Source organism: Stenotrophomonas maltophilia, assembly GCF_047497515.2.
Classification (GTDB): domain Bacteria; phylum Pseudomonadota; class Gammaproteobacteria; order Xanthomonadales; family Xanthomonadaceae; genus Stenotrophomonas.
On the sequence record NZ_JAXAXL020000008.1, the window covers coordinates 90756 to 138198 of the forward strand.

39 protein-coding genes are annotated in these 47443 nt (G+C 64.8%); 10 read left to right on the forward strand and 29 right to left on the reverse strand.

Features of this window, described 5'->3' with window-relative positions:
- Positions 1–21: 21 nt before the first annotated feature.
- From ligD to ACMZPQ_RS12780, 3 genes are all read right to left on the reverse strand, one after another.
- On the reverse strand, positions 22–2508 hold the full coding sequence (gene ligD, locus ACMZPQ_RS12770) for a DNA ligase D (RefSeq protein WP_197584391.1): 2487 nt from the start codon (positions 2506–2508) through the stop codon (positions 22–24).
- A 3-nt stretch (positions 2509–2511) separates the two neighbouring features.
- Positions 2512–3432: a non-homologous end joining protein Ku gene (ku, locus tag ACMZPQ_RS12775; RefSeq protein WP_197584389.1), complete on the reverse strand. Its 921-nt coding sequence runs from the start codon at positions 3430–3432 to the stop codon at positions 2512–2514.
- Between the two features lie 166 nt (positions 3433–3598).
- Positions 3599–3997 carry a hypothetical protein gene (locus ACMZPQ_RS12780; protein WP_053448370.1) on the reverse strand — a complete coding sequence of 133 codons (399 nt, stop codon included), beginning with the start codon at positions 3995–3997 and terminating at the stop codon, positions 3599–3601.
- A 148-nt stretch (positions 3998–4145) separates the two neighbouring features.
- On the opposite strand from ACMZPQ_RS12780, the gene ACMZPQ_RS12785 reads away from it, so the two are divergent.
- Positions 4146–4469 carry a hypothetical protein gene (locus tag ACMZPQ_RS12785; protein ID WP_414486102.1) on the forward strand — a complete coding sequence of 108 codons (324 nt, stop codon included), beginning with the start codon at positions 4146–4148 and terminating at the stop codon, positions 4467–4469.
- Between the two features lie 21 nt (positions 4470–4490).
- Here the strand turns inward: ACMZPQ_RS12785 and ACMZPQ_RS12790 are convergent, their stop codons facing one another.
- From ACMZPQ_RS12790 to ACMZPQ_RS12805, 4 genes are all read right to left on the reverse strand, one after another.
- Positions 4491–5912, reverse strand: coding sequence for an ATP-binding protein (locus ACMZPQ_RS12790; protein WP_197581283.1), 1422 nt, complete (start codon positions 5910–5912; stop codon positions 4491–4493).
- Positions 5905–6642, reverse strand: a complete 738-nt coding sequence (locus ACMZPQ_RS12795; RefSeq protein ID WP_197581280.1) for a response regulator — start codon at positions 6640–6642, stop codon at positions 5905–5907. The genes ACMZPQ_RS12790 and ACMZPQ_RS12795 overlap by 8 nt, the downstream gene beginning before the upstream one ends.
- Positions 6643–6704: 62 nt before the next feature.
- Positions 6705–9020 carry a TonB-dependent siderophore receptor gene (locus ACMZPQ_RS12800; protein WP_197581279.1) on the reverse strand — a complete coding sequence of 772 codons (2316 nt, stop codon included), beginning with the start codon at positions 9018–9020 and terminating at the stop codon, positions 6705–6707.
- Between the two features lie 122 nt (positions 9021–9142).
- Positions 9143–11233: a TonB-dependent receptor family protein gene (locus tag ACMZPQ_RS12805; protein ID WP_197581276.1), complete on the reverse strand. Its 2091-nt coding sequence runs from the start codon at positions 11231–11233 to the stop codon at positions 9143–9145.
- 171 nt (positions 11234–11404) lie between these two features.
- Here ACMZPQ_RS12805 and ACMZPQ_RS12810 point away from each other — a divergent pair, with 171 nt between their 5' ends.
- The 3 genes from ACMZPQ_RS12810 to ACMZPQ_RS12820 all read left to right on the forward strand — a co-directional run bounded on the left by ACMZPQ_RS12810 (position 11405) and on the right by ACMZPQ_RS12820 (position 14672).
- Complete coding sequence (locus ACMZPQ_RS12810) at positions 11405–12607, forward strand: amino acid aminotransferase (protein WP_197581273.1); 1203 nt, start codon at positions 11405–11407, stop codon at positions 12605–12607.
- A gap of 233 nt (positions 12608–12840) precedes the next feature.
- A complete protein-coding gene (locus ACMZPQ_RS12815; protein ID WP_197581270.1) occupies positions 12841–13857 on the forward strand; it encodes a class 1 fructose-bisphosphatase in 1017 nt (338 codons plus the stop codon).
- Between the two features lie 107 nt (positions 13858–13964).
- Positions 13965–14672 carry a 2OG-Fe(II) oxygenase gene (locus ACMZPQ_RS12820; protein ID WP_197581268.1) on the forward strand — a complete coding sequence of 236 codons (708 nt, stop codon included), beginning with the start codon at positions 13965–13967 and terminating at the stop codon, positions 14670–14672.
- A gap of 60 nt (positions 14673–14732) precedes the next feature.
- On the opposite strand, the gene ACMZPQ_RS12825 is transcribed toward ACMZPQ_RS12820, so the two are convergent.
- The 22 genes from ACMZPQ_RS12825 to dnaA form a co-directional block, all read right to left on the reverse strand.
- Entirely contained in the window at positions 14733–14915 is a 183-nt protein-coding gene (locus ACMZPQ_RS12825; protein ID WP_312646741.1) for a hypothetical protein, read from the reverse strand.
- A 9-nt stretch (positions 14916–14924) separates the two neighbouring features.
- Positions 14925–15248, reverse strand: coding sequence for a hypothetical protein (locus ACMZPQ_RS12830; protein ID WP_197581265.1), 324 nt, complete (start codon positions 15246–15248; stop codon positions 14925–14927).
- Positions 15249–15266: 18 nt separating this feature from the next.
- Positions 15267–15680, reverse strand: a complete 414-nt coding sequence (locus ACMZPQ_RS12835; protein ID WP_312646743.1) for a hypothetical protein — start codon at positions 15678–15680, stop codon at positions 15267–15269.
- 30 nt (positions 15681–15710) lie between these two features.
- Entirely contained in the window at positions 15711–15860 is a 150-nt protein-coding gene (locus tag ACMZPQ_RS12840) for a hypothetical protein (RefSeq protein WP_312646745.1), read from the reverse strand.
- A 637-nt stretch (positions 15861–16497) separates the two neighbouring features.
- Positions 16498–16896: a hypothetical protein gene (locus ACMZPQ_RS12845; protein ID WP_197581262.1), complete on the reverse strand. Its 399-nt coding sequence runs from the start codon at positions 16894–16896 to the stop codon at positions 16498–16500.
- Positions 16897–16905: 9 nt separating this feature from the next.
- A complete protein-coding gene (locus ACMZPQ_RS12850) occupies positions 16906–19086 on the reverse strand; it encodes an RHS repeat-associated core domain-containing protein (protein WP_312646748.1) in 2181 nt (726 codons plus the stop codon).
- Positions 19087–19101: 15 nt separating this feature from the next.
- Positions 19102–22320 carry a DUF6531 domain-containing protein gene (locus ACMZPQ_RS12855; RefSeq protein WP_312646750.1) on the reverse strand — a complete coding sequence of 1073 codons (3219 nt, stop codon included), beginning with the start codon at positions 22318–22320 and terminating at the stop codon, positions 19102–19104.
- A gap of 186 nt (positions 22321–22506) precedes the next feature.
- Positions 22507–23598: a PA0069 family radical SAM protein gene (locus tag ACMZPQ_RS12860; protein ID WP_197581257.1), complete on the reverse strand. Its 1092-nt coding sequence runs from the start codon at positions 23596–23598 to the stop codon at positions 22507–22509.
- 99 nt (positions 23599–23697) lie between these two features.
- Complete coding sequence (locus ACMZPQ_RS12865) at positions 23698–24441, reverse strand: pyridoxine 5'-phosphate synthase (RefSeq protein ID WP_197581254.1); 744 nt, start codon at positions 24439–24441, stop codon at positions 23698–23700.
- Positions 24442–24450: 9 nt separating this feature from the next.
- Positions 24451–24720, reverse strand: coding sequence for a hypothetical protein (locus ACMZPQ_RS12870; RefSeq protein ID WP_197581251.1), 270 nt, complete (start codon positions 24718–24720; stop codon positions 24451–24453).
- Between the two features lie 40 nt (positions 24721–24760).
- Positions 24761–26221, reverse strand: a complete 1461-nt coding sequence (gene cls / locus ACMZPQ_RS12875) for a cardiolipin synthase (RefSeq protein ID WP_197581249.1) — start codon at positions 26219–26221, stop codon at positions 24761–24763.
- A gap of 160 nt (positions 26222–26381) precedes the next feature.
- Positions 26382–26795 (reverse strand): ExbD/TolR family protein, encoded by a 414-nt coding sequence (locus ACMZPQ_RS12880; RefSeq protein ID WP_004153330.1) that lies wholly within the window; start codon positions 26793–26795, stop codon positions 26382–26384.
- A gap of 3 nt (positions 26796–26798) precedes the next feature.
- Entirely contained in the window at positions 26799–27224 is a 426-nt protein-coding gene (locus ACMZPQ_RS12885; protein ID WP_040006786.1) for an ExbD/TolR family protein, read from the reverse strand.
- A gap of 57 nt (positions 27225–27281) precedes the next feature.
- Positions 27282–28043, reverse strand: coding sequence for a TonB-system energizer ExbB (gene exbB, locus ACMZPQ_RS12890; RefSeq protein ID WP_008265438.1), 762 nt, complete (start codon positions 28041–28043; stop codon positions 27282–27284).
- Positions 28044–28136: 93 nt separating this feature from the next.
- Positions 28137–28805 (reverse strand): energy transducer TonB, encoded by a 669-nt coding sequence (locus ACMZPQ_RS12895; RefSeq protein ID WP_414486125.1) that lies wholly within the window; start codon positions 28803–28805, stop codon positions 28137–28139.
- Positions 28806–28948: 143 nt separating this feature from the next.
- Positions 28949–30136, reverse strand: a complete 1188-nt coding sequence (locus ACMZPQ_RS12900; RefSeq protein ID WP_197581243.1) for a tetratricopeptide repeat protein — start codon at positions 30134–30136, stop codon at positions 28949–28951.
- Positions 30137–30267: 131 nt separating this feature from the next.
- Complete coding sequence (locus tag ACMZPQ_RS12905; RefSeq protein WP_197581240.1) at positions 30268–31074, reverse strand: M48 family metalloprotease; 807 nt, start codon at positions 31072–31074, stop codon at positions 30268–30270.
- A 72-nt stretch (positions 31075–31146) separates the two neighbouring features.
- Positions 31147–31992, reverse strand: a complete 846-nt coding sequence (locus tag ACMZPQ_RS12910; protein WP_197581238.1) for a CPBP family intramembrane glutamic endopeptidase — start codon at positions 31990–31992, stop codon at positions 31147–31149.
- A 66-nt stretch (positions 31993–32058) separates the two neighbouring features.
- On the reverse strand, positions 32059–34518 hold the full coding sequence (gene gyrB / locus ACMZPQ_RS12915) for a DNA topoisomerase (ATP-hydrolyzing) subunit B (RefSeq protein ID WP_197581236.1): 2460 nt from the start codon (positions 34516–34518) through the stop codon (positions 32059–32061).
- A gap of 112 nt (positions 34519–34630) precedes the next feature.
- Positions 34631–35725, reverse strand: a complete 1095-nt coding sequence (gene recF, locus ACMZPQ_RS12920; protein ID WP_197581233.1) for a DNA replication/repair protein RecF — start codon at positions 35723–35725, stop codon at positions 34631–34633.
- 954 nt (positions 35726–36679) lie between these two features.
- A complete protein-coding gene (gene dnaN / locus ACMZPQ_RS12925; protein WP_197581230.1) occupies positions 36680–37780 on the reverse strand; it encodes a DNA polymerase III subunit beta in 1101 nt (366 codons plus the stop codon).
- Positions 37781–38055: 275 nt separating this feature from the next.
- A complete protein-coding gene (dnaA, locus tag ACMZPQ_RS12930) occupies positions 38056–39387 on the reverse strand; it encodes a chromosomal replication initiator protein DnaA (RefSeq protein WP_197581229.1) in 1332 nt (443 codons plus the stop codon).
- A 255-nt stretch (positions 39388–39642) separates the two neighbouring features.
- On the opposite strand from dnaA, the gene rpmH reads away from it, so the two are divergent.
- From rpmH to ACMZPQ_RS12960, 6 genes are all read left to right on the forward strand, one after another.
- Positions 39643–39783 (forward strand): 50S ribosomal protein L34, encoded by a 141-nt coding sequence (gene rpmH / locus ACMZPQ_RS12935; protein ID WP_005411729.1) that lies wholly within the window; start codon positions 39643–39645, stop codon positions 39781–39783.
- Between the two features lie 5 nt (positions 39784–39788).
- Complete coding sequence (gene rnpA / locus ACMZPQ_RS12940) at positions 39789–40283, forward strand: ribonuclease P protein component (protein ID WP_006479316.1); 495 nt, start codon at positions 39789–39791, stop codon at positions 40281–40283.
- Positions 40283–41998, forward strand: a complete 1716-nt coding sequence (gene yidC / locus ACMZPQ_RS12945) for a membrane protein insertase YidC (protein ID WP_197581226.1) — start codon at positions 40283–40285, stop codon at positions 41996–41998. Before rnpA ends, yidC begins: the two co-directional genes overlap by 1 nt.
- A 115-nt stretch (positions 41999–42113) precedes the next feature.
- Entirely contained in the window at positions 42114–44786 is a 2673-nt protein-coding gene (locus ACMZPQ_RS12950) for a polysaccharide deacetylase family protein (RefSeq protein ID WP_197581223.1), read from the forward strand.
- Positions 44787–44789: 3 nt separating this feature from the next.
- Positions 44790–46139, forward strand: a complete 1350-nt coding sequence (gene mnmE, locus ACMZPQ_RS12955; RefSeq protein WP_197581220.1) for a tRNA uridine-5-carboxymethylaminomethyl(34) synthesis GTPase MnmE — start codon at positions 44790–44792, stop codon at positions 46137–46139.
- 135 nt (positions 46140–46274) lie between these two features.
- Positions 46275–47381 (forward strand): glycerophosphodiester phosphodiesterase, encoded by a 1107-nt coding sequence (locus ACMZPQ_RS12960; protein ID WP_197581218.1) that lies wholly within the window; start codon positions 46275–46277, stop codon positions 47379–47381.
- The last annotated feature ends 62 nt before the right edge of the window (positions 47382–47443 follow it).

Here is a 47443-nt window from a genome sequence, read left to right on the forward strand (position 1 = left end):
GTTGCCGGCCAGCGGCCGGCGCTACGGCTTCAGCGACGGCAACGTCTGCTTCAACCGTTCAATGCCCTGCCATGGGTCACCCTTCAACCGCTTCGCACGCGCCAGCGCCTTGACCATCGGAAATGCATCGGCCGCGCTGACGCGCGCCAGCTCCTCCCAGCGCAGCGGCACTGCCACACCGGCGGTATCGCGCGCCCGCAGCGACCACGAGCACACGCTGGTGGCACCGCGCGTGTTGCGCAGCCAGTCGATGAAGATCACGCCGGTCCGCTTTGCCTTGCTCATCGTCGCTACGTAGCGGTCAGGCTGCTCCAGTGCCATCGCCTGGGCGAAGGCCTCGCAGAACGCCTTGGCCTGCTCCCAGTCCGCCTTCGGCTGCAGCGGCACCACCACGTGCACGCCCTTGCCGCCAGACAGCCGCACGAAGCTCTGCAGGCCGATCTGCTGCAGGCGGTCACGCACATCGCGCGCGCCGGCTTTCACCTGTGCCCAGCGCACGCCCTCGCCAGGATCAAGATCAAACACCAGCCGATCCGGGTGCTCGGGGTCGTCTACCGTCGCCCCCCACGGATGCAGTTCCAAGGTATTCATCTGCACCAGCTGAAGCAGGCCACGCGCGTCGTCGATGTAGACGTAGTCCTCGCGACCACTTTTCTGCTGCAGTGGCACCGCATGCACGGCGTCACCCAGGCCGGGACCATGATGCTTCTGGAAGAAACAGGCCTTGCTGGCACCGTCGGGGCAACGCAGCAGCGACAACGGCCTGCGCGCGACCTCCGGCAGGATCCAGCGCGCCATGCGGCGGTAGTAGTCGGCCACGTCACCCTTGCTCAGCCTCTGCCTCGGATAGACGATGCGCTCGGGATGGGTGAGCTGGACCTCAGCATCGGCTTCAGCATCTGTCATGTTCACTTCCAGGTCCTCTTTGCGCTTGTCATTGCGCAGCCGCTTGAAACTGGCCTGGCGCAGCAGGCCTTCCTTGCCCCAGCCACGGAAGGCTACCTCGGCCACCGCGACCGGCTTCACCCAGCGCACGCTGGCGGCGCTGAACGGCACATGCGCCGGCAGCGGCAGCACGGGGGTCTTCACTGCCAGCGGCTGCAGCGCCTTGTGCAGCGCGCGCAGGCCTTCATCGTCGAAGCCGGTGCCTACGCGACCCACATAGAGCAGCCCGGCCTTGTCCCGCGCGGCCAGAAGCAGCGAGCCGAATCCCACCCGCGAACCCTTCGGCGCCGTGTAGCCGACGATCACGAACTCGTCGGTGTCCTCATGCTTGACCTTGACCCAGCTGCGCGCACGGGCATTCACGTACGGCGCATCCACCTGCTTGCTCACGATCCCCTCGAAACCCGCCTTGCCGCTGGCAGCGAACACCTGTGGCCCGTGATCGATCACATGCTCGCTGAAGGCGAGGATGCCGGGCACATTGCCCAGCAGCGCTTTCAGCAACGCCTTGCGTTCCAGCAGGGGCGCGCGGCTGATGTCGGTACCGGCAACACCGGGCAGGTCGAAGACGATGTAGCGCAGCGGTTGTTTCGAACTGCCGTCGATCACCCGTTGCAGTGCCGCGAAGTCACTGCGCCCCTGCGCATCCAGCACCACCAGTTCACCGTCCAGACGCGCATCGCGCACGGGCAGCGCCCGGATGGCCTGCACGACTTCGGGAAAATCCGCCGTCCAGTCCAGGCCGTTGCGCGAACGCAGTTTCACTTCGCCGTCGTGCAGGTCTGCCAGCAGGCGATAGCCATCCCATTTGATCTCATGCAGCCACTGCTGGCCATCCGGCGCGGTGTCGCGGTGGTCGGTCAACTGTGGCTTGAAAGCGCGGGGGTAGGGCGTGCCACGCGCGCCATCGAGCTGGAGCGCGCGTGCATGCCAGCGCGCGTCGGCCTTGCGGGTGGCTGTGCGCGCAACGGCTTCGGTGCGGGCAGGCTTTCGGGGAGTGCGCTTTTTCACCGCGGATGAGCGTTTCGGCACGGGCGCTTCCAGCAGGTCGTCTGCTTCCGCATCGCGCGCGTCTTCGTCATCACGCTTGATCAGCAGCCATTGCACCTGTCGACCTTTCATTGCCGTGCGCACCAGCTTCCAGCCACCGGCCAGGCGTTGCCCATGCAGCACGAAGTCGATCTTGCCCGCCGCCAGCGCCTGCAGCGGGTCGCCTTCGCTGGCCCAGGTGCCGTGATCGAAGACATCCACATGGCCGGCGCCGTAATGGCCTTCGGGGATGTCGCCCTCGAAGCCGGCGTAGGACAACGGATGGTCTTCCACTTCCAGCGCCAGCCGCTTCTCACCGACGCGCAGCGAAGGCCCCTTCGGTACTGCCCAGCTCTTCAGTACGCCATCCATCTCCAGGCGGAAATCGTAGTGGCGCGAGCTGGCATGGTGCAGCTGGACGACGAAGACCGGCCGCCGCTTCGGATCACCGCGGGAAGAGGCGTCGTCAGGTTCCGGTGTCTGTCCCGCGCCACCGCCAAGGCGGCGCTTGCGCCGGTACTGGTGCAGCGACACGGCTCAACCTGCCTTGCGCCGCGGTGCGGTCTTCTTTGTGGCCTTCTTGGTGGCCTTACGCGCGGCCTTCTTCGCTGGTTTCTTCGCAGGTGCCTTGCGCGTCGCCGTCTTCTTCGCCGGCGTGCGCGTGTTCGCATCCAGGCTCTTCTGCAGCAGTGCCATGAAGTCGACCACGTTGGTGGTGGCATCCTCGCGCGCTGCGGGCTCATCTTCCACCCGCGTGGTCCCGCCCTTGGACTTGATGCGCTTGTTCAACACCTGCTGCAGGCGCTCGCGGAACTCATCGTGGTACTGCGAGGGGTCCCAATCACCGGCCATGGACTCGATCAGCTGCTCGGCCATCGCCGTTTCCTTGCTGGTGATGCGGTAGTCGGACAATTTCCCGCTGGGCAGCGCATAGTCGTCCGGGTCCACCAGTTCCTGCGGATAGCGCAGGATCATCAGTACCAGCGCGTCCTCCTGCGGCATGACCGCGCACAGATACTCACGCGTGCGCACCACCACCCGCGCGATGCCCACCTTTCCAGTTTTGCGCAGCGTCTCGCGCAGCAGCACATAGCCCTTCTCGGCCTTCTTGCCTGGCACCAGCAGATACGGTTTCTCGTAGTAGCGCGGATCGATCTGCGCTGCATCCACGAACGATTCCACTTCCACCGCCTCGTGGCTTTCCGGCGCCGCCGAACGGATGTCGCCTTCCTCGAGCACGACATAGCTGCCCTTGTCGTATTCGTAGGCTTTGACGATGTCTTTCCAGGGCACTTCTTCGCCGGTATCGGCGTTGACGCGCTCGAAGCGGATCGGCTTGCGGTCGCGCGAATCGAGCATGCGGAACTGCAGATCGACCTTGCGCTCGCCGGACATGAGCGACACCGGCACATTGAGCAGTCCGAATGACAGCGTGCCGGTCCAGATGGGGCGGGCCATGGGGATACCTGTGACGGGGCAGGGGACAGCCAGCTTCAGCCCGGCGATGTAAACCACCCGTGTCGGTGCCGTGCACGTGGGTTCTACGGAAAACGGTAGTGCCGGCCGCTGGCCGGCAGAGGCTCGCGGCCTGAAGTTTCCTGGGGTTGCCGGCCAGCGGCCGGCACTACTGCAGCAGCGGTCGCACCGCCGCGGCCGGAATGTGGTCCAGCGCACGCCAGGCGTCTTCCACCACCGGCCGTGCCTGCGACCAGCTCAGCCGCGACTGCCCACGCATCTGTTCCCAGTGCTCGGCCAGTTCCTCGCAGGTATCGGCGGCGTCACCGCGCGGCCAGTCGGCGGCATGGGTGGTCAGCGCGAAGGCATAGACCGGGCACAGATCACGCCAGTTGCGATGGCCGGGCCCGCGGCGCTCCTCGTAATCGCTGAGCATGTACTGCAGGTAGTCCTGCGCCACTGCCTGCGGGTCTTCATGGCGACGCGTGCGGCGCTGCGCGGTGCGCTGGCCGAGCGGATCGAGCAGGGCGTTGAACACGGACGGTGCGGGTCGTTCAAGACGGGGCATGGCCGGCTCCTGCAGCGGGGGCGGGTGGGCAGGAATACGCGCGGTGCCGTTACCAGCGGGTGATCGAGATGTTCATGACGCCGGGTTCGCGGCGGCTTTACCTGCGTCGCGGTGTAGTGGAGTCCCCGCCCATCGCCAGGTAATCGCCATGTCCCACCGTGACCCGCTGCGCCAGACTCACGTTCCCCTGCCGGGGGAATCCCGTGCCAAGCACGACCTGGCCGATGCCGAAGACCGGGGCGCCGGTATGGAGACGCCACACGAAGATGCGCTTCCGGCGGTGCACCATCCTGAACAGGCCGCGCAGGACCGCAAGGACTGCGGCGACCGCCATCGCGGCGGCCAGGAAAGCCCGCTCAAGCGCCGCGAGCGCAAACAACACACCAGCGACAACCAGGACCAGGCGTTGGAAGAGACGTTCCCGGCCAGCGACCCGACCTCGCCGTTCGTGCCGGCCAAGGCGCCGAATTGACGCTGCGGCCGCCGCGCGGTGCTACCGGCTGCGCGTGCCCGGGCAGTGCGTGCCCGGGCAATGCTGCAGGGTGATCCGCACGCACAGCCCGCGGCCCCCATCGCCATCGTCCAGCGTCAGCTGGCCGCCGTGCGCCTGTACCACCGCCACGGCGATGCTCAGGCCGAGTCCCGTGCCCCCATGGCGCGCGCTGCGTGAAGCCTCCAGCCGCTGGAACGGCTGCAGCATCCGCGCCCGTTGTCCGGCCGGTATGCCGGGGCCCTGGTCGGCGATGCGGATATGGATGGCCTCGGCGTCACCCGACGCCTCGACCTGTGCGCCGCCGCCGTAGCGCCCGGCGTTGTCCAGCAGGTTGGCCAGCGCGCGCTTCAGGCTGCGCGGGAAGCCGGGATAGGCCACGCCCACCCGGCCCGTCAGCTGCACGGCATGGCCGGCCTCGCGCGCGTCCTCGACCACCGTTCGCAGCAGCGCATCGATATCGATCGGCTCGCGGTCGCCGCGCAGCTGGGTGGCGCTGCTGTAGTCGAGGATGGAATCGACCAGCTCCTGCATGTCGTCCAGGTCCGCACGCCAGCGGGTGCGCGCGGCCTCGTCGGCCAGCAGTTCGGTGCGCAGGCGAAGGCGGGTCAGCGGCGAGCGCAGGTCATGCGAGACCGCCGCCAGCAGTTCCTCGCGGCCCTGCGCGGCCTGCTGCAACTGCTGCTGCATCTGGTTGAAGGCCTGCGCGGCCTGGCGCACCTCGCGCGGCCCTTCCAGCGGCAACGGCGGTGCATTCAGATTGCGCCCCAGCGCCTGTGCGGCGTCGCCGAGGCGGGTCAGCGGCCGGGTCAGCCAGCGCACCACCAGCAGGGCCAGCAGCACGATCAGCAGGGTGCGCAGGCCGTAGATGCGCAGCAGGTAGTCGCCCAGCGCATGTGCCGGTTCCAGCTGCAGGCCGGCCTGGCCTTCGCGCACGTCGAACTGCAGCCATTGCCCCTGCGCCGTGCGCACGCGCAGCTGGAACTGGCCGGCGACGTGGCGCGCCGACAGCACCTTGTCGTCCTCGCGGCCCTGCGCGTCGTACAGGCGCAGGCGCTGCAGGTGCAGCTCGCGCGGCGTGCCCAGTTCGACCTGCAGCGAAGCACGCAGCAGCTGCTCCACCGCACGGTCACGCGCTCGCAGCGAGACGTGGCCGCCATCGTCGACCGCCCGCACCGTCAGGTCGGCCGTGGACAGCACCGCAGGGTCTGCGCCGGCCAGCGGCGAGTCGGGGGCTTCCAGCAGGCGCAGGGTCTGCGCCACGTGCGCGGCGGTCAGCCGCGCGGGTATCTCGGCCACGCGCTCATAGCGGGCGTCGTGCCAGACGGTGCCGGTCAGCAGCTGCGCCAGCAGCATGCCCGCCACCAGCACCAGCACCAGCCGCCCATACAGCGTGCGCGGCCAGCCCAGGCACGCCTCAGCCATCAGCCAGCACCGGGCCGGCCAGGCAGTAGCCGCGGTTGCGCACGGTGCGTATCAGCAGCGGCGCGCGGCTGTCATGTTCGAGCATCTGCCGCAGCCGGCTAATGCACATGTCGATGCTGCGGTCGCTGGGCATGCGGTCGCGGCCGTACACCTGTTCCACCAGGAAATCGCGCTCGAGCACTTCGTCGGGATGGCGCAGGAACAGCTGCAATGCGTTGAAATCGGTCTCACCCAGCAGGCGGCGGCGGCCATCGTCGGCCTGCAGCAGGTGGGTGCGCGGATCCAGGGTCCACCCGGAGAAACGCAGCCGTGCCACCTCCGCCGTGGCGGCCGGGGCGGCCTGCACGGGCGCCTGCCGCCGCAGTACCGCACGCAGCCGCAGCAGCAGCTCGCGCGGGTCGAACGGCTTGGCCATGTAGTCATCCGCGCCCACTTCAAGGCCGAGGATGCGGTCGGCCGGGTGGCCACGCGCGGTCAGCATGATCACCGGCAGGGCGGTCTGCTCGCGCAGCTGCTGGCACAGCGCCAGCCCATCCTCGCCGGGCAGCATCAGGTCCAGCACCACCGCGTCGAAGGTCTCGGCAGCCAATGCCGCGCGCATGCCATCACCATCGCCGGCGACGACGGTCTGCAGGCCCTGTTGGCCCAGGTACTCGGCGAGCAGGGCGCCGATCTCCGGATCGTCATCGACTACCAGGATGCGGGCGGGCGGGGTAGGGGACTCGGGCATGGACGCATCTTCCCAGATGCAGCACCGACCTGCAGGGCTGCAGGCCGGTGCCACGGCGACGCTTAGAAGCGTGCGCGGATGCTGAAGGTGGTGGTGCGCGGTTCGCCGAAGATCAGCCCGTCGTAGAAGCCGTACTGGGTGTAGTACAGCTTGTCGGTCAGGTTGTTCACGTTCACTGCCAGCTGCACGGTGTCGGTCAGGTCATAGCGCGCCATCAGGTTGACCAGGGTGTAGCCACCCATCGGCAGGTTGCTGGCGTCGTACTTGCCGCCGCCCAGCGGACGCCCTGGGTTGGTCGACATCACCGTGCCGCTCTGCATCGACAGGCCACCGCCCACGGTCAGCTTCGACAGCACACCGGGCAGGGTCCACGAGGTATTCAGGCGCAGCAGGTGACGCGGGTCCTGCTGGTAGGACAGGCCGTCGACCCGCAGCCAGGTGTAGCCGGCATACACGTTCCAGCCCTGCGCCAGGCGACCGGACACTTCCAGGTCGGCACCCTTTGACACCACGCCGTCCACCGCGCGGTAGATGTTGAAACCAGTCACCGGGTGCACTTCGCCGGTGCTCTCGGCCACGTTGTTCTGCTCGTTGCGGAACACGGCCAGCGCGGCATTCAACGCACCGTCGGCCCACTCGCCCTTGATGCCGGCTTCGTAGCTCTTGCCGGTCACCGGGTCGAGCAGGGTGTCGTTGGCATCACGCACGTTGCCCTGCGGGCTGAACACATCGGTGTAGCTCACATAGGCCGAGTAGTTGGCGGCGAAGTCCCACACCAGGCCCGCGTACGGGGTCACCACCTGCTGGTCGCCCGTGGCCGCACCGCGGGTGCGCACGTCGGCCTTGGTGTAGGTCTGGGTGTAGGTCTTGTAGTTGCTCACGCGGGTGCCCAGCACCAGCGACAGCGGCTCGGCCAGGCTGAAGCGGCCGGCCAGGTAGCCGCCCACGTTCTGGGTGATGGTCCTGGTGCGGGCCGGGGTGCGGAAGGTTTCGTACGGCGCGTAGCTGCCGTCCCAGATGCGCCAGTCGTCGATCGGCAGGCCCACCGCGCGGTACTGGCAGCCACTCCACGGGGCCACGCCGCCGATGGTGCAGTTGCCCAGTGCGGCGCTGAAGGCGTAGTCGGTGATCTCGCTGCGGTAGCCGTTGAAGCCGGCCATCAGCTGGTGCTCGCGGCCGAACAGCTGCAGCGGGCCGCTCACGCTGATGTCCAGGTTGTCGCGGCGGGTTTCCGACTCGTTGTGGATGGCGTTGAGGAACGCGCCGCTGCCATCGGGATTCCAGAAGCCGGCGAAGCCCTTGCCCGGGGCCGCGTTGTTGACCTTGGCCACGCCGTAGTTGGTGTAGCTCTCGCCGCTGTCATGGGAGAACGCCACGCGCAGCTTCCAGTCCGCGCCCAGGCCCTGTTCCACGCTGCCGAACACCGAGGTGTTGTCACGCTTGGCCACGCTCCAGTCGGCGGCCGGGTTGGTGCTGCGCGACAGCTTGGTGCGGGTGCCGTCGGCCCACCAGATCGGCACGTTGCTGCCCCACGAGCCGCCGCCGTTGCGAGTGCGCTCGTACTGCACGCCCAGGTTCACGACGGTGGCATCACCCAGGTCGGCCTCGAAACTTGCCAGGCCGCCCAGGCGCTGCACGTCCTCGCGCTGGCGGAAGGTGTCCGAATCCTCGGCACTGACCACGAAGCGGCTGCGCACGCGGCCATCGGCGGTCAGCGGCACGTTGACGTCGCCCATCAGGCGGCGCTTGTCGTGGCTGCCCAGGGTCAGCGAGGCGGCACCGCCAAACTCACGGGTCGGGCGCTTGCGTTCCAGGTACACCGTGGCCGACGGGTCACCGGTGCCACCAAGCAGGCCGTTGGCGCCGCGCACCACCTGCACGTGGTCGTACAGGTCCATGTTCAGGCCGGCACCGCCGCCACTGAAGCTGCTGGCGCCGTTGATCAGCATGCCATCGACCTTGAAGTTGCCGACGTCGAAGCCGCGCGCACGGAAGGTGGTGCGGCCGGCGTTGTCCAGCGAATAGGTGGTGATGCCGGTGGTGCTGGTCAGCACGTCGTTGATGGACTCGATCTGTAGGTCGTCCATCTGCTGCCGGGTAACCGTGGTCACCGACTGCGGGGTCTGCCGCAGGCTCAGGTCCAGGCCGATGGCGGCCTTGCTGATCGGCAGGGTGTAGCTGTCCGCCTGCGACTGGCGACGCGCGCTCACTTCCAGACCATCCAGGGTGGTCGGGTTGGCATCGGCCGGTGCTTCGGCGTGGGCCGCCAGCGGCAGCGCCAAGGCGACAGCCAGGGCAAGAGCGCGTCGGCCGAGGGCAGACGGGCACGGCAGGGCAGCGCGCGGCAGGCCCGCGCGGGTGAGGGCATCAGCAGTCACAGGGGGAGTCCTTATCGGAGATTCAAATGGGATCGATTCCCATTTGCGTCATGATAGCGACGCGCCCTGCGTTACCGGTTCGTGAAGATGTAAGCGTATGTAATGCAGCGCGTCCGAATGGATCAGCGCCACGACCACTGCAGGCCCACGCTGGCGCGCCGCCCCGGGCCCGGCTCGTAGTAGCGCCCATTGCCATCGTTGACGATCACCGAGCCAATGTAGGCCTGGTCCAGCACGTTCTCCAGTCGCGCGAAGGCGCGCAGCTCGCCACCCGGCAGGCTCCAGCGGCGCCCGCCTTCCAGGTGCAGCAGGGCGAAACCCGGCGCGCGCTCGGTGGCCAGATCGTTGACCACGGTATCGCTGCTGGCCGTCGCCTCCAGTGCCCACTGCCAATCGTCCGGGCTCCACTGCAGTCGGGCGAACGCCTGTTGGCGCGGCACGCCGGGCAGGCGGCTGCCCGCGGCGACCACGTTGTTCGAGGTCAGGTAGGGCGAGCGCACCTGCGCCTGCAGCCAGGTCCAGGCCAGTTGCAGTTCCAGCTGCTCGGCCAGCGGCTGGCGGTATTGCAGCTCCAGCCCTTGGCGACGGGTACGGCCAATGTTGCGATAGGTGCTGCGTCCGCCGATATTGCTGGCAACGGCCAGCTCATCGTCGGTATCTGCACGGAACAGGCTGACATCAAGCTGGGTTCCATCCTCTGCGTGCCACTTGCTGCCCACTTCCACGGAGCGGCTGCGCGCGGCCGCAAGATCCAGCGCCAGCCCGGCCTGGCCGTCGGCGCGATAGCCCAATTCGTTGAAGGTGGGCGTCTCAAAGCCCCGGCCCATGGCAGCGTGCAGGCGCCACTGCGGGCTGGCCTCGAAGCTGATGCCGGCCACCGGCGTGGTCGCCTGGTAGCGCCGACGGCCGCTGTCGTCCGGGTTGCGACCGGTGATGTAGCGATCATCCGATTCGAAGCGCACGGTGCTGTGGCGCACGCCCGCCAGCAGCGACCAGCGCGGGCTCCATTGCCACCAGGCCTGCGCGAACTGGTCCACGTTCTGCACGATGTCGATCTGGTCGCGGCGCAGCTGCCCGCGTACGCCCAGCGTGCTGCCGATGAAGTTCTCATGGCCGGTGCGGTGCTGGCGCTGGCGGTCGGCACTGAGCCCGGCCACCAGGTCCAGCGGCCGTCCGGCGAGATCGCCGTGCCAGCCCCAGCGCGCATCCAGGCCGCCATAGCCGCCGTCCAGGTCGATCACCCCGCCGGCATGCAGGGGGTTGGCCTGTGCCGTCGGCGGAATCGGCAGGTCCTGGCGCACCGCGCGCTGGCCGGCGTAACCCATCAGCTGCCAGCGCTGCGCCCCGGCCTCGCGGGTCCAGCGCAGCCCAGCCTGCTGCTGGCGCACCGATTTGCGAGTGTTGTACTGGTGCGCCACGGCGGTGGCCTGGCGCGGGTCCGCCGCCACCTGCGCGCGGGTCAGGCCCAGCGGGTCCTGCGCATCGGGCGCGTCCAGCGCATTGAGCAGCAGCTCCAGCCGGCCGCCCCCCAGCTCACCGCCGATGCGCGCGTTGAGCGATTCACGGCGGGCCCGGCTGTGGTCGCGCCAGCCATCGGTACGGAAGTGGTTGGCGGCGATGTTGTAATCCAGCCCGCGACCGGCCCCCTTCAGCTGGGCACCGATGCTGAGCGTGCTGTCGGCACCGGCGTTCACCCGCAACCGCCACGGATCGCCGGCCTGGCCCTGTGCGCTCCAGACCTGCAGCACGCCACCGGAGGAGTTGCCATACAGCGCCGAAAACGGCCCACGCAGTACGTCGATGCGTTCGGCGCCGAGCAGGCTGGCATGCGACAGCTGGCCCTGCCCGTCGGGCATGGTCGCCGGCACGCCGTCGATCAGCACCCGCACCCCGCGCACGCCGAAGGTCGAGCGCGCGCCGAAACCGCGGATCGACAGCTGCGTGTCCTGCGCGAAGTTCTGCCGATCGCGTGCGACCAGGCCCGGCACCCCGGCCAGCGCCTCTGACAGCTGCGCCCCAGCCCCGGCGCGGCGGGCGTCGATCCAGACCGTGTCCAGGCTGGCGGGCAGTGCGAACGGGTCGATGCCGGGTACGCGTGCGGCCTGCACCTGCACGGCAGGCAGGGCGGTGGGGGCAGGCTCGGCCATGCTGGCAAATGGCAACAGCAGCAGGGCGGAGAGCGGCAGGCAAAGACGTGGTGCGGCGGGATTCATGATTCAGGTTGATGGATCGGGCGGCAACGCACGCCATGGTACGGGGCGACGGATGACGATGGCGGCGGCCAGCCCCGGCGGGCTTTGTTACGATGGGCTGTTTCCGGCCGAAAAGCCGCGAACCGCGTGGCGCAATTCCTCCCCCTTTCCGTCTACCGAACGAGTACCGCCGTGTCCTTCTTTGCAAACGTGGAACTGGTCCCAGGCGACCCGATCCTGGGCCTGACCGAGGCGTACAACGCCGACAGCCGCCCGACCAAGGTCAACCTGGGTGTGGGCATCTACTACGACGAGAGCGGCCGCATTCCGCTGCTGCGCGCCGTCAAGCAGATCGAGCAGCAGCTCGCCGCTGAAGCCAAACCGCGCGGCTACCTGCCGATCGATGGCCTGCCGGCATACACGCAGGCCACGCGTGAGCTGGTGTTCGGCAAGGATTCGCCGCTGCTGGCCGCCGGCCGCGTCACTACCGCACAGACCGTCGGTGGCAGCGGTGCGCTGCGCGTCGGCGCCGACGTGCTGAAGAAGCTGCTGCCGCACGCGACCGTTGCGCTGAGCAACCCGAGCTGGGAAAACCACCGCGCCGTGTTCAGCGCGGCCGGCTTCGAGGTGGTGGATTACACCTACTTCGACCCGACCACCCATGGCGTCGATTTCGACGGCATGCTGGCCGACCTGGGCAAGCTGCAGGCCGGCACCGTGGTGCTGCTGCACGCCTGCTGCCACAACCCCACCGGCGCCGACCTCACGGTCACCCAGTGGAAGCAGGTCGCGCAGCTGCTGAAGGACAAGCAGCTGTTCCCCTTCATCGACATGGCCTACCAGGGCTTCGACAAGGGCATCGAGCAGGACGGCGCCGCCGTGCGCATCATCGCCGAAGCCGGCATCGACAGCTTCATCGTCGCCAACTCGTACTCCAAGTCGTTCTCGCTGTACGGCGAACGCGTGGGTGCGCTGTCGATGGTCGCCCCGACCGCCGCGGACGCCAAGGCCGTGCAGTCGCAGGTCAAGCGCGTGATCCGCACCATCTACTCCAGCCCGTCCACCCACGGTGCTGCGCTGGTGGCCGGCGTGCTGACCAACCCGGACCTGTGCGCGATGTGGGAGCAGGAACTGACCGAGATGCGCGAGCGCATCCACGCCCTGCGCCAGGGCCTGGTCGAGAAGCTGGCCGCTGCCGGTGCACCGCAGTTCGGCTTCATCAACGAGCAGGCCGGCATGTTCTCCTACTCCGGCCTGAGCCGTGAGCAGGTCGAACGCCTGCGCGACGAGTTCGGCATCTACGCCGTCGGCACCGGCCGCATCTGCGTGGCCGCGCTGAACCAGAACAACCTGGAATACGTCGCCAAGGCCGTGGCCACCGTCGCCAAGGGCTGAAACAACGTTGCACGTGCTTGAAAACAAAGGCGCCGAAAGGCGCCTTTGTTTTTTTGCATTTGCCCCTGCCTTTGCCACACCCACCGCGCTCGCGGCGAACCCTGAAGCGCGTGGGAGGGGGAGGCGCCAGGAGCGCAACGCATCTGGAAACGATTACGCCTTCCCACGCTCACGCACACGCTGGCCGGACCGGCGACAATAGGCGTTTTCCCGCTGCCGAGACCTGCCCGCTCATGTCCCGTACTTCGTTGACCCGCTTCCTGATCCAGGAACAGCACGCCGGCCGCATCAATGCCGACCTGCGCCAGCTGATCGCGGTGGTCGCCCGCGCCTGCACCAGCATCTCCATCGCCGTCAGCAAGGGCGCCCTCGGTGGCGTGCTCGGCGACGCCGGTACCGGCAACGTGCAGGGCGAAGCGCAGAAGAAGCTGGACGTCATCAGCAACGAGATCCTGCTCGAAGCCAATGCCTGGGGTGGGCACCTCGCCGCCTGCGCCTCGGAGGAAATGGACCACAGCCAGCCGGTGCCGGACATCTACCCGCGCGGTGATTTCCTGCTGCTGTTCGATCCCCTCGATGGCAGCTCCAACATCGACGTCAACGTCTCCGTCGGCACCATCTTCTCGGTGCTGCGCTGCCCGACCCACGTCGAACTGCCCGGCGATGACGCGTTCCTGCAGCCGGGCAGCAAGCAGATCGCCGCCGGTTACTGTATCTACGGGCCCAGCACCCAGCTGGTGCTGACCGTCGGCCATGGCACCCACGCCTTCACCCTGGACCGCGAGAAGGGCGAGTTCGTGCTGACCACCGAGAACATGCAGATCCCGGCGGCCACGCAGGAGTTCGCCATCAACATGTCCAACCAGCGCCACTGGGAAGCGCCGATGCAGGCGTACGTGGGCGATCTGCTGGCCGGCAAGGAAGGCGCGCGCGGCAAGAACTTCAACATGCGCTGGATCGCCAGCATGGTCGCCGACGTGCATCGAATCCTGACCCGCGGCGGCATCTTCATCTACCCGTGGGACAAGAAGGATCCGTCCAAGGCCGGCAAGCTGCGCCTGATGTATGAAGCCAACCCGATGGGCCTGCTGGTCGAACAGGCTGGTGGCGCTGCCTGGACCGGCCGCGAGCGCATCCTGGACATCCAGCCGGACCAGCTGCACCAGCGCGTGCCGGTGTTCCTCGGCTCGCGCGAGGAAGTGGCCGAAGCCGTGCGCTACCACCACGCGCACGACGCCGCACAGGGCTGACAGGCATCACCCGACAGCGGTCATGGCAGATCGATGACATGACCATGGGGTGACACCGCAGGCGGCAAACGGCACCATCAAGCCGTTGCCGCCTAAGGAATGCACGCATGCACGAGCAGGGCCCGGTCGATTTCATCGAAGTCATCCACAACGCCGTCCCCAACGAGGTCTGCGCGGCGATCGTCGAGCGCATGCGCGCCGCACAGGACCTGCGCCCAGGTGCCGTGGGCAGTGGTGTGTTCCCGGAACTCAAGCACAGCAAGGATCTGCGCATCAGCGGCCTGGAAGGCTGGCAGGACGTTGATCATCAGTTGCAGCACGCCGTGTTCAACGGCCTGCTGACTTATCTACGCCGTTATCCACAGGCGCTGATCGCGCCGCTGATGTTGCAGATCCAGGACAGCGACGGCCAACCGCGACGCCTGTCTGCCGAGGATTTCCCCGACATGTCACAGGAGCAGCTGGCCGATCTGGCCCGCACCTGCCTGCGTCCGGGCGCGATCAACCTGCAGTGGTATGCGGCGGGCGAGGGCGGGTACCCGTACTGGCACTGCGAGCTGTACCCGAAGGACCCGCAGGCCGAGACCCTGCACCGGCATGTGCTGTGGACGCTGTACCTCAACGACGGATTCGAAGAGGGCGAAACCGAGTTCCTGTTCCAGGGCCGCAAGATCGCACCGCGCACCGGCAGCCTGCTGATTGCGCCGACGGCGTTTACCCACACCCATCGCGGCAACCGACCGCAGGGCGGTGACAAGTTCATCGCAACGAGCTGGATCCTGTTCCAGAGTGCGCAGAAGTTGTTTGGGGGGTAGCGTCGTCGTAGCGTCGAGCTTGCTCGACTGAACCTGGAGCGAAGTCGGGCAGGCTCGCCGTTACCGTGGGCGACGGCGATAGAGAATCCCGCCTGCCACGGCACCGAACACCGCCACACCGAAACCAACGAGCTCTTCTTCTCCAAGCGCGTCGCCGGAGATCAGCTTGCCGCCCGTCAGCAACAGAACGTTCAACGGAAGCATCCACAGGAACGCGATGCCGAGCCAGTAGATGATCCTCATTTCATAAGCTCACTGGTCCGGATACATCGACTTGAACCAGTAGGCGGATCTGTTGCGCATCCATGGGCTGAATTCTTCCGTTTCCAATTCCCGCAGCTGGCGCATGTCGATTCCATAGCGTTGGAACAGCGAAATCAACTCTCTCATACCTTCGTCATCCACAGCCGACGGATCAACAGAGACGTTGATCGTCCTGAGGAACCCTTCGACAGACACCACGCCCGGAATCTGGTTCAACCTGGAGAAGAACGCATCCTCGTCCAGTCGTGAGTAGAACCTCAGGGAATCAATTTCTATTTTCAGCATTGCCAGTCCCCGCAGAAGTGATTGCATGCAGGCAGTTCCACCCGGTTATCGGGTGGGCCCAAAGGTTCGCCAGAGATTTCCGTCGCCGCCTTGCCAGGCACTGAGCTTCTCGACGGGGATTTCCTTGAGTTGACAGGTGAACTGGAGATAGAAGGAACGGTCTTCCTTTCGATAACTGTTCCATCCGACAGCCGTCACTTTGACTTCCATCCGACCGTCGCGCTTGTGCGGCTGATGTAGTTCGACGTCCACTGAATCGGCCAACCAATAGTCTCCCTTGTGCGCGAAGCCCGCACCGCCACTGGTCAAGCGCGCATCTACTACCTCCAGCGTCCCTTCCGGCGAAGGCGTGTATTCCTTCAGGCTGCCGGTGATCTTGCTGAACTGCTGGGAATCGATCACGCCGGGCGACTCCGAGAAGAGGCGCAGCAGAAGAAGCGTGTCCGTGCCCTTGCGCACCCTATGACCTGTATTCGCCACCCACAGTCGCTATTCAAACTCGTCCAAGCCAGCAGGCATGTCAGTGACGATCGCGGCCTGCGGAACGACGATGCATTCGTACGCCTTCTCTGCTTGTGCAGGCTGCGCCCCGAGCACGAGCGGAATGAGGAAGCAGGTTATATGGGCCGACAACTTCATTACTGGGTTGGAGCTCCATATTGAACGCTGCTGCGACTTGCATCACGCTGGTGGTAAGTCTTCCAGGAGTTAGAGAAGATTCGCCTTTCGTCACGTCGTTACCCGGAGGTTCGATCTGGTCTGCTTGTGTTGAGAACTCCCATGCGGCGGCTTATCAGAAGGATCATGAAGAACGAGATCGTCGTGCCGATAAGCTGCAACTGGATGGAGTCCGGGTATCCCTTGCAGTGCTCGAACGCAGGAGTGTCGTCCACATGATCGAAGGCACTCTCTGATGAGGCGATATAAGGATGATGCTCTACTGTAGAAAGACCAGCGCACCGACGCAGAGGGCTCGTCCGAGTGGAACAGCCATCTTCCTCAACCGTTCCTTATTCACCCTTTCCGCCGACGTCCCCATGACAGGCTTCCACGATTGACCGGTCACCTTATGGTCCATTGAATCGCCACCCCTGCCACCATACTGAACGGTTGCAACCTCAACAGATCCACCGTACAACGTCGGCGCCTCAGTCCATGACAACAGTGGAGCAACTGGAGGCGCCGAAGCAAGATGGATCGCTACAAGCCGCACAGGCTGATCGTCGGCGCTGCGTATCAGTTACTTTGCAGGACGGATAATTGCTCTGGATCACTTTCAATCTTTGTACCATCTCATGCAAACCCCCAGAAGAATCTCACGACTAGATCCCCCCTCCTTAGATGAAAGCGCAAGCCTGGACAAAATCGCAGCTTGGCTTTCTGAGTCACCTGCATCGGCCATTCTCCGTTGCCATCTATGAGCTTCAATCTCATGTCCGGATACAAACTCATGATAAATATAGAGCTGTCGCATTGCGGGGATGTCGCCCTTCTCCGCCAGGCTCTCTAGATCCGATATTTGAGAGTCACTCAGTGAGGCACTTGTAGGTGCGTAGGAATCTTCGCCTTTCTTCTCCTCAACCAATGAATCTCTTTGCTGCATTGATCGCGACACAAAGAAACCCGTCGCGAAAGAAAAAGCCACGATGGTGAGCACCTTCAGATAGACCTTCATTTGATTCTCCTAGAAAGACATGAACACACCAGGGCTACTCATGTCCTTCTGGCCTTCCTCGGACTTTCCCCATATTCCAGAAACGCCACCTGCATTGAACCACATGTAGTTTGTTGCACCGGTTGTCGGCGTGTTGTAGGCCTTTGAGAATCGCTCAGCAATCGAATGGTCTCCTTGTGCGGAACGGCAACCCATAAAGTCCACAGGTTCACCAGGCTTCCATCCTGCCTTTTTGAGCATTGCTGCAATGTCCGCAACATTCATTCTTGCGCCTCCCTTTTTGTCATTCTGCACGACGTTGGGACTCATGTGAGCGTAGATCGCCCAACGACCTTGGACGTCTGGCATTGACTGTGCGCCTTGGTAGAACTTCTCCTCTTCCTTCTTGAAGAGGATGATCTTGGCAAGGCCCAATGGATCGACACCGTTAATCGGGTTGCTCTCCGCGTACGCGTAAGTGTTCAGCCCCCCCGCCAATCCAATCGGATCACTCTGCACATACCTGCCGATGCTCGCGTCATAGTCGCGGAAACCGTTGTACCAGAGCCCACTTTCTGCATCGTAGTACTGGCCCGGGAAGCCAATGTTCAACCCACCGATCTCATCCTTCTGCACGCTGCGCCCGTAGGCGTAGTTGTACGCCTTCCAGACGGTCTGCTGGCCTGGGCTGGTGACGAACTCCGGGCGTCCAAGATGATCGGTATGCACGTAGTTGTGCTGCCCGCTGCGGGCCATCCCCACCAGTTCGCCTTCGAACCAGAAGTAGTTGGTCCACACGCCATTGTTCAGCTCGGTCGTGAGCTGATTCTGGCCAGCATAGAAGTAGCGACTGTTGGTGTTCTGGTTGATCTTTGCAACGCGCTGCCCCTGCGCATTGAGCACGTAGTCAGTCGCAGTGCCACCGATGTTGCTGCGGCTCATACGGTTGAAAGCGTCATACTCATAGGTGCTGATCCGGCTGCCCGCGGTTTCGCTGATGCGATTTCCCAGTGCGTCGTACTGATACTGGCGGCTGCCGTCCTGGTTGGTGTAGTTCAGCACCCGGTTGCTCCCCGGGTCGATACTGTATTGCGTCAGCTGATTACCTGCTTGGTAGCGGTCATGATTCCCGCCGGCGTCGTAGGAAAGATTGTTGGTGACACCAAAGCGAGTCAGCTGGGTTAGACGGCTCAGGGAGTCGTAACCGATCATCTGCGTCATGTTCGGATCGACAGCATCGACGATGGCGGTGATTTCTCCATCACCACTGTACTGGTAGTCCCAATAGCTGACCTTGCTGCTGTTGGGTCCCCAGACCGACATTGCCGTCAGCCGTCCCTCCTGATCGTGGTTGTAGCCCCGGCCGAGGCCATTGCCATACGCCAGCCACCCGCGCGCTCCCGTGGCCTTCCAGCTGGCCTGGGAAATGATCGAACGCTGTGTGCCGTCCACTGTTGCCATCAACGCGCTTGGCTTTCCGTGGGAACCATAGGAGTAGGTCGCCTTGTCACCATTGGGATAGGTGATCTCGCTCAGGCGATTGATGCCGTCGTAGCCATACGTCGTGCTGTAATCCGTCTTCTGACCAGACAGATCTGTGAAGTCGCGGCGTATCTGCAGCGATCCGTTCGGGGTATAGGCGAAATGCGTTGCTGTTCCCGGCCCCGAGGTGCCGCACAACTGTCCTTTGCCATTGCTGCACCAATCGTAGGTGTAGCCTAACGTCCGGCCTTCGGCGCTAGCAGAAGTCATGCGCCCCAGGCCGTCATAGCCGAAGGAAACGACACTTCCATCCGCTCTGGTCGTCGATGTCCGTAGACCTGCAGCGTCGTACTGGTGCTGTGTTGTTCCCGTATCCGGGCTCACCTGCTTCCACATCTGGCCGAAGCCATCGAACTCATAGGTGGTGACCAGATTGCGCGGATCGCTCACCCGGATCGGACGATCTGCGTGATCGTACGCAATCTTCGTCGTCCCTCCAGCAGCATCGATTGATTGGATCAAGCGACCGCGAGCGTCGTAGCTCATCCGGGTAACCCGATTCTGTGAATCGGTCACCTGGGTGACGCGTCCCTCTGCGTCATAGGCATAGCGCACGTTCTGTACGCCGTTGCCGCGCTCGACAATCACCCGGCCCAGTTCGTCGTACTCATATGTGTTGACGGAGACAACAGCGTTCAGCCCGATCAGGGCAAGCGTCAGTGCTGGCATATGGATAGTCCTTTCTTACCGAGGGCGATCGCAGACGACGCGACCGCAACTTCCCTTGTTGTTCTCAACAGACAGGAAGACCTTTGCTTCCGCGCCCCAGGCAACGCCGCCGGACGCCATTCTCGCCACGTACGAGAACGTTCGATTCCCGCTGCCCGGATTATTCGGACCCACGCTGCGGCTGAACCTGGCCACGCCACCGGGTGGCACCGGCGCAGAGAGTGCGATGTTTTCGTTGGGCTGATTGAGGCCGAACGTGAGGTAGGTATCGCCTGGATTCCAGACCACATTGCTTGTATTGCGGAACTCGAAGATCAACGTTGAGGAGCCGCCATTGAAGATCTGGTACGGATAGGCCGACGCGCCAACGACTTCGGCATTGCGCACTACTGCTGGAACGGTGAACGTACCCGAGCGATTTAGCAGCAGATGAGCCTGGCCCGAGGGCGAGATGCCATGGACGTAGATGGGCTTTCCGCCATGTGCGCTGCGAATATTGGAGTCCAAAGCAAAGCCAAACCAATACGCCCCTTGTGATTGGCACGCCGCTTTTACGTCGTCGTTCGGAACCAGTGTGCCGGTGACACTCCCAAGGTACGTACCAGCGCCTGCCGGCCCTCCCGCATAGATGTGTACGGTAGTGGCCGCGTTGACGCCCACGGAGCATGCCCATCCTTGCACGGAGAAGTTCCAGTTCGCGTCGTTGGTAACCCCTGCGACGTCTCCGATGATCGTTGCCGTGGGAATGGCGAAGTTGCCGGAGTTGCCCAGCGCTTGGTTGTGCTGTGCTCCCTTCGGAGATGCGCCGTAGATTGAGAACTTGCGACCGCCCAGCTGCTGCCTCTGGGCCAGCGATATCGGCAGCTGGTATCTGTATGCACTGCCTGAGGCTTGGCAGGCGGCAGCAACCCCTGGCTCGCTGGCAAGGTTTGCCTGGGTGCTTCCCAGGTAGATGTTGCCTTCGGCATAGCCATCCACCTGGATGGATCCGGCCGATCCGGTGGAGCAGGCCCAGCCTCGAGCAAACCAGTTCCACTGCCCGTCATGGGTGATTTCGTCAATCATTCCCTTGACCACCGTATCGATCGGATAGTCGGTCTGTGAAACCTCGGTACGCGTACGATTGGAAGCGTTGTTGTAGCTATGACGGGTCCACGCCCACGTACCGTCTCCCAGCGAGCGGACTTCCTGCGTCAGGCGGCGTCCTGCGTCGTAGCCGTAGCGTACTGTCACGCCGTCGGGCTGGGTGAGCGAGGCGATGTCACCTGCAGGATTGTATCCAATGGCCATGGTCGCCCAGCCGGTTCCCGAGCTGGTTCTGTCGGACACAACACGGCCACGACCGTCATACGTCAGTTCCCGCACGCCCCCGTTCGCATTGACGATGCGCCCCGGCAGTCCCAATCCGTTGTGGTTGGAGTAGCTGACCGTATGCCCGAGTGCGTTGGTGACGCTGGTCAGATCGCCCTGATTGTTGAAGACAGAGGTAACGTCATCCTGTGCAAGCGGGCCGTCGACCTTGATCGAGGCCTTCAATCCATTGGCATGATAGGTATAGGTGGTACGGGTCACCCGCGTCTGGTTGGGCACCCCACGTGCCGTCAGATTGCGCTCGGTTGCGCTGGCCACGTTTCCGCGATCGTCATAGGTGTAGGCAACTTCGAGATCACCCACCACCGTTGTCTTGAGCAATCGGTTCCGCGTGGTATCCCATTCCTGCAAGGTCGTACGTTCGGCTGAGCTGCCGACCGCTTCCACTCGCTTCAGCAGATAGCCCTGTGCGCTGTAGTCGAAGTTGGTCAGGTTGTCCTGGAAATCATGGACCAGATCCGGATAACCATTGGCGTCATAGCTCTGCTCCTTGTAGCTGGCAGGGCAGTTCGGCGACGGATCGCCCTTGGTCGACACCATCTTCCCGTCCTTGAACGTGTAGGTGGTGCTACGGCCAAGGGGGTTGGTTACAGTGACATCAATGTCGACGGGCCGCGTAAGACTCGGCGCGGCGGCCGCCGTCATGCCGAGGGCACTCTCCATCGGCAGCGAGTCGACGGGCAGCGAGCGCGGCTGATAGCAGATGCGTGAGCCTCCGGGGCGCTGCTCGCACCATCCTCGCTCTTCGTCGGCGCGGATACCGCCCGGCCGAGTCGGCGCGGGGGGCGGAAGCACCGGTTCGGTGCTACGCACGGCATAGCTGAATCGGAATCGCTCAATGCCGCCGTTGTGTTCCGTGCTGATGGCGCGCCGCTCGGCGTCGTACGCAAAAGTGGAATAGCGCACGCCATCAAAAGACTTGCCAGTCAGTGCACCCGGGAAGCGGGCATCTTCGTAGTGGTAGCTGATTGTCGTTGCAGGTGTGCCGGGTAGTGTCGTGCTGGCGAGCCGGCCACGTCCGTTCCCGAACACGTTCGGGGTATAGGTATAGCGATAGATGTTGCCGGCCGGATCGGTTACCTGGGTAACCTGTCCATTGGCCCAGCCAAAGCTGATGCTGCGGCCCGAGGAATGAGTCACCTTCTGCAGGTAACGGTCAGCATAGGAGAACGTCCAGCTCACACCCTGCTCATTGCTGAGTCGGGTGATATAGCCCTCTGCGTTGTAGTTCTCCGTACCGTTGTTTTCGTTTCGAAGCGTGAACGTGCCATCGCCGTTCGCGGAGAGGTACGCGATGGGTTGCGCCTTGTCCTCATACCAGCGACCGCTGGCCGGATCCTTGAGGTACTTGATGCGGCGACCGTCGGGCCGTTGCACCCACGCCAGCTGGTTTGCATCGGTGAACGCGAGCGAGTAATCGAAGTTGCTCAGCCAGTGATTGCCGAACAGTCCGGTCGCGCTCCAGTAATGATTGTAGTTCCGCTGCAGGAACAGGCCCATTTCGCCCTGGCTGGCGAAATCGAGTTCTGGCTCGACCTTGTTGCCGCTGTAGAGCACGACAGGATTGCCCTTGCGGCCATTGCAGTCCTTCTCCTTGTCATCGGTCGGCTGTTCCTTCGCCGTTTCGGTCGGAATAGCGCCGCCACCGCCACCGCCACCGCCATTGTCCATCTGTGACTCGGACAGGTGGACACCACTGCCACCGCCAAATCCAAAACCACCTACACCTCCAGGGAGGCGCTTGGCGGTGACTTCAACGGTTTCCAGGGTGTTTGCCGCCGTTGCCAGTGTCATCGGCAGGGAAAGCAGCGGCAGAAGAAGAAGACGGGACTGCAGGATGTTCCGTGTTGCAACGTGCGTCATGCGCTTGCCTGGCTCCTCATCCGAGACCGAGTCATTCAGTCACCGGGAATTCATGTTTGTGGCGAGTGTATGACGACGTGATGAAGCGGCGCAATGGACATGCGCAACGTTTTTCATTCAATGCCGATCAATAAACACAGCACGGCACGATGAACCGATGATGCGTTCGACAGCACTTGCACGCGCCTAGAACAGCGAACCCTGCGGCGATTCCTTCCTCGGCGGCAACGGCTTCAGGAACCGGCTGCAATCCAGCTTCGGCCAATGGCTGTTCTGCGCATTGAACCCGAGACGCTTTCGCGCCAGCTTGAAGCGGTTGTTCAACAGATCGGCATACACGCCCTGGCCGCGCATCCGCGTGCCGAACTGGCTGTCGTAGTCCTTGCCGCCGCGCAGCTGCTGGATGGTGCTCATCACGTGCGCGGCGCGATCCGGGTGGTGGGTGTCCAGCCAATCGCGGAACAGCGGCGCCACTTCCAGCGGCAGGCGCAGCAGCACGTAACCGGCGGTGCTTGCGCCGGCATCGTGCGCGGCCTCCAGCACGGCTTCCAGTTCGCTGTCGTTGATCCATGGGATCACCGGCGCCACCATCACACCCACCGGAATACCCGCTTCATGCAGGCGCTTCATCGCGCGCAATCGTGCATGCGGCGCCGACGCGCGCGGTTCCAGCTTTGCGGAAAGATGCGGGTCCAGCGAGGTCACCGAGAAATGCACGCTGACCAGGTTCTCCGCGGCCAGCGGTGCGAGCAGATCGATATCGCGCTCAACCAACGCGTTCTTGGTGATCAACGAGAACGGATGCTTCGTTTCCAGCATCACTTCGATCAGCTGGCGGGTCAGCTTGAACTTGCGTTCGATCGGCTGATACGCATCGGTGTTGATGCCCAGCGCGATCGGTTGCGGCACGTAGCCCGGCTTCGACAGCTCCTTGCGCAGCAGCTGCGGCGCATTGGTCTTGGCGAACAGCTTGGTCTCGAAATCCAGGCCCGGCGACAGGTTCAGATAGGCGTGCGAGGGGCGCGCAAAGCAGTACGAGCAGCCGTGCTCGCAGCCACGATAGGGGTTCACCGACTGGCTGAAGCCGACGTCCGGCGAAGTGTTGCGGCTGATGATGCTGCGTGCGGTCTCGGCACGAACCTCGGTGCGCAGGCGCGGGGCGAGGAATTCCTCGCTCTCGTCCATCGCCCAGCCATCGTCCACCGCCTCGCTGACGGTGCTTTCAAAGCGCCCGGCGAGGTGGGACGTGGAACCTCGGCCCTTGATCGCAATACCCATTGCGGCAGGGTACGTCGTGGTTGTCTCAATGGCTGCGACGGCCATCTGAAGGGTTCAGGGCGGTGCTGAGCCGAGCCCATGCTCGGCTGCGTCCGTCGATCAAAGCAGCGCCAGGTAGCCCCGCACCGTGGCATCCAGCCCGTCATACAGCGCTTCACCGATCAGCGCGTGTCCGATCGACACTTCCAGCACGTCCGGCACATTCGACAGGAAGTCACGCAGGTTGTCCTGCGACAGGTCGTGGCCGGCATTGACCCCCAGTCCCACCGTCTGCGCACGTCGTGCGGCAGTGGCGAACAGCGCCAGCATGGCCTCGGCATCGCCGGCCGCGTGCGCTTCCGCATAGGGGCCGGTGTACAGCTCGATGCGGTCGGCACCGACGTCAGCCGCCCGCTCCAGCAACGGGTTGCCGGCGTCAACGAACAGGCTGACCCGGCAGCCCATCGCTTTCAGTTCGGCGACCAGTGGTCGCAGGCGCTCGCCGTCACGCTCGAAGTCGAAGCCATGGTCCGAGGTGATCTGGCCGTCGCCATCCGGCACCAGGGTCGCCTGCGCCGGGCGGGTCTGCGCGCACAGCGGCAGCAGCCCCGGATAGCCCTCGCGCGGCGGCGCGAACGGGTTGCCTTCGATGTTGAACTCGACGCCACGCGCGCGGGTCAGCGTGGACAGGGCCAGCACGTCTTCGGCGGTGATGTGGCGGCGGTCCGGCCGCGGGTGCACGGTGATGCCATGCGCACCGGCATCCAGGCAGGCCTGGGCGGCGCGCACCACGTCCGGTTCGGCGCCGCCACGCGAATTGCGCAGGACGGCGATCTTGTTGACGTTGACGCTGAGCTGGGTCATGGAACGGAACTACTTGGAAAGAGGGGACGGATCGTGATCGTCGGAATCGGCGCTGCGACGGGCCTGCGCCTGCTCGCGCAAGCGGCGCAGCTCCTCGGCGTCGACCAGGGTGGCCGGGTCGCGCTGAAGGTCGCCAAAGCGGGCGACGTAGCGGCCGCGCACCCAGGCCAGCAACAGGGCGAGGGCGGCCAGCAGGCACAAGGCCATCAGCCCGGGGCTGGGCGTCTTCAGGGCGAAGGCAAAGCAGCCCAGCGCCAGCAGCAGGTACAACCAATACATAGTCGGGCTCCCCGGGTGATCGCCGCAGTGTAGCGCTGCCTCAGAGCAGCGGCGAGGCCAGCCGGGCAAAGGCCTCCGGCAGGCGGTGCAGCCACAGCGAGCGGCCGGCCTGGTCGTGCACGCGGGTGGCCCGTTCGAACTCCCCCTGCAGCAGCCCGGCCAGCTCAGCAACGCGGTCACGGTCGCTGATCATCATCGACAGCTCGAAGTTCAAGCGGAAGCTGCGATGGTCGAAGTTGGCGCTGCCGACGATGCAGACATCATCATCGGCGATGAAGGCCTTGGTGTGCAGCATGCGCGGGCCGTACTCGTAGATCTTCACCCCGGCATGCAGCAGCTCGTCGAAGTAGGAGCGCGCGGCCTGGGTGACGAACCAGGAGTCGCTCATCTTCGGCACCAGCAGGCGCACATCCAGGCCACCCAGCGCGGCCGAGGTCAATGCCATCCGCGCCGCTTCGCCCGGCACGAAGTAGGGCGTCACCAGCCAGACCCGTTCGTGCGCTTCCTGGATCGCCGCCACGTGCAGCCGGTGGATGGTTTCCCAGCCGGAATCCGGGCCGGAGACCAGCACCTGCGCGCTGATCGGGCCGTCCGCGCGCAGCGGCATGTCGGCGGGCCAGAGGCGCGCGATGTCGAAACGCGAGTGGTCCTGCCCGCTGGCGTACAGCCAGTCTTCGGCGAACACCAGTTGCAGGCTGCGCACTACATGCCCGCGGATGCGCATGTGCAGATCGCGGTAGGCGTCGGCCCGGCGGCTTTCGTCTTCTTCGTCGGTGATGTTGATGCCACCGGTGAACGCCAGGCGGCCGTCGATGATCACCAGCTTGCGGTGGGTACGCAGGTTCAGCCAGGGGCGCTTGAAGGGCTTGAGCAGCTGCCGCGGGTGGAACCAGATCGCTTCACCGCCCGCATCCAGCAGCGGTTGCAGAAAGCGGCGGGGCAGGGCGGAAGAGCCCACGGCATCGAGCAGCAGGCGCACCTGCACGCCGGCACGGGCACGCTCGACCAAGGCATCGCGCAGGGCGGTGCCGGCGTGGTCCGGGTTGAAGATGTAGTACTCCAGATGCACGTGGTCGCGGGCCTGTGCGACGGCGTCCAGCAGGGCCGCGTAGGTGGCGGCGCCGTCCACCAGCCAGGTCACTTCGGTGGCACTGCTCGGTGCCAGCCCGGTGGTGGCCTGGGCGATCTTGGCCAGCTCGGTGCAGTCGGCATCGGGTGGGCAGACGTCACTGTAGTGCTCCATGCCCGAGCGCGCGCGGCCTCGGCGCAGGCGCTGCCGCTTCACCTTCTGCGGGCCGAGCAGGTAGTAGATGAAGAGGCCCAGGTAAGGCAGCAACGCCAGCGACAGGATCCAGCTCAGCGTCGCGACAGGCTCGCGCTTCTGCAGCATGATCCAGCCCGCCAACGCGAACAGGTACAGCAGATAGGCCACCGCCAGGATCGTGCCGAGGTGGGCAATGCCGTCGAGCCAGTGGCGCAGGGAGTCGAAGAGGGCGAGCATCCGCCGATCATAGCGGGCGCGTGCAGTCAGAGGGGGTCAGATCCCTTTTCCTGCGGAAAAGGGATCTGAGCCCGTCGGGCTCCGCAGGCACAAAAAAAGACGCCCCTGTTTCCAGGGGCGTCTGCAGTCGCGTCATGACTGTTGTATTGCGGTGTAGCGTTTACTGCTGCACAAAACCGATCTTCTTCATCTGAGCGTTCTTCGCGGCGGCCAGGACCTTGGCCATCACGTCGTACTCGGAATCCGGGCTGGCGTCGATGCGCAGTTCCGGCTGGTTGGTCGGGTCACGCTGGACCTCCTGCTCCATCCGCTGCTGCAGCTCGCCGGTATTGATCGGGCTGTTGTTCCACGAGACCTGGTTGCTGGCGTCGATCTTCAGTTCGATCGGCGGCGGCGGTTCGACCAGCTGCGGCGGTGGGTTGAGCACGCGCTGCGGCAGGTCCACGGCGATCGGATACGTCATGATCGGCGCGGTCACGATGAAGATGATCAGCAGGACCAGCATCACGTCCACGAGGGGCGTGACGTTGATGTCTGCCATGGGGCCCTTGCCACCACCACTACTGAATGCCATGGCTTATTGCCCCTTTTCTTTGGTCGCGACGAAGCCGACGTCCAGCATGCCCTGCTCCTGCGCGACCTTGGTCAGGTCGTTGATGACGCGCATCTTGGTGGTGCGGTCACCACGCAGGTTGAGCGGCGGCTGCGGGGTCTGCTGGGCGGCGGTCGCCAAGCGCGACTCGAGAGTCTGCTTGTTGATTTCTTCGTCGTTCCAGTAGATCGAGCCGTCTTCCTTGACTGCCAGGGTGATCGGGCCGGCACGCTTTTCGGCGTCTTCCGGCTTCTGGATCAGGTTGGCTTCCGGCAGATCCACCTTGACCTTGTGGGACATCAGGGGCGCCGTGATGATGAAGATGATCAGCAGCACCAGCATCACGTCCACGAGGGGCGTAACGTTGATGTCGGCCATGGGGCCGCCGCTGTTACCACTACTGAAAGCCATAACGGGCTCCGTCTAGATCGTGTTGACTACGTTCTCGCTGGGTACAGCGCGTCGCAATTAGCGGACGCGCGAACCGGTGGCGAAGAAGTCGTGCAGGTCGTGCGCGAAGGTATCGAACTTGCTGATGGTCGCGCTGTTGACCTTGCTGAAGAAGTTGAAGGCGAACACGGCCGGGATCGCGACGAACAGACCGATGGCGGTCATGATCAGCGCTTCACCCACCGGGCCGGCAACGGCGTCGATCGAAGCGGAGCCGGTGGCACCGATCTTGATCAGCGCGCCGTAGATGCCCCACACGGTACCCAGCAGACCGACGAACGGAGCGGTTGCACCGACGGTGGCCAGCAGGGTCATGCCCGACTGCAGCTTGTTGCTTTCGCGGGTCACGGCCTGACGCAGGGCGCGGTCGACGAACTCCGAACGGCTCAGGTTCTCACCGACGCCGCCGGTAGCACCGCCTTCAGCGCGCTGGTGGTGGGCAGCTGCCTGGGCAGCGTCCAGGGCGATCTTCGAGAACGGCTCCGAAGCCGGCTGTTCTTCCATCGCACGGATGGCGTCCTGTGCGTTCGGGGTGTCCCAGAACAGGCTGACGACGCGATCGGCGGCGCTCTTCAGACGGACCGAACGGAAGATGTTGATGACGGTCCAGTACCAGGACATGGCCGACATCACGATCAGGGTCAGCAGCACGACCCAGGAAACCGCGAAGTCACCCGGCTTGGTGGTCATTTCGTGGATCAGGTGCTCGAAGCCCATCTGCGACAGGGCGTTGGACGGATTGCCCCCGGCAGCAGCGGCGATGAAAAGTTCCTGCAGCATGACGCTTACCTTTGTTGTGTGTGGTGATAAAGAGTGTAGCTAAGCTAAACAATCGAACTGGGAGCGGGGTGGCCAGGTGGCCACCCGAGCGCATCAGTTCAGCGCAAAGTTGACCGGGACGCGAACGCGACCTGCCGCCTTCTTACCGCCAGATTCAGCGGCGTTGAAGCGCCACTTGCGAGCCGCTTCCATCGCAGCACGGTCCAGGTCGCGGTTACGGCTGGACTTTTCCACCGTGACATTGGTGACGTTGCCGCTGGCATCGACATCAATGATCAGGATCACTTCGCCCTGGATACCGGCGCGGAAGGCTGCCGGCGGGTAGCGCGGCGGATTCATGGCCTTCGACGAGATATCCACGCTGGCCTCGATCGAGGTTGCCGGTGCCGGCGGAGACGGCGGCGACGGCGGCGTGACGATGTCGCTCGGGCGCGGCTCCGGCACGTCCACGACCGGCGCCTGCGGCGGCGGCGGGACCGGCGACGGCTTCGGCGGCGACAGATTCTTCACCGGCGGCGGCGGAGTATCGGTCGGCGGCGGCGGCGGCGGCGGCGGGGGCGGCGGCGGCGGCGCATCGACGATGGTCACCATGACGTTGCGCTCCTTCTCCGCGACGGCCTTGGGAGCCACGGCGGGGATCAGGAGCATCATGAAGGCGGCCAGATGCAGGGCAATTACAAACGCGATGCCGACGATGCGAGGCCAGCTCAGCCCCTTGTCATCGGGTTGTTCGTACCGGTGAACGATTAGTTGTTCCGTCATGCGCCAAGAGCTCAATAGTGGGGCCGGGATCCCGGGGGCGGAATCCCTGATCAGCGGTGCATGACACCGCAGGAACCTCCAAGCTTATACCAATCCTGAGCGCCTGCGCATCAACTGAGCAGGCATTCAGGCGTTATTCCTACTTACTTCAGGTTGATGATTTTTTTGGCATCAGCCTGGTTCTTCACACCCTTCGCCAGCGCCTGCTGGGCGGCCTGCTTGGCCTCCGGGATGCGACCTTCGGCATGCAGGACGCGTGCCAGGTTCAGGTAGGTCTCACCGTCCTTGGACAGCGGGGCAGCCTTCTGCCACGCATCGATCGCCTGCGGCACCTGGTCGGAGTAGTAGTAGGACTGGGCCAGCGCCAGGTAAACCTGGTAGTCCGGCTTCAGGATGCCCTTCTGCAACCCTTCGTTGATGACCGCGATGACGTCCTTTTCCTTCTTGTCGGTGTTGGCATAGATCGAGTACAGCTGCTTGTACTCGCGCTCTTCGGTGAGCTGGCCGCTGCTGCGCAGCTTGTCCATCACCGCGGCGGCCTTGTCCATCTGGTCGGCCTGCATGTACATGCTGGCCAGGTTCAGCTGGGCCTTCTTGTCGCTCGGGTTCTTGGCGGCCAGTGCCTCGGCTTCCTTGACCGCTTCACCGGACTGGCCGGCTTCGGACAGGGCCGCCATCAGCAGCTGGTTCCAGTTGTCCTTCGGCTCGGCGGCGCCGGCGATGGCCTGCTTCAGCACCGGGATCGCTTCCTGGTAGCGCTCAAGCTGGTACAGCGCCTGGCCCTTGGCGATCAGTTCTTCCGGCTTGGTCGACTTGCTCTCGGCGAAATACTTGTCCAGCGTCGCCAGGCCTTCAGCGGTCTGGTCTTCCTGCAGCTGCAGCTGGCCCAGCATCAGCATCGACTGGAAGTGGCCGTTGTTGTCCAGGCCGTTGAACTGCAGGACCTGCTTCAGGTAGCCAATGGCCGCCTTGGCGTCGTCGGTCTGGTAGGCGGCCTGCGAGGCCAGCTGCGCGGCCAGCGACTTGTCGTACTCGTTCGCGGCGCTGTCGGCCAGGATCGCGTCGGCCTGTTCGCGGGTCTCCGGGAACTTTTCCTTGTTGTAGCTGTCGATCATTTTCTGCAGCTTGCTGCCCATCTTGGCAGAGGCCTTGACCGTCGGCTCCTGGCGGGTCGCGTTCGGGTACAGCGCCTCGGCCTTGGCCTGCTTGCCGCCGCGGTTGCCGCGCTCGGAGGAACGCGAGGACTGCGCGAAGGCATCGGTGACCACGGCGCCGGTCAGGGCGGTCGCGACGAGGACGGAAAGCACTGCTTTGTGGTTACGGAAAATCATCGTTCACCTCGATCGAACCGCCGTTAGCGGCAAAGTCGGACTGTCAGAAAAATCTGAGCCGCCAAACGTATCAGAAACAGATGGCGTGAGAAATCGTTTTATGTGCTGCAATACAGCATAGAACTGCGCACTCATCCGCACTTTGGCCGCAGTCCGGCGGCCTGCGCCTGCTGGTAGACCGGGGTCAGGGACGGTGCATCGCGTCGCAGCTCCTGAATCCGGTTGGCCGGGTCAGGGTGGGTGGACAGCCATTGCGGGCTGCGTCCGCCACTGGCGGCCATCATGTTCTGCCACAGATCGACCGCCTGCGCCGGGTTGAAACCGGCCTGCGCCATCAGCCGCTGGCCGATCACGTCGGCCTCGCTCTCCTGGGTGCGCGAGCCCGGCAGCAGGAAAGCGGTCTGCGCGCCCATCCCGCCAAGCTGGTTCACCGTGCTGGCGGCGCCTTCGCCATAGGCGGCACCGGCCAGCGCGCCGAGCACGGCCAGCCCGGTCTGTGCGCCCATCTGGCGGGTGATGCGTTCTTCGTGGTGACGGGCAATGACGTGGCCGATCTCATGGCCGATCACGGCTGCCAACTGGTCCTGGTTCTTTGCCACGGTGAAGATGCCGGTGTTCACGCCGACCTTGCCGCCGGGCAGGGCGAACGCGTTGGGCTCCTTGTCGACGAACACCGCCGTCTCCCACCGTACGCCACGGTACTGAGGCGGCAGCTGCGCGACCAGGGCATTGACCACGCACTGCACGTAGCCGTTCTGGCGGCCGTCGGTACTGATCTTTTCCTTCTGCTTGGTTTCCGCGAACGCCTGCGCGCCGAGCTGGTCCAGCTGCGCCTGCGACACGCCGCCGACCATCTGCCGGCGGCCGGTCGGGGAGGTGGTGGTCGCGCAGGCGCTGACCAGGGTGGTGATGACAAGGGCCAGCAGCAGTTGTTTCATGGAAACTTCCCCCGTGTTCATATCCGCAGTGTCCAATGTAACGGCTTAATCTTTCGTCAAGCGGACACGGCGTTACGTTGACCCCAGGAACACCATCGCGGCAAGTGCAACCGCATTGTTCAGCGCATGCGCGGTGATCGCCGCCCACAACGTGCCGGTGCGCTGGTAGAGCCAGCAGAACGCGGCACCCATGCCGCCATACACCAGCCACAGCTGGGCCATGCCCAGCAAGGAATTCTTGCTCATGCCCGGCACTTCGTGGACCAGGGCGAACGCCAGGCTGCTGAGGATGACCCCGAGCCAGGGACGACCGGCCTTCCACAGGCGCCCGAACAGCACGCGGCGGAACAGCAGTTCTTCGTAGGCCGGTGCCAGCACCACGGCGAACAGCACGAGGAACAGCGGGAAACGCGCGATCGCGTTCTGCATCAGTTCCACGTTGGTCGGCACCGGTTCGATGCCGAACTGCTTGGCCAGGAAAGCAATGCCGTTGCTGCCGATCACGATCAGCGTGGCCACCAGCACGGTCCAACCCCAGGTTGAAGGGCGACGCAGTGCCTGCCGCGAGGCGAAACGCTCATCGGCATTGGCCGGGCGGCGCCAGAAATACACCACGAGTGCGGCGCCACCGGTGGCGATCAACGCCATCAGGATCTGTGCCAGTGCCCCCGGCTGGCCAACGGCTGCACCGACCGCATCGGGCGACAGCGCGCCACCGTGGGCATCGGCGTTGGCACGGCTCACCATGATCGCGCGGTAGAAGCCCCAGAACAGCCCGGTGACCAGGCTCAGGCCGAACAGGGTGACAGCGGCAATGCCCAGGTCGATGAAGAAACCCGCCAACGCGGAGCCCGCACGCGGCACGGCCGAGGCAGGTGGAATCGGGGGCGGGGCGGAAACCGGGGCGGATGCGGACATCAGGTACCTGCGTTCAAGGATCGAAGGCCGGTGCACCTCCCCGCGCACCGGCCGTCACTGATTGTGTCAGATATCCAGGTTGGCGACCTTCAGCGCGTTGTCTTCGATGAAATCGCGACGCGGTTCGACGACATCGCCCATCAGGGTGCTGAAGATCTGATCGGCGGCGACCGCGTCTTCGATGCGCACCTGCAGCAGTCGGCGGGTTTCCGGATTCACGGTGGTGTCCCACAGCTGTTCCGGATTCATTTCACCCAGGCCCTTGAATCGCTGGATCTGGCGGCCGCGCTTGGCCTCATCCAGCAGCCAGGCCTGCGCCTTGGCGAAGGTGTCCACTTCGACCGACTTGGCACCGCGACCGATGGTGGCACCTTCGCGCACCAGGCCGTGCAGCAGGGTGGCGGCCTGGTAGATGGCACGCAGTTCGCCACCTTCGAAGGACGCCAGCGGCAGCACCTGGATGTGCTCCTCGCCCATGTGGCGGCGGGTCACCAGCACGGCGGCCGGGCGTTCGTCGTTCGGTTCCTGCAGTTCCAGGCTGAAACGTGCACTGCCCAGGTTGCCCTGGTTCAGGCGCTTTGCCAGCGCGTCCAGGCCCTGGCCTTCGCCCGCGTTGCGCAGGCTGACCAGGTCCATCGGCACGAAGTCGACCAGCGCTTCGAGCAAATTGCGGTCATAGCGATGGGCGTTGCGTTCGATCGCGTCACGCGCGCCGGCGAAGGTCAGCAGCAGCTTCTCCAGCGCAGCGCCTTCGATGCCGGGCTCACCGGCAGCCGGCACCAGCACGGCATTTTCCACGGCGTTGCTGGCCAGGTAGCTGTCCAGCGCCGGGTCATCCTTCAGGTACAGCTCCTGCTTGCCCTGCTTGATCTTGTACAGCGGCGGCAGGCCGATGTAGACGTAACCGCGCTCGATCAGCTCCGGCATCTGACGGTAGAAGAACGTCAGCAGCAGGGTGCGGATGTGGGCGCCGTCGACGTCGGCGTCGGTCATGATGATGATCTTGTGGTAGCGCAGCTTGTCCGGGTTGTACTCGTCGCGACCGATGCCGGTGCCCAGCGCGGTGATCAGCGTACCGACCTGGTCCGAGGCCAGCATGCGGTCGAAGCGCGCACGTTCCACGTTGAGGATCTTGCCGCGCAGCGGCAGCACCGCCTGGTTCTTGCGGTTGCGACCCTGCTTGGCCGAGCCACCTGCCGAGTCACCCTCGACGATGAACAGTTCGGACAGCGCCGGATCCTTTTCCTGGCAGTCGGCCAGCTTGCCCGGCAGGCCGGCGATATCCAGCGCACCCTTGCGGCGGGTCAGGTCGCGTGCCTTGCGCGCGGCTTCACGTGCACGTGCGGCGTCGACGATCTTGCCGGCGATGGCCTTGGCTTCGTTCGGGTTCTCCTGCAGGAACTCTTCCAGGCGCGCACCAAAGGCGTTTTCCACCGCCGGGCGTACGTCGGAACTGACCAGCTTTTCCTTGGTCTGGCTGGAGAAGCTCGGGTCCGGCACCTTCACCGACAACACCGCGATCATGCCTTCGCGCATGTCGTCGCCGGTGAGGTTGATCTTGGCCTGCTTGGCGATGCCGTTCTGCTCGATGTAGTTGTTGAGCACACGGGTCAGCGCGCCGCGGAAACCGGCAAGGTGGGTACCGCCGTCCTTCTGCGGAATGTTGTTGGTGAAGCAGTACATCGTCTCCTGGTAGGAGTCGGTCCACTGCAGCGCCACGTCCACGACGATGTTGTTGTGCTCGCCGGTGACCGAGATGACGTTCGGGTGCAGCGGGGTCTTCAGCTGCGCCAGGTGCTCCACGAAGCTGCGGATGCCGCCTTCGTAGTGGAAGTCGTCGCGACGGCCGTCGCCGCGCTCATCCGCGAGGACGATCTTGACGCCGGAATTGAGGAACGACAGTTCGCGCAGGCGGCGGGCCAGGATGTCGTAGTGGAATTCCACGTTGTCGTGGAAGGCAACCGTCGACGGCCAGAAGCGGACAGTGGTACCGCGCTTGGTGGTGGCCTCCAGCTTGGCCAGCGGGGTCACGGCCGCACCGTTGCTGAATTCCTGCTGGTAATGGAAGCCATTCTGGAACACATCCACCAGCAGCTTCTGCGACAGCGCGTTGACCACGCTGACGCCCACGCCGTGCAGGCCGCCGGACACCTTGTAGCTGTTGTCGTCGAACTTGCCGCCCGCATGCAGCACGGTCATGACCACTTCGGCAGCGGAGACTTCGCGACCGAGCTTGGCGCTCATCTGCTCGTGCTTGCCGGTCGGGATACCACGGCCGTTGTCGGACACCGAGACCGAGCCATCGGTGTGGATCGTCACCGCGACGTGGTCGGCATGGCCGGCCAGCGCTTCGTCGATCGAGTTGTCGACGACCTCGAACACCATGTGGTGCAGACCGGTGCCGTCATGCACGTCACCGATGTACATGCCGGGACGCTTGCGGACAGCCTCCAGGCCTTCCAGGGCGGTAATGCTGTTGGCGTCGTAATTGCCGTTGTTTGCCGGGGTGTTCTGTTCGTCGCTCATTGCGCTTGCCGTAGGCTCCGCAGGTCGGCCACCGCGCGAGGCGATGTGCCGAGAATGAAAGGATTCCAACCCGAATTATACCAGCCGGGGTCGAGCGGCCCTGGGGTCACCACTATGGCACAGCCACGATCTGTGCATGTTCCACGTGGAACCGGGTGATATCGGCCAGATCCTGCAGCGCCGACGGGGTCTCGGTAGCGGTAATGAAGATCTGCGCCGGGCCATCAAGCAGACGCTGCAGAACCCGTGCCTGGTGGGTGCGATCCAACTCCGAGGCCAGATCATCGAGTGCAATCACGGGCCACTCGCCGCGTTGTTCCGCATAGTCCTCGGCCTGCGCCAGCAGGCAGGCCAGTGCCGTCAGCTTGGCCTGCCCTCGTGACAGGGCGTCGCGACCGGGAATGCTGTGGAAATCCACGCTCCAGTCCGCGCGGTGCGGACCCACCGAGGTGTAGCCGGCCTGTCGATCCCGTTCCCGGGCCAGAAGCAGGGCATCGGCCAGCGGAAGCTCGTGGCGACGCCAGCCCGGGCTCAATTCCAGCCCCTGGATCCCCAGTTGCGGGGCCAGGGTGGCTGCCAACGACACCGTGCGCTGCTGCAGTCGCTCCAGATAGTGCTGGCGGCGACTGGTCAGCGGTTCTCCAGCCTCGGCCAACTCGTGATCCCAGGTATCGAGCATCCGCGACGGCCCACCCTGCTTGAGCAGCGCATTGCGCTGCTTCAGTGCCCGCGAGTAGCGTCGCCACAGGGACAGGAAATCAGGTTCCACGTGGAACAGGCCCCAATCGAGGAAACGGCGACGGGGTTCTCCACCGCCGCTCACCAGGGCATGGCTGCCTGGCTCGAAGGTCACCACGGCCAGCGCAGCACAGAGATTGCCGAGCTGCGCGACGTCTTCGCCGTCCAATCGCCCTTTCCAGTCCTGACCGCTGTGGCGCAGGCCGGCCTTTCGGCGGTGCGGCGGGTGGTTGGCGCGTTGCTCGTCCCATTCCACGAAGATTTCCAGCGCCTCCTGGCCCTGACGGACCAGGCCATCGCGAACCCGGCCACGGAAGCTGCGACCGTAAGCCATCAGATGCAGGGCTTCGAGCACGCTGGTCTTGCCGGCACCGTTGTCGCCGGTCAGCAGGTTCAACCCCGGCTGGGGCGACAGATCCACCGCACTGAAGCGACGCAGTTGGTGCAGGGCGAGGCGGCGGATCTGCATGGGGCGCGAAGGACCATCCGCACATGGCGGTAGAAGGGTGGGTAATCCATCAGCTTACTGCATCGGTCAAGCCAGACGCGGTGGCAACGGCACGCAGGGCAGGACACGCCACCCGTCGATCAGCATCCACGCGTTCCACGTGGTGAACCGCTCACCTCCGGCGCCCCCGCGATCTGGATGCGCCCGAAATTCCTTCAAATCTGCGCCGGGTTCCACGGTGTGGGCCCGCAGATTTCAGCGATTCCACGGCATCCGGGGCGCGTTACGGACGGCTTCAACGTCGATCCCAACCGACGCCGCCATGGATTCCTTCAGATCTGCGACGCGAGGCCCTGCAGGGTTCCACAGATTTCAAAGAATTCCGACCTGTCGTTCCACGCTGTCCACAGCCGGTCTGTATGACTTATACACAAGGTATGGGCAATCTGTGGATAAAAAAGCCCTTTTACTGCGTCGTCGAAACTATCCACAGGTTCCCCCCCAGCCTCGAGGCGCTCTATACAGGGGGTTTCAGCTGTATAAATCCCTTTTAAAACATATAGATAGTGCATTTTTCCACGAGATCTGGCCCTACTATCACCACCATGCTTTAGATTTATACCCAGATTTAGAAGCTAGGCTAGACCCAATCCCGCACAAATGCGGCCTGTGGACAGTGGCGTTTCCAGGGCCTGCAGCCACGTGTTCGAAGAACACCAGGAGCGCGACTCATCTGCTCGCGGATGGCACTCCGATCAGGCAGTGCGATACAGCAACAGCAATCCTTGCTACCTCCGATCGCGAAGGCGCGCTCGCACCGTCAAACGGTGGAGGGGAACTGCAGGACAGGCTCCGTTCCAACTGCGTTGGATCAACGCGTGCGCCAGCGCGAATACCAATGCTCCACGTGGAACAAAAAAAACGCCCGGGAAAATCCCGGGCGTCGTTCGGTTCCACGTGGAACAGCGCTGTGGGTCAGAGACGCAGCGGCATCACCACATGACGGGACTTCTCGCTGCTGGATTCACGCACCAGCGCCGAGGAGTTGGAGTCGCGCAGCTGGATGATCACTTCCTCATCGCGCAGAGCGGACAGCGCATCGAGCAGGTAGTTCACGTTGAAGCCGATGGCCAGGTCGCTGACCGTGGTGTCGGCCTCGATCTCTTCCTGGGCTTCTTCCTGCTCCGGGTTGTGCGCGCTGATCTTCAGGTTGCCCGGCGAGACTTCCACGCGGATACCGCGGTACTTCTCGTTCGACAGGATCGCAGCGCGCTGCAGCGAGGCACGCAGCGCTTCGCGATCCACCTTCACTTCGCGATCGGCACCGATCGGAATGACGGCCTCGTAATCCGGGAAGCGGCCGTCGATCAGCTTCGAGGTGAAGGTGACATCGTCGCGCTTGACGCGGACGTGGCTACGGCCGACTTCCAGCTCGATCTCGCGATCACCGCTTTCCAGCAGGCGCTGCAGTTCGGTCACGCCCTTGCGCGGCACGATGATCTGGCGCTTGGAACCGCTGGGCTTGGCCAGATCGGTTTCGCACAGCGCCAGTCGATGGCCGTCGGTGGCAACGGTACGCAGCGCATCGCCGCGCAGGTCGAACAGCAGGCCGTTGAGGTAGTAGCGCACGTCCTGCTGGGCCATTGCGAACGCGGTGCGTTCGATCAGTTCCTTCAGAACGGCTTCGCCGATGGCCACGCGCTCGGTGGCTTCCACTTCGTCCACCGACGGGAAGTCGTTGGAGGGCAGGGTGGCCAGGGTGAAGCGGCTGCGACCGGCCTGCACGGTGATCTTGTCACCGGTCTGCGAGACGGTGATCCGGCTGCCGTCGGGCAGGGCGCGGATGATCTCGAACAGCTTGCGGGCGGGAATGGTGGTTTCGCCGTCCTGGGCGTCTTCAACCGCGATCCGCGACACCATCTCCACTTCCAGGTCGGTACCGGTCAGCGACAGCTGGCCGTTCTGCACCTGGACCAGGAAATTGGCCAGAACCGGAAGGGTCTGGCGGCGTTCGACCACGTTGACGACCTGTGCCAACGGCTTGAGAAAGGCTTCGCGCTGCAGTGTGAAACGCATGTGGTTCCGTGCCCCTATGCTTTAAAAAATGTGGAATAAATCAAAAGCTTGGTGGTGCTGGTAGAGACAGAATCGCTGGAAAACAACGCTAAGTCTTTGTAAATAAAAGGGTTTTAGACCTCGAAACCCTCTGTATTACCGACCCCCAGGGGGTGGGGAAAGCTGTGGATAATTTCGGCGCGATTTCAAACGCCATTTTTATCCACAACGTGTCCCGCGCTTGCTACCGGATTCTGCACCGTTTTGTGCGATGACGCCTCATCGGCATCCGTGCATCATTCGCTCAGCTTCCGGATCAGCTTGTCCCAGTCCTCGCGGAGCTTGCCGTCGGTTTCCATCAGGGTGCGGATCTGGCGGCAGGCATGCAGCACCGTGGTGTGATCGCGACCGGCAAAGGCATCGCCGATCTCGGGCAGGCTGTGCTCGGTCAATTCCTTGGTCAACGCCATGGCGACCTGGCGCGGTCGGGCCAGCGAACGGGTCCGGCGCTTGGACAGCAGATCCTTGATCTGCAGCCCGTAGTAGTCGGCCACGGTTTTCTGGATGTTGGGAATGCTGATGGCCTGCTGCTGGGCACGCAGCAGATCGCGCAGGGTTTCCTGGGCGAACTCGGTGGTGATCGCACGGCCGGTGAAATTGGCGCGGGCGGTCAGGGTATTGAGCGCACCTTCGAGGTCGCGCACGTTGGAGCGCATCTTCTTGGCAATCAGGAACGCAACATCATCGGGAATCTCGGCACCGCGTTCGCGCGCCTTGGCCAGCACGATCGCCGCGCGCGTCTCGAAGTCCGGCGGTTCGATCGCGACGGAGAGGCCCCAGGCAAGCCGCGACTTCAGGCGCGCTTCCAGGCCCTCGACCTCGCGCGGATAGCGGTCGCAGGTCAGGATGATCTGCTGCTTGCCATCGAACAACGCGTTGAAGGTGTGGAAGAACTCTTCCTGGGTGCGGTCCTTGCCGGCGAAGAACTGGATGTCATCGATCAGCAGCGCGTCCACCTGCTGGAACTGGCGCTTGAACTGATCCATGGTCTTTTCCTGCAGGGCCCGGATCATCGCGCTGAAGAACTGTTCCGAGCGCAGGTACAGCACCTTCGCGCCCGGATTGGCCTGGCGCATGGCATTGCCGGCAGCGAACATCAGGTGGGTCTTGCCCAGGCCGGTGCCGCCGTACAGCAGCAACGGGTTGTGCGCTCGGTCGCCCGGCTTCTGCGCCGCCTGGAAGGCCGCGGCCAGGCCCAGCTGGTTGCTGCGGCCTTCAACGAAGTTGGCGAACGTGTAGTGATTGTCCAGGTTGCCGGCGAACGGCACCTGCGGTTCGCTGGACACCTGCGCCGACGGCGTGGAAATCGGCGCGTTCTGCGCCTCCGCGGGCCGTGGGCGCGAGCCGATTTCAAGAAAAACGTCGCTGAAACCGGCGAAATGGGTCAGCAGTTCGCGGATCCGGGCCAGGTACAGCTCGCGGACCTGGTCGACGATGAAGGCATTCGGTGCATAAAGCACCAGGCTGTCCACGCGCAGATCGGCCTGCAGCGGCTTCAACCAGGTGTGAACGTCTTCCGGCGGGAACTCCGCTTCGAGGCGCTCGAGACTACGGGACCAAGCATCCATCAGCAATAATCGTCCGGTGGCCGGGGCATGGACGCGACAAGGCGCCCAAACACAGGCCGGAAAGGGGGGAAATGGATGGCTCAGACTACCACCGAGCGCCCGCCTTCGGAATGCTTGTCCCCTACTTATTCACAAAAACATCCACAGCTATTGCACAGGCCAGTGAATTGGCGTAGCTCCAAGGGCTTGACTCGGGGCGGGGTACCTCTCTAGAATTTCCGGTTCTTTCCGTCCCATTCATACGAGAGGCCCCCAATGGCCACGAAGCGCACCTACCAGCCCAGCAACCTCAAGCGTAAGCGCGACCACGGCTTCCGTGCCCGTATGAAGACCGCTGACGGCCGCAAGATCCTGTCGCGTCGCCGCGCCAAGGGCCGCAAAGTCCTGAGCGCCTGATTGCCATGCCGCACCTCGCGGCAGACGCAATCCCTTCGACAGTGAATACTGCAGACCCGCGCAAGCGATTCCCTCGCTCTGCGCGGGTTCGCACGCGTGCCGAATACTCAACGGTCTTCAACGGCGCCCGCCGTGTGTCCGATCCGCTGATGACCCTGCACTGGCTGCCGGCTGACCGGCCGGCCAGGCTGGGTCTGGCGGTTTCCCGCAAGGTTGATCCGAACGCCGTCGGGCGTAACCGGATCAAGCGCGTCCTGCGCGACATCCTGCGTCAGACACGTACCGAAATCCAGCCAGGCGACTTCGTCGTCGTGGCTCGTAGTGCTGCGCGTTCTGCCAGCAACGACGAGATCCGCCAGGCCTTCCTGCGCCTGCTGCGTCGCCTGCGTGCATTGCCCACGCCGGGCGTGGACGGCACAATGCCGCCGCCTGATGGCATCGCAACTCCTTCTTTGACCGAGCCGGCATCGCGTCCCGGCCCCGCCGAGCCTGTCCGCTGATGAACCAGACCCGCGTATTCCTCATTTTTGCCTGGCTGATGGTGGCCGTGCTGCTGTGGATGGAGTGGAGCCGTGAAAAGGCTGCTCCGACCCCGGCACCGACGACCACGTCGGCCCCGGCCGCCGCACAGAGCGTTCCGGGTTCGAGCCCGGGCGCCATCCCAAGTGCCCAGGTTCCGGGCGCCCCCGGCCAGGCTGCCGTGCAGGCCCAGGCCAGCGCCGCCCCGGCCAGCCAGCGCGTGACCGTCACCACCGACGTGCTGCGCCTGGTGCTCGATGGCGGCCGCGTGCTCGACGCCGAGCTGCTGCAGTTCCCGCAGACCAAGGACGAAGGCAGCCCGCCGGTGCGCCTGCTGACCGAAGACCCCGCGCATCCGTACAGCGCGATCAGCGGCTGGGCCAGCGAAGACAAGAACACTCCGGTCCCGGGCGCTGACGGCTTCAAGCTGGTCGGTGACACCAACGACTTCGTGCTGGCCAAGGGCCAGAACGAGCTGCAGATCCCGTTCGTGTGGACCGCCGACAACGGCGTGACCATCAAGCGCACCCTGACCGTCTCGCGCAACGAGTACGCGGTGCGCTTCAAGGACGAAGTCAGCAACACCGGCACCGCGCCGTGGAACGGCTACGTCTACCGCACCCTGGACCGCACCCCGACCATCCTGTCGCGGAGCATGACCAACCCGGACTCCTTCAGCTTCAACGGCGCCACCTGGTACGACAACGACAAGAAGTACCAGCGTCGTGCGTTCAAGGATTACCTGGAAGACGGCACGCTGAACCAGAACATCACCGGCGGTTGGCTGGCGATGCTGCAGCACCATTTCTTCACCGCCTGGATCCCGCAGAAGGACCAGACCGCGCACTACGTGCTGTCGCAGGTGGCCGGTCGTGACCTGATCGAAGCGCGCGGCCCGGCCTTCACCGTGGCCCCGGGCCAGTCCACCAGCACCGAGGCCCGCCTGTGGGTGGGCCCGAAGCTGGTCAACCTGATCGCCAAGGAAGACGTGCCGGGCCTGGACCGCGTGGTCGACTACAGCCGCTTCTCGATGATGGCGGTGATCGGCCAGGGCCTGTTCTGGGTGCTGAACCAGGTGCACAAGCTGGTCGGCAACTGGGGCTGGGCGATCGTCGGCCTGGTGGTGCTGCTGAAGCTGGTGCTGTACCCGCTGTCGGCAGTGCAGTACAAGAGCGGCGCCAAGATGCGTCGCTTCCAGCCGCGCATCGCGCAGCTGAAGGAGCGCTATGGCGATGACCGCCAGAAGTTCCAGACCGCGATGATGGAGCTGTACAAGAAGGAAAAGATCAATCCGATGGGCGGCTGCCTGCCGATCCTCATCCAGATGCCGATCTTCTTCGCCCTGTACTGGGTGCTGGTGGAGTCGGTCGAGCTGCGCCAGGCGCCGTGGCTGGGCTGGATCCAGGACCTGACCGCACGCGACCCGTATTTCATCCTGCCGGTCATCAACGTGGCAGTGATGTGGTTCACCCAGAAGCTGACGCCGGCACCGGGCATGGACCCGATGCAGCAGAAGATGATGCAGTTCATGCCGCTGGTGTTCGGCGTCATGATGGCCTTCATGCCGTCCGGCCTGGTCCTGTACTGGGTGGTCAACGGTGGCCTGGGCCTGCTGCAGCAGTGGTGGATGACCAAGCGCCATGGCGGCGATCCTGTCCCGGCCACCACCGCCCCGGCTCCGGTCAAGAAGAAGTAATCGGTAGAGCCGGCCGCTGGCCGGCTGACCTCAGCAGAAGCCCGCCGCAAGGCGGGCTTTTCGCATGCGGCGTTAGAATTCCCCGCACACCGCTCCTGCCACCTCCGAGTCCGCCATGCCGCGTGCGTCGTCGTTCCGCCTGTTCCTTCCTTCGCTGTTGCTGACCCTGGTCGTTGCCGGCTGTGGCGACAAGGACGCGAAGGCGCCAGCGAATGCGGTGACCCAGCCGAGCACACAGGCCGCCGCCGCGGCCGACCCGGCCGCCGCACCGCTGCTGGGCGCGCTGCAGAAGCAGCTGGACGGCTACCGCCGGATCATCGTGCTGCTGGCCGACGAAGACCAGCAGAGTGCCGCGGACCGTGGTACTTCCACGCGTGTTGGCCAGCAGTTGTTCCACGACGGCCTCGAACAGCGCACGGCGATTGCCGCGCAGTTCGACACCCTGCTGCGCGGGAGCAGCCCGCAGCGCTTCGCCACCCTCGGCACCGTACTGGACTACATCGAGTCGGCACCGGAACTGTTCGACGCCGATCGCCTGGCCTTCCGCGAAGTGCTGCGCGATCTGCACGAACGGGTCGGTACCGATTCGTCGCTGCCGGCGGTGAAACTGCACCAGCGCATCGGCGAAGACCTGGAAGCACTCGATGAAATCGAGCGCAACTACAACCAGGAACTGACCCGCATCTTCAGCCGCTTCGAGCGCACCCGCGCCATCGACCTGAAGCGTGAAAAGTGGGAGGACTACATCGCCCACCTGCGCAAGGACTACAGCCGCGAAGCGATCCTGCGCGACTACGGCGTGGTCGAGCCGTACCCGATGTCGATGAAGGATAGCGACCGCGAGATCTTCGGCCGCGATCTGCCAGCCAAGACCGTGGTGCTCACCTTCGACGACGGCCCGCACAAGGCCTACACTGATGAAGTGGTGGCCATCCTCAAGCGCTATGACGTGCCGGGCGTGTTCTTCGAGGTGGGCCGCAACCTGGGCAAGGTCGAGAGCGACGGCAAGGTCAGCCTCGGGCCGATGGCCAAGATCAGCCGCAGCCTGATGGAAGAGGGCTATGCGGTGGGCAACCACAGCCTGACCCACGCCCAGCTGTCGCGCACCACCGGCGATGCGCTGCGCCAGCAGGTGCTGGACACCGACACACTGCTGAAGGACGTCGACAGCAAGCGTGCACCGTTGTTCCGCTTCCCCTATGGCGCGCGCAACGCCGAAGGCCTGCAGCTGCTCAACGAGGCGGGCCTGAAGTCGATCATGTGGAACATCGATTCGATGGACTGGGCCGATCCGGTGCCGGAATCGATCGTGCAACGCGTGCTGGACCAGGTGAACAAGGAACAGCGCGGCATCATCCTGTTCCATGACATCCACGACCGCGCAGTGAAGGCACTGCCGCAGATCCTCGACCGCCTGATTGCCGATGGCTACCAGTTCGCCGGGTGGAACGGCCGCGACTTCAGCGTCAGCCGCGCCCGCAAGGGTGCGGCCAGCGATGCCATGGTCACCACCGGCTACGAGAAGTCGTGGGCGATCGTGGTCGGCATCGACACCTACGCCAAGTGGCCGAAGCTGGAGTACGCCAGCCACGATGCGCAGGCGGTGGCCGATACCCTGACCGGGCAGTTCGGCTTCCCGGCCTCGCAGGTGATCGTGCTGAAGAACGAGCAGGCGACCCGCAACAACATCCTGGCCGCCTTCCATGACCGACTGGCCGACGACCGCACCGGAAAGAACGATCGCGTGTTCGTGTTCTTCGCCGGCCATGGCGCGACGCGCCAGCTCGCCTCCGGGCGTGACCTCGGCTACATCATCCCGGTGGACTCGGACCCGAAGGAGTTCGCCACCGACGCGATCGCGATGACCGACATCCAGAACATCGCCGAGAGCATGCAGGCCAAGCACGTGATGTTCGTGATGGATGCCTGCTACAGCGGCCTCGGCCTGACCCGGGGCGGACCCTCGTCGTCCTCATTCCTGCGCGAGAACGCGCGCCGCAGCGCGCGGCAGATGCTGACCGCCGGCGGTGCCGACCAGCAGGTGGCCGATGCCGGCCCGAACGGCCACTCGGTCTTCACTTGGGTGTTGCTGCAGGCGCTGGCCGGCAAGGGCGACCTCAATGGCGATGGCCTGATCACCGGCACCGAGCTGGCCGCCTACGTGGCCCCGGCGGTGTCGGCGGTTTCGCACCAGACCCCGGCATTCGGCAGCCTGCCCGGTTCGCAGGGCGGCGAGTTCGTGTTCCAGGTGCCCGACAGCCAGGAGTTCCTCACCGCCGATACGCGCCAGCTGACCGCCGATGCGATCGCGCTGAACAACAAGGTGGATGCTGCGAGCGAGGCCAAGGGCACGCAGGCACCGGTGACCGTGCCCGACCTGCAGGGCGGCAAGGCCAGGCTGGTGGTGCCCGCTGCCGGTCCGGCCTCGGACCGCCAGCGCGCGCAGCAGGCCAATGACCGCGGCCTGCTGCTGTACCGCGAAAAGCAGTACGACGAAGCGGTGGCGCAGTTCACCGAGGCGCTGAAGCTGCGCCCCGATTTCGCGCAGGCGGCAAACAACCTTGGCTTCGTCTACTACCGCCAGCAGCGTTACGTCGAAGCCGCGCGCTGGCTGGAGAACACGCTGAAGATCGATCCCTCGCGCGCCGTGGCCTATCTCAACCTGGGCGATGCCTACTTCAACGCAGGCGACAAGCCAAAAGCCAAGCAGGCCTACAGCACCTACCTGGCGTTGCAGCCGCAGGGCAGTGGGGCGGCGCAGGCGCGCACGCAGCTGGAGAAGCTCTGAGCCATGGACACCGCGATCCACACCGACACCATCGTGGCCATCGCCAGTGCTCCCGGCGCCGGGGGCGTCGGCCTGCTGCGCCTGTCCGGCCCGCGCGCTGCGGCCATCGCCAACGCACTGGGTGCGCCTGCACTGCGCCCGCGGCATGCGCATTACGCGCGCCTGCGCGACGCCGACGATGAGGTGATCGACGATGGCATCGTGCTGTGGTTCCCCGCGCCCAACAGCTTCACCGGCGAAGAAGTGGTGGAACTGCAGGGACACGGCAGCCCGGTGCTGCTGCAGCAGCTGGTCGCACGCTGCATCGCACTGGGTGCGCGCCAGGCGCGGCCGGGTGAGTTCAGCGAACGGGCGTTCCTCAACGGCAAGCTCGACCTGGCCCAGGCGGAGGCCATCGCCGACCTGATCGCCGCCGGTGACAACCGCGCCGCGCGCGCTGCACGACGTTCACTGGATGGCGTGTTTTCACGGCGCATCGAGGCGGTGCTCGAACAGCTGGTGCTGCTGCGCATCCATGTGGAAGCGGCCATCGATTTCGCCGACGAACCGCTGGATACGCTCGGTGGCGCGCAGGTGCGGCGCGGGCTGGAACAGGCGCGTGCCGACCTGGCCCTGTTGCGCCGCGATGCAGAACGTGGCCGCCGCCTGCGCGATGGCCTGCACGCGGTGCTGATCGGGCCACCGAATGCCGGCAAGAGTTCGTTGCTCAATGTGTTGGCTGGCAGCGAGCGTGCGATCGTCACCGACATCGCCGGCACCACCCGCGACACGCTGCGCGAGACCATCCGCCTGGATGGCCTGGAACTGACCCTGGTCGACACCGCCGGCCTGCGCGACGGCGGCGATGCCATCGAGCGCGAAGGCATGCGTCGCGCCCATGTGGAAATCGAGCGCACCGACCTGGCGCTGATCGTGCTGGATGCACGCGACCCGGCGGCCGGTGAAGCCGCTCTCGGCGAGGCGGTGAGCGCGGTGCCGCACAAGGTCTACATCCACAACAAATCGGACCTGCTGACGGCGCTGCCGACGCTGGACGATCCGGATCGCGTGTTCGTTTCGGCCGCGACCGGTGCCGGGCTCGACGACCTGCATGCGCGCCTGCGCTCGATTGCGTCGGCCGGGGCAGGGGAGCAGGTGGACGGCGAGTTCTCCGCGCGCACCCGCCATGTGGATGCGATCGAGCGCGCGCAGGAACATGCGCAGCGCGCCGATGGGGAGCTGGCCCACGAACACCTGGAACTGGCGGCCGAGGAACTGCGGCTGGCGCACGATGCGCTGGGTGAGATCACCGGGCAGATGAGCGCCGATGATCTGCTGGGACGGATCTTCTCCAGCTTCTGCATCGGCAAATGACTGTAGAGCCGAGCCCATGCTCGGCTGATGGGTGTGGGGGTCAGAGCGCCTGCGGGATCTGACCCCGTGCTTCCCCCGCCTGTCACATTGCCGCCGCATACTGACGCCCATCACATACCGCTTGGGGAAGTCGCAGTGAAGTCGTGGGGTTGTGCGTTGCTGTTGTCGCTGGCCGTGGCACCATCGGTGGCCATGAGTGCCGAATCTTCCACCCCGGCCGCACACAAGGTGTCGGTCTATGGCCACCGCGGTGCAAGCGCGCTGCTGCCCGAGCACACCCTGGCCGCCTATGCGCAGGCGATTGCCGATGGCGCCGACTACATCGAACCGGACCTGGTGATGACCAAGGACGGGGTGATGGTGGCCCGCCACGAGAACGAGATCGGTGGCACTACCGACGTGGCCTCGCATCCGGAGTTCGCCAGCCGCCGCACCAGCAAGGTCATCGACGGGCAGAAGGTTGACGGCTGGTTCACCGAAGACTTCACCCTGGCCGAGCTGAAGACGCTGTACGCGCGCGAGCGCCTGCCGGAACTGCGCAGCACCGCCTACGACGGCCAGTTCCGCATCGCCAGCCTCGACGAGATCCTCGCTTTCCTGGTGCAGCAGGCCGGGCGTGCCAACCGTGGCATCGGCCTGGTGCCGGAGATCAAGCACCCGACCTACTTCCAGTCGATCGGCCTGCCGATGGAAGACAAGCTGTTGGCTGCACTGCGCGGCAACGCCTATACCAACGTCGGCCCGGTCACCATCCAGTCGTTCGAGACCGCCAATCTGCGCTACCTGCGCGGCAAGATCCCGCGCGACAGCAACATCCGCCTGCTGCAGCTGTTGTGGAAGGGCGACACCCAGCCGGCCGACATCGCCAAGGCCGGTGGGAAGCTGACCTACGCGCAGATGATGACCCCGGCCGGGCTGAAGGACATCGCGGCCTACGCCGACAGCATCGGTCCGGAGCTGCGCTCGATCATTCCGCTGGACGCCAAGGGGGCGCTGGGCACGCCCACCTCGCTGGTGCGCGATGCGCATGCGGTGGGGCTGATGGTGATCCCGTACACCTTCCGCCCGGAGAACCACTTCCAGGCCAGCAACCTGCGCAAGGGCGCCGACACCGCGCGCAACGCCGAAGGGTCGATCGCCGAGATGCGCGCCTACCTGGCCACCGGCATCGATGCGTTCTTCACCGATGACCCGGCACTGGGCCGGCAGGCGGTGGATGGCATGGGTGCGGCGGGGAACTGATTCTCCCGGTAGTGCCGGCCGCTGGGCGGCAACCTCATGAACCTTCGGTGGGAATCCCTGGG

Excerpts from the sequence above, each read along its gene's own strand:
- ACMZPQ_RS12855 (WP_312646750.1), bottom strand. The coding sequence starts at position 22,320 with ATGACGCACGTTGCAACACGGAACATCCTGCAGTCCCGTCTTCTTCTT.
- ACMZPQ_RS12870 (WP_197581251.1), bottom strand. The coding sequence starts at position 24,720 with ATGTATTGGTTGTACCTGCTGCTGGCGCTGGGCTGCTTTGCCTTCGCC.
- recF (WP_197581233.1), bottom strand. The coding sequence starts at position 35,725 with ATGCAGATCCGCCGCCTCGCCCTGCACCAACTGCGTCGCTTCAGTGCG.
- ACMZPQ_RS12790 (WP_197581283.1), bottom strand. The coding sequence starts at position 5,912 with ATGGCTGAGGCGTGCCTGGGCTGGCCGCGCACGCTGTATGGGCGGCTG.
- rnpA (WP_006479316.1), top strand. The coding sequence starts at position 39,789 with ATGCCGCACCTCGCGGCAGACGCAATCCCTTCGACAGTGAATACTGCA.
- ACMZPQ_RS12860 (WP_197581257.1), bottom strand. The coding sequence starts at position 23,598 with ATGGGTATTGCGATCAAGGGCCGAGGTTCCACGTCCCACCTCGCCGGG.
- ACMZPQ_RS12815 (WP_197581270.1), top strand. The coding sequence starts at position 12,841 with ATGTCCCGTACTTCGTTGACCCGCTTCCTGATCCAGGAACAGCACGCC.
- cls (WP_197581249.1), bottom strand. The coding sequence starts at position 26,221 with ATGCTCGCCCTCTTCGACTCCCTGCGCCACTGGCTCGACGGCATTGCC.
- ACMZPQ_RS12865 (WP_197581254.1), bottom strand. The coding sequence starts at position 24,441 with ATGACCCAGCTCAGCGTCAACGTCAACAAGATCGCCGTCCTGCGCAAT.
- ACMZPQ_RS12780 (WP_053448370.1), bottom strand. The coding sequence starts at position 3,997 with ATGCCCCGTCTTGAACGACCCGCACCGTCCGTGTTCAACGCCCTGCTC.
- ACMZPQ_RS12910 (WP_197581238.1), bottom strand. The coding sequence starts at position 31,992 with ATGTCCGCATCCGCCCCGGTTTCCGCCCCGCCCCCGATTCCACCTGCC.
- gyrB (WP_197581236.1), bottom strand. The coding sequence starts at position 34,518 with ATGAGCGACGAACAGAACACCCCGGCAAACAACGGCAATTACGACGCC.
- ACMZPQ_RS12950 (WP_197581223.1), top strand. The coding sequence starts at position 42,114 with ATGCCGCGTGCGTCGTCGTTCCGCCTGTTCCTTCCTTCGCTGTTGCTG.
- ACMZPQ_RS12880 (WP_004153330.1), bottom strand. The coding sequence starts at position 26,795 with ATGGCATTCAGTAGTGGTGGTGGCAAGGGCCCCATGGCAGACATCAAC.
- ACMZPQ_RS12830 (WP_197581265.1), bottom strand. The coding sequence starts at position 15,248 with ATGCAATCACTTCTGCGGGGACTGGCAATGCTGAAAATAGAAATTGAT.
- ACMZPQ_RS12895 (WP_414486125.1), bottom strand. The coding sequence starts at position 28,805 with ATGACGGAACAACTAATCGTTCACCGGTACGAACAACCCGATGACAAG.
- ACMZPQ_RS12840 (WP_312646745.1), bottom strand. The coding sequence starts at position 15,860 with ATGAAGTTGTCGGCCCATATAACCTGCTTCCTCATTCCGCTCGTGCTC.
- dnaA (WP_197581229.1), bottom strand. The coding sequence starts at position 39,387 with ATGGATGCTTGGTCCCGTAGTCTCGAGCGCCTCGAAGCGGAGTTCCCG.
- mnmE (WP_197581220.1), top strand. The coding sequence starts at position 44,790 with ATGGACACCGCGATCCACACCGACACCATCGTGGCCATCGCCAGTGCT.
- rpmH (WP_005411729.1), top strand. The coding sequence starts at position 39,643 with ATGGCCACGAAGCGCACCTACCAGCCCAGCAACCTCAAGCGTAAGCGC.
- ACMZPQ_RS12820 (WP_197581268.1), top strand. The coding sequence starts at position 13,965 with ATGCACGAGCAGGGCCCGGTCGATTTCATCGAAGTCATCCACAACGCC.
- ku (WP_197584389.1), bottom strand. The coding sequence starts at position 3,432 with ATGGCCCGCCCCATCTGGACCGGCACGCTGTCATTCGGACTGCTCAAT.
- ACMZPQ_RS12850 (WP_312646748.1), bottom strand. The coding sequence starts at position 19,086 with ATGCCAGCACTGACGCTTGCCCTGATCGGGCTGAACGCTGTTGTCTCC.
- ACMZPQ_RS12900 (WP_197581243.1), bottom strand. The coding sequence starts at position 30,136 with ATGATTTTCCGTAACCACAAAGCAGTGCTTTCCGTCCTCGTCGCGACC.
- ACMZPQ_RS12805 (WP_197581276.1), bottom strand. The coding sequence starts at position 11,233 with ATGAATCCCGCCGCACCACGTCTTTGCCTGCCGCTCTCCGCCCTGCTG.
- exbB (WP_008265438.1), bottom strand. The coding sequence starts at position 28,043 with ATGCTGCAGGAACTTTTCATCGCCGCTGCTGCCGGGGGCAATCCGTCC.
- ACMZPQ_RS12845 (WP_197581262.1), bottom strand. The coding sequence starts at position 16,896 with ATGAAGGTCTATCTGAAGGTGCTCACCATCGTGGCTTTTTCTTTCGCG.
- ACMZPQ_RS12785 (WP_414486102.1), top strand. The coding sequence starts at position 4,146 with ATGTCCCACCGTGACCCGCTGCGCCAGACTCACGTTCCCCTGCCGGGG.
- ACMZPQ_RS12795 (WP_197581280.1), bottom strand. The coding sequence starts at position 6,642 with ATGCCCGAGTCCCCTACCCCGCCCGCCCGCATCCTGGTAGTCGATGAC.
- dnaN (WP_197581230.1), bottom strand. The coding sequence starts at position 37,780 with ATGCGTTTCACACTGCAGCGCGAAGCCTTTCTCAAGCCGTTGGCACAG.
- ACMZPQ_RS12825 (WP_312646741.1), bottom strand. The coding sequence starts at position 14,915 with ATGAGGATCATCTACTGGCTCGGCATCGCGTTCCTGTGGATGCTTCCG.
- yidC (WP_197581226.1), top strand. The coding sequence starts at position 40,283 with ATGAACCAGACCCGCGTATTCCTCATTTTTGCCTGGCTGATGGTGGCC.
- ACMZPQ_RS12885 (WP_040006786.1), bottom strand. The coding sequence starts at position 27,224 with ATGGCTTTCAGTAGTGGTAACAGCGGCGGCCCCATGGCCGACATCAAC.
- ACMZPQ_RS12905 (WP_197581240.1), bottom strand. The coding sequence starts at position 31,074 with ATGAAACAACTGCTGCTGGCCCTTGTCATCACCACCCTGGTCAGCGCC.